Annotated in this window: 39 protein-coding genes, 3 tRNA genes and 1 pseudogene; 5 read left to right on the plus strand and 38 right to left on the minus strand. The window is 39.1% G+C overall.

Annotation, left to right across the window (positions count from 1 at the left end; all coding sequences use genetic code 11):
- From CRYPD_RS00960 to CRYPD_RS01010, 11 genes and pseudogenes are all read right to left on the minus strand, one after another.
- A pseudogene (locus CRYPD_RS00960) lies at positions 1–452 on the minus strand (hypothetical protein); the annotation flags it as partial.
- Positions 452–1054: a 16S rRNA (guanine(527)-N(7))-methyltransferase RsmG gene (gene rsmG / locus CRYPD_RS00965; RefSeq protein ID WP_138145703.1), complete on the minus strand. Its 603-nt coding sequence runs from the start codon at positions 1052–1054 to the stop codon at positions 452–454. The pseudogene CRYPD_RS00960 and the gene rsmG, both read right to left, overlap by 1 nt.
- Complete coding sequence (gene mnmG, locus CRYPD_RS00970) at positions 1051–2910, minus strand: tRNA uridine-5-carboxymethylaminomethyl(34) synthesis enzyme MnmG (protein ID WP_138145704.1); 1860 nt, start codon at positions 2908–2910, stop codon at positions 1051–1053. Before mnmG ends, rsmG begins: the two co-directional genes overlap by 4 nt.
- Before the next feature lie 66 nt (positions 2911–2976).
- Complete coding sequence (gene fba / locus CRYPD_RS00975; RefSeq protein ID WP_138145705.1) at positions 2977–4038, minus strand: class II fructose-bisphosphate aldolase; 1062 nt, start codon at positions 4036–4038, stop codon at positions 2977–2979.
- A gap of 84 nt (positions 4039–4122) precedes the next feature.
- Entirely contained in the window at positions 4123–5571 is a 1449-nt protein-coding gene (pyk, locus tag CRYPD_RS00980) for a pyruvate kinase (RefSeq protein WP_138145706.1), read from the minus strand.
- 3 nt (positions 5572–5574) lie between these two features.
- Complete coding sequence (locus tag CRYPD_RS00985) at positions 5575–6735, minus strand: phosphoglycerate kinase (RefSeq protein ID WP_138145707.1); 1161 nt, start codon at positions 6733–6735, stop codon at positions 5575–5577.
- The gene (locus tag CRYPD_RS00990) at positions 6735–7535 is read right to left on the minus strand and encodes an HNH endonuclease signature motif containing protein (RefSeq protein ID WP_138145708.1); all 801 of its coding nucleotides are present in this window, start codon (positions 7533–7535) and stop codon (positions 6735–6737) included. Before CRYPD_RS00990 ends, CRYPD_RS00985 begins: the two co-directional genes overlap by 1 nt.
- A 5-nt stretch (positions 7536–7540) precedes the next feature.
- Positions 7541–8533 carry a type I glyceraldehyde-3-phosphate dehydrogenase gene (gene gap, locus CRYPD_RS00995; protein WP_138145709.1) on the minus strand — a complete coding sequence of 331 codons (993 nt, stop codon included), beginning with the start codon at positions 8531–8533 and terminating at the stop codon, positions 7541–7543.
- Between the two features lie 44 nt (positions 8534–8577).
- A complete protein-coding gene (gene tkt, locus CRYPD_RS01000; RefSeq protein ID WP_138145710.1) occupies positions 8578–10560 on the minus strand; it encodes a transketolase in 1983 nt (660 codons plus the stop codon).
- A gap of 275 nt (positions 10561–10835) precedes the next feature.
- Positions 10836–10911: transfer RNA gene (locus tag CRYPD_RS01005), tRNA-Thr, on the minus strand.
- A 64-nt stretch (positions 10912–10975) separates the two neighbouring features.
- Positions 10976–11052 (minus strand) — tRNA-Met (locus CRYPD_RS01010).
- A 57-nt stretch (positions 11053–11109) separates the two neighbouring features.
- On the opposite strand from CRYPD_RS01010, the gene coaE reads away from it, so the two are divergent.
- Positions 11110–11742 carry a dephospho-CoA kinase gene (gene coaE, locus CRYPD_RS01015; protein WP_244610224.1) on the plus strand — a complete coding sequence of 211 codons (633 nt, stop codon included), beginning with the start codon at positions 11110–11112 and terminating at the stop codon, positions 11740–11742.
- A 38-nt stretch (positions 11743–11780) separates the two neighbouring features.
- Here the strand turns inward: coaE and phoR are convergent, their stop codons facing one another.
- The 10 genes from phoR to rsmI all read right to left on the minus strand — a co-directional run bounded on the left by phoR (position 11781) and on the right by rsmI (position 20846).
- Positions 11781–13049, minus strand: coding sequence for a phosphate regulon sensor histidine kinase PhoR (gene phoR, locus CRYPD_RS01020; protein WP_138145711.1), 1269 nt, complete (start codon positions 13047–13049; stop codon positions 11781–11783).
- Entirely contained in the window at positions 13046–13750 is a 705-nt protein-coding gene (locus tag CRYPD_RS01025; RefSeq protein ID WP_138145712.1) for a response regulator, read from the minus strand. The genes phoR and CRYPD_RS01025 overlap by 4 nt, the downstream gene beginning before the upstream one ends.
- A 9-nt stretch (positions 13751–13759) precedes the next feature.
- Positions 13760–14440, minus strand: a complete 681-nt coding sequence (gene phoU, locus CRYPD_RS01030; protein ID WP_138145713.1) for a phosphate signaling complex protein PhoU — start codon at positions 14438–14440, stop codon at positions 13760–13762.
- Between the two features lie 17 nt (positions 14441–14457).
- Entirely contained in the window at positions 14458–15285 is an 828-nt protein-coding gene (gene pstB, locus CRYPD_RS01035) for a phosphate ABC transporter ATP-binding protein PstB (RefSeq protein ID WP_138145714.1), read from the minus strand.
- A 9-nt stretch (positions 15286–15294) separates the two neighbouring features.
- Complete coding sequence (pstA, locus tag CRYPD_RS01040; protein WP_138145715.1) at positions 15295–16575, minus strand: phosphate ABC transporter permease PstA; 1281 nt, start codon at positions 16573–16575, stop codon at positions 15295–15297.
- Entirely contained in the window at positions 16568–17944 is a 1377-nt protein-coding gene (gene pstC / locus CRYPD_RS01045) for a phosphate ABC transporter permease subunit PstC (protein ID WP_138145716.1), read from the minus strand. The genes pstA and pstC overlap by 8 nt, the downstream gene beginning before the upstream one ends.
- A gap of 266 nt (positions 17945–18210) precedes the next feature.
- Positions 18211–18366 carry a hypothetical protein gene (locus CRYPD_RS07810; protein ID WP_171004264.1) on the minus strand — a complete coding sequence of 52 codons (156 nt, stop codon included), beginning with the start codon at positions 18364–18366 and terminating at the stop codon, positions 18211–18213.
- 70 nt (positions 18367–18436) lie between these two features.
- Entirely contained in the window at positions 18437–19537 is a 1101-nt protein-coding gene (locus tag CRYPD_RS01050; RefSeq protein WP_138145717.1) for a PstS family phosphate ABC transporter substrate-binding protein, read from the minus strand.
- Positions 19538–19713: 176 nt separating this feature from the next.
- Positions 19714–20025 (minus strand): (2Fe-2S) ferredoxin domain-containing protein, encoded by a 312-nt coding sequence (locus tag CRYPD_RS01055; RefSeq protein ID WP_425290259.1) that lies wholly within the window; start codon positions 20023–20025, stop codon positions 19714–19716.
- Positions 20022–20846 carry a 16S rRNA (cytidine(1402)-2'-O)-methyltransferase gene (gene rsmI / locus CRYPD_RS01060; RefSeq protein ID WP_138145719.1) on the minus strand — a complete coding sequence of 275 codons (825 nt, stop codon included), beginning with the start codon at positions 20844–20846 and terminating at the stop codon, positions 20022–20024. Before rsmI ends, CRYPD_RS01055 begins: the two co-directional genes overlap by 4 nt.
- A gap of 6 nt (positions 20847–20852) precedes the next feature.
- Here rsmI and CRYPD_RS01065 point away from each other — a divergent pair, with 6 nt between their 5' ends.
- The gene (locus CRYPD_RS01065) at positions 20853–21227 is read left to right on the plus strand and encodes a YraN family protein (protein WP_138145720.1); all 375 of its coding nucleotides are present in this window, start codon (positions 20853–20855) and stop codon (positions 21225–21227) included.
- A 3-nt stretch (positions 21228–21230) separates the two neighbouring features.
- Complete coding sequence (locus CRYPD_RS01070) at positions 21231–21926, plus strand: BON domain-containing protein (protein WP_138145721.1); 696 nt, start codon at positions 21231–21233, stop codon at positions 21924–21926.
- Here CRYPD_RS01070 and rnhB read toward each other — a convergent pair.
- The 12 genes from rnhB to polA all read right to left on the minus strand — a co-directional run bounded on the left by rnhB (position 21897) and on the right by polA (position 35048).
- Positions 21897–22451 (minus strand): ribonuclease HII, encoded by a 555-nt coding sequence (gene rnhB / locus CRYPD_RS01075; protein WP_138145722.1) that lies wholly within the window; start codon positions 22449–22451, stop codon positions 21897–21899. The genes CRYPD_RS01070 and rnhB overlap by 30 nt on opposite strands.
- Entirely contained in the window at positions 22448–23785 is a 1338-nt protein-coding gene (locus CRYPD_RS01080; protein WP_138145723.1) for a Fic family protein, read from the minus strand. Before CRYPD_RS01080 ends, rnhB begins: the two co-directional genes overlap by 4 nt.
- Before the next feature lie 129 nt (positions 23786–23914).
- Positions 23915–25186: a phosphoribosylamine--glycine ligase gene (purD, locus tag CRYPD_RS01085; RefSeq protein WP_138145724.1), complete on the minus strand. Its 1272-nt coding sequence runs from the start codon at positions 25184–25186 to the stop codon at positions 23915–23917.
- An 8-nt stretch (positions 25187–25194) separates the two neighbouring features.
- Positions 25195–25821, minus strand: a complete 627-nt coding sequence (locus CRYPD_RS01090) for a hypothetical protein (RefSeq protein WP_138145725.1) — start codon at positions 25819–25821, stop codon at positions 25195–25197.
- Positions 25818–26723 (minus strand): tRNA pseudouridine(55) synthase TruB, encoded by a 906-nt coding sequence (truB, locus tag CRYPD_RS01095; RefSeq protein ID WP_138145726.1) that lies wholly within the window; start codon positions 26721–26723, stop codon positions 25818–25820. The genes CRYPD_RS01090 and truB overlap by 4 nt, the downstream gene beginning before the upstream one ends.
- A 9-nt stretch (positions 26724–26732) precedes the next feature.
- Positions 26733–27107, minus strand: coding sequence for a 30S ribosome-binding factor RbfA (gene rbfA / locus CRYPD_RS01100; RefSeq protein WP_244610225.1), 375 nt, complete (start codon positions 27105–27107; stop codon positions 26733–26735).
- A complete protein-coding gene (infB, locus tag CRYPD_RS01105; protein ID WP_138145727.1) occupies positions 27076–29397 on the minus strand; it encodes a translation initiation factor IF-2 in 2322 nt (773 codons plus the stop codon). Before infB ends, rbfA begins: the two co-directional genes overlap by 32 nt.
- 45 nt (positions 29398–29442) lie before the next feature.
- Positions 29443–30918, minus strand: a complete 1476-nt coding sequence (nusA, locus tag CRYPD_RS01110; RefSeq protein ID WP_138145728.1) for a transcription termination factor NusA — start codon at positions 30916–30918, stop codon at positions 29443–29445.
- 9 nt (positions 30919–30927) lie between these two features.
- Positions 30928–31389 carry a ribosome maturation factor RimP gene (gene rimP / locus CRYPD_RS01115; protein WP_138145739.1) on the minus strand — a complete coding sequence of 154 codons (462 nt, stop codon included), beginning with the start codon at positions 31387–31389 and terminating at the stop codon, positions 30928–30930.
- Between the two features lie 108 nt (positions 31390–31497).
- Positions 31498–31574 (minus strand) — tRNA-Met (locus CRYPD_RS01120).
- 228 nt (positions 31575–31802) lie between these two features.
- A complete protein-coding gene (locus CRYPD_RS07815) occupies positions 31803–31943 on the minus strand; it encodes a hypothetical protein (protein ID WP_171004265.1) in 141 nt (46 codons plus the stop codon).
- A gap of 363 nt (positions 31944–32306) precedes the next feature.
- Entirely contained in the window at positions 32307–35048 is a 2742-nt protein-coding gene (gene polA, locus CRYPD_RS01125) for a DNA polymerase I (RefSeq protein WP_138145729.1), read from the minus strand.
- A gap of 44 nt (positions 35049–35092) precedes the next feature.
- On the opposite strand from polA, the gene CRYPD_RS01130 reads away from it, so the two are divergent.
- Complete coding sequence (locus tag CRYPD_RS01130) at positions 35093–35815, plus strand: ATP-binding cassette domain-containing protein (RefSeq protein WP_138145730.1); 723 nt, start codon at positions 35093–35095, stop codon at positions 35813–35815.
- Between the two features lie 83 nt (positions 35816–35898).
- On the plus strand, positions 35899–36714 hold the full coding sequence (gene dapD / locus CRYPD_RS01135) for a 2,3,4,5-tetrahydropyridine-2,6-dicarboxylate N-succinyltransferase (protein WP_138145731.1): 816 nt from the start codon (positions 35899–35901) through the stop codon (positions 36712–36714).
- A 40-nt stretch (positions 36715–36754) separates the two neighbouring features.
- Here the strand turns inward: dapD and CRYPD_RS01140 are convergent, their stop codons facing one another.
- Genes CRYPD_RS01140 through CRYPD_RS01160 form a run of 5 tightly spaced genes read right to left on the minus strand, consistent with a single transcriptional unit; the run spans position 36755 to position 41336 of the window.
- The gene (locus tag CRYPD_RS01140) at positions 36755–37528 is read right to left on the minus strand and encodes a lipase family protein (RefSeq protein ID WP_138145732.1); all 774 of its coding nucleotides are present in this window, start codon (positions 37526–37528) and stop codon (positions 36755–36757) included.
- Between the two features lie 15 nt (positions 37529–37543).
- Complete coding sequence (locus CRYPD_RS01145; RefSeq protein ID WP_171004266.1) at positions 37544–38776, minus strand: metallophosphoesterase; 1233 nt, start codon at positions 38774–38776, stop codon at positions 37544–37546.
- A gap of 48 nt (positions 38777–38824) precedes the next feature.
- Positions 38825–39667: a 4-hydroxybenzoate octaprenyltransferase gene (gene ubiA, locus CRYPD_RS01150; RefSeq protein ID WP_138145734.1), complete on the minus strand. Its 843-nt coding sequence runs from the start codon at positions 39665–39667 to the stop codon at positions 38825–38827.
- Entirely contained in the window at positions 39664–40569 is a 906-nt protein-coding gene (locus CRYPD_RS01155; RefSeq protein ID WP_138145735.1) for an RluA family pseudouridine synthase, read from the minus strand. Before CRYPD_RS01155 ends, ubiA begins: the two co-directional genes overlap by 4 nt.
- Positions 40566–41336, minus strand: a complete 771-nt coding sequence (locus CRYPD_RS01160; RefSeq protein WP_138145736.1) for a TatD family hydrolase — start codon at positions 41334–41336, stop codon at positions 40566–40568. Before CRYPD_RS01160 ends, CRYPD_RS01155 begins: the two co-directional genes overlap by 4 nt.
- Positions 41337–41587: the final 251 nt, after the last annotated feature.

Genomic DNA, 41587 nt, shown 5'->3' on the forward strand with positions numbered 1-41587 from the left:
AAGGTCTCAATGCGTTTTACTTGGGATTTTTGGGTTTTGTGGTTTGTTGCTTTGATATTTGTGGGTAGGGTGTCTTGTTTTTCTAAATTATGCAGTAATTGGGTTAAATTTACTTGATTGGCATTTTGTTCTAGGGCAAAATGCAATTCATCCAGTTTAATCTCGTCAATCACAATTAGATTGTGGCTTATAGTGCCTATTTTTAGTAAAAAATGATCTAAGGAAAGGGCATTTTTATGCTTGAAATTAGATGGATTTTGCACTTCAATGAAGTCAATGTTAAGACTTTTGTCGAACAAATGGGTGTTTAATTGGCTAATTTCAACGGGTGTTTTAAACAAGTTTTGGGCGTAATCTTGGGCATAATATTTGCCGATTGAATCGATAAAAAAAGCAATGATTAGGGCTAGAATAGCAAGTAAACCTAATATTTTATAGAGTATTTTTTTCATTATTTTTTCCTTATTTTGATTAAAAATCGTTGGTCTGAAACCCATGGCACGGACAGTTGGTGTATTGTTGCTCTGGTGGGTGGTGTTTCTTGTTCGGCATTTGCACCTTTCATTAGCAAATAATGTCCATTCTCGCATAATAAATGTTGTGTTAATTTTAATGTTTTGTCCACTTCGGCAAAGGCTCTGGAGGTGATTTGACCAAAACATTGCTGAGGTTTGAAGGTTTCAACTCGTTCATTCACCACAGATAAATTTTTAAGTGCCAACTGGGTTTTTGCAAATTGCATAAAACGACATTTTTTACCTACTGTGTCCAGCACACTCACGGCAAGTTCTGGCTTCATAATACTGACTACAATGCCCGGCAAGCCTGCACCTGAACCGACATCAAGCAAGGGCGATTTATCAATAAATGGCACAATGGACAAACTGTCTAACAAATGTTTTTTAACGCCTATTTCCATCGTGCGAATTGCACTTAGATTGTAAGTTTTATTCCATTTTATAATCAATTCAAGGTAACTAATTAGTGAGGTTGCTTGTGCATCGCTGAGTGCAATGTTCATTTCTTTTGCGCCTTGTATAAGGAGTTCTTTCATCTTTTATAAGTTTTTAAATACACCAATAGAATAGAAATAGAGGCGGGGGTAATGCCTTGAAGTCGGCTTGCTTGACCAATGGTTTCTGGCTGGTGGTCGTTAAGTTTTTGTATTACCTCGGCAGATAGTGCTTTGATGACGCTATAATCCATTTTTTCTGGCAGGGAGGTGTTTTCATTTTTACGATATTTTTCAATTTCTTCCAATTGACGCTTGATATAGCCAGCATATTTGATTTGATTTTCCACCACGGCAATCAAGGTTGTATCGCTCAAAAAAGGCTTGCCTGATTCGATTTGACTTAAAATTTGATAATCTACTTTTGGTCGTTTTAACAGCTCTAACAGAGAATATTCGTGGTTTAATTTTCCCAATATTGCACTTGCCTGTGTATCGCTAGCTTGAATCCAAGTAGTTTTTAGGCGTTGTTTTTCTTCTGCAACTGCTACATATTTAATCTCAAATGCCGCCCATTGTTCATCGCCTATCAGCCCTAATGCTCTGCCTTTAGGGGTTAGGCGTTCGTCGGCGTTATCTTCTCTTAATAACAAACGATATTCAGCACGCGAGGTAAACATTCGATATGGCTCATTTGTGCCTTTGGTAATCAAATCATCCACCATTACCCCGATATAAGATTCATCGCGTTTGGGATGCCAAGGGGCTTTTTCCTGCACGGCACAGGCGGCATTAATACCTGCCAATAATCCTTGTGCTGCCGCCTCTTCATAGCCTGTTGTGCCGTTAATTTGCCCTGCAAAGTAAAGCCCTGATATTTTCTTTACTTCTAGCGTTTGCTTTAGCCCCCTAGGGTCAAAAAAATCATATTCAATGGCATAGCCGGGACGCACAATTTGTGCATTTTCAAAGCCTTTAATTGACTGTATAAAATTGCATTGCACCTCGTATGGCAAGGAAGTGGAAATCCCATTTGGATAAACTTCATTGGTTGTTAGCCCTTCAGGTTCAACAAAAATTTGATGTGAATCTCGCTGGGCAAAACGCACCACTTTATCTTCAATCGATGGGCAATACCTTGGGCCGATACCTTCAATATTGCCTGTGTATATTGGCGAATCTTTTAAGCCATCACGAATAAAATCATGTGCTTTTTCATTGGTATGAGTGATATAACAAGGGATTTGTTGCGGATGATCGCTTGCCTTTCCCATAAAAGAAAAAGTAGGCAAAGGTGTATCGCCCGGCTGTTCTTGTAGCACGCTAAAATCAATAGTGCGGCCGTCAAGCCTTGGTGGTGTGCCTGTTTTTAATCGACCCACGCCCAAATCATAGGCACGAAGTGTCTTAGACAAGGGATTAGAAGGAGCATCGCCAGCTCGCCCACCTTGAAAATTACTTTGCCCAATGTGGATAATACCCCCTAAAAAAGTGCCTGTCGTCAGCACCACTTTATCAGCAAAAAAACTCAATCCCATTTGGGTTTTAATGCCCTTAATCACATTATTTTCAATGATTAAATCATCAACCGCTTGTTGAAATAACGATAAATTTTCCTGATTTTCTAAAGCATAACGAATAGCTGCCTTATACAACACTCTATCCGCTTGTGCCCTAGTAGCACGCACCGCAGGCCCTTTAGAAGCATTCAGCGTGCGGAACTGTATCCCAGCCTTATCAATTGCACGAGCCATTGCCCCACCCATTGCATCAATCTCTTTGACCAAATGCCCTTTACCAATCCCACCAATCGCAGGATTACAACTCATTTGCCCTAAAGTTTCAATATTATGAGAAATCAACAAAGTCTTGACCCCCATACGAGCAGAAGCAAGCGCTGCTTCAGTGCCTGCATGCCCGCCACCGATTACAATTACTGAATAATGCTTTAATTTCATATTATATTCTTAATCAAAAAAAGGCTTGATAAAATCAAGCCTTTTTAGTTATTCATTGCTAAATACTTACTTGATTTGTGCGTCTAATTCACCAGATAAATATCTTTGACTCATTGTGTCTAATGAAGATACTTTGATTTTATCAGCATTGCCTGCGGAACCAAAGGCTTCAAAACGAGCGGCACAAATATCGCTCATCGCATTGGTTGCTTCTTTTAGGAATTTGCGTGGGTCAAAGTTTGAGGTATTTTCAATCAAGTGTTTACGAACTGCACCTGTGGAAGCCATACGCAAATCAGTGTCAATATTTACTTTACGCACACCGTTTTTGATGCCTTCTTGAATTTCACTTACTGGCACGCCATAAGTTTGCCCCATATCGCCACCGTGTGAGTTGATAATTTCTAACCAGTCTTGTGGCACTGAAGAAGAGCCGTGCATAACTAAGTGTGTGTTTGGCAGACGCTGGTGGATTTCTTTAATGCGGTCAATACGCAAGATTTCGCCGTCTGGCTCCTTGGTAAATTTGTAAGCACCGTGCGAAGTGCCAATTGCAATTGCTAATGCGTCAACATTCGTTGCTCTAACAAAATCAGCCGCTTCTTCAACTGAAGTTAATAACAAATCAAGGTCTAATTTGCCTTCAGCACCATGACCGTCTTCTTCACCCATTTCACCTGTTTCTAATGAACCTAAACAGCCTAATTCGCCTTCAACAGAAACGCCACCAGCATGTGCCATCTTAACCACTTCTTTGGTCACTGCAACATTGTATTCAAATGAGGCTGGTGTCTTACAATCTGCTTCCAAAGAGCCGTCCATCATTACTGATGAAAAGCCTGATTGAATAGAGCGCAAACATACTGCTGGCTCGCTACCATGGTCTTGATGCATTACTACTGGAATATGCGGATACATCTCAGTTGCTGCAATGATTAAATGACGCAAAAATGGTTCGCCTGCATAGCCTCTTGCACCAGCAGAACCCTGCATAATAACAGGGCTATTGGTTTTGTCCGCTGCCTGCATAATGGCATGAACTTGCTCCATATTGTTAACATTGAACGCTGGCATACCGTAATTTTCTTCTGCTGCGTGGTCTAATAATTCTCTTAATGAAATTAACATATTTCTTTCTCCTTATTTTTCTTAAATCAAATATTTGATGTTACTTGTTTGCTTACCAACAATAACACATTTTTTATACTACTATTATAAATCATCATCACCAACGCGTAAAATCTTCATTAGGTTGGTGCCACCTGATTGATTTACATGCATTCCTTTGGTTAATATTATCAAATCACCTTCCTCAACAATATTCTTATTTTCCAATATACTAACTACTTTTCCGTTGACTCTTTCCCATTCTATATCGTTCATCTTATCAATACCACAAGGGTAAACGCCACGATAAAGTGTTGTTTTACGCAAAGTGGCAACACTGTCGCTCATGGCATAAATTGAGATATTGGAACTCATGCGTGACATCCACAAGGGTGTTTTTCCACTTTCAGTCAGTGCAACCACAACTTTAACGCCTAAATGATTAGCGGCATACATAGAACTCATGGCAATGGTTTCATCAATATGATCAAAGCACTCATGTAGGCGATGGTGTGAAACTTTTGCAATTGGGCTTTTCTCAGTTTCTATGCAAACATCGTGCATCGTTTTTACTGCATTCTCTGGGTAATCGCCTGCCGCTGTTTCAGCAGATAACATTACTGCATCGGTGCCGTCTAATACTGCATTCGCTACATCAAACACTTCTGCACGGGTTGGAATTGGGCTGTTAATCATTGACTCTAGCATTTGAGTTGCAGTAATAACAATACGGTCATTTGATCTGGCCAATTTAATTAAGCGTTTTTGTTGTGCTGGTAACTGTGGGTCGCCAATTTCAACGCCTAAATCACCGCGTGCCACCATAATGCCTGCCGACTCTTGGATAATATCATTAATGACTTCATCTACCAAAGACTCAGCACGCTCAATTTTTGAAATCACACCTGCATCAGAGCCTGCTTCCTTCAATAACCTTTTCGTAAGACGCACATCATCGCCACTCACTGGGAATGATAAAGCCACATAATCTGCCTTTGCTTTAGCAGCGGTTACAATGTCTTTTTTGTCTTTTTCAGTTAATGCATCAGCTGACAAACCGCCACCACGAAGATTAAGCCCTTTCTTATCCGAAAGTATGCCACCTTGCGTAACCACTGTATTGATTTTGTTACCATTAATACTGGTTACTTCCAGCACAATTTTGCCGTCATCCAGTAACAAAACATTGCCCTCTTTAACCTCTTGTGGCAATGTTTTGTAAGCAATGCCAACAGCATCTTGGTTACCAGAAGTGTTATCCATATCTGCATCAAGTGCAAATTTGTCACCAATATTTAATCTAATCTTTACGCCGTCTTTAAAACTGGCAATGCGAATTTTTGGCCCTTGTAAGTCCATCAAAATTCCCACATAAGTATTATTAACATGTGCCCAATTACGCACCGCTTTAACACGGGCTAAATGCTCTTCTTCTGAGCCATGGGAAAAATTAATGCGCACAACATTTGCACCTGCTGCTAAAACGCTCTCTAAGACACCGGGCTTATCCGTTGCTGGGCCAAGTGTTGCTAGTATTTTGGTTCTTCTTAGCAAGCGCTACTCCGATGCTCTTTGTTCTAAAATTTCTACTGCTGGCAGTTTTTTACCTTCTAGGAATTCTAAGAAAGCACCGCCACCCGTTGAAATATAACTGATTTTGTCTTCAATACCGTATTTGTCAACCGCTGCCAAAGTGTCGCCACCACCAGCAATTGAAAATGCATCAGATTCAGCAATTGCCATGCCTAATGTTTTGGTGCCACCAGCAAACTGGTCAAATTCAAACACACCTACTGGGCCATTCCAAACAATTGTCCCTGCATTTTTCATAATCTCAGCCAATTGCTGGGCAGAATCAGGTCCAATGTCAAAAATCATATCGTCATCAACAACAGCAGACGATGCTTTGGTTTCGGCTTCAGCAGTCTCTGAAAACTCCTTACCGCAAACCACATCAGTTGGCACTGGTATTTCACAGTCTTCCATCAGTTTTTTTGCTGTTGGAATTAAGTCATCTTCACACAGTGATTTGCCGACATTATGACCTTGTGCTGCAATAAAAGTATTAGCAATACCACCACCAACAACCAATTGATCGACAATTTTAGACAAAGATTCTAAGACTGTTAATTTGGTTGATACTTTAGAGCCACCAACAATCGCCACCATTGGACGCTTTGGATTGTCTAATGCTTTACCAAGCGCCTCTAATTCACCTGACAACAATGGACCTGAACAAGCAATTGGCGCATACTTAGCCACGCCATGGGTTGAGGCCTGTGCACGATGTGCGGTGCCGAATGCATCCATTGCAAAAATGTCACACATTGCTGCCATGCGTTTAGACAAGGCATCATCATTTGACATTTCACCCACATTAAAACGCACATTTTCACATAGCACAACCTCGCCATCTTGCATTTCAATACCATCTAACCAATCTTTCTCTAAACGCACAGTAGTATTCAATAACTCACTAAGGCGATCAGCCACTGGTTGCAAAGTAAATTCATCACTCGCCTCACCCTCTGTAGGGCGACCACGATGCGACATTAACATTACCTTGGCACCTTGTTTTATTGCCATTTCAATGGTTGGTAGCGACGCTTTAATGCGTTTATCACTTGTTACCACACCCTCTTTAATAGGTACATTTAAATCCTGACGAATCAGTACTTTTTTACCACCTAACTCTAACTCTTCTAAATTTATAATCATTAATTATCCTTCCATATTTTTCCAACTAATTTAGGACTGACAATAAAAGGGTTGTAGTTCCCTTGTATTGCCATAATCCGTTTATTGCGTTTTATTTCTTTATCACTTACTGGGTCTTTCTGGTGCCACTTAAGCAATATCTTTTGTGCCCATGGCTTAAAATTATTCCCTTCCAATATAGGCGATGACCAATCTTGAATCTTGTCATAATAAGCAGTTAGCAAGTAAAAATACCCTCTAGCAAAATCTCCTTTAAACTCATCAATTGGCTCAAAAAATACACCTTTTAAGAGTTTATTTTTTGCCTTACCCAGCATAGACCCGTTCTCAGAAAGCTTTGCACTCTTAGGATCGACTTCTGCATAAGGGTGATTGGCTCGCATGTTATTTACAAACCCATCTACAGGGTATATGTGAAATAAATCCCTAGCCATTGGCTCACCTAAACTACCGCCCCACCAACTTTTTGGAAAAGAATGCTCTCTATTATAACAATCACCTTCTTTTTTATAATGTCCACATTGATCAGTAAAGAACTTATAAACATACGGCAACTTACCCTTCTTATATGAATAAATATCAAACACTTCATTTGGCTGATTGGGCAATGCATCGGTTTTCTTAAATGCCTTCCACAAATCTTTATAACTCAAAACCTTGTGTTTGCTTATTATTTTATATAATTGTTCTCTTAGTGACTCACCCTGCTTTTGATTGTTTGCTATATTCTCAGTAGCAAAGACAGATGAACCATACAGAGTTAAACTAAACGCAACGCTAAAAAGAAAAGAAATTCTCATGCAAATTAAGCAATATGTCGAACTAAACGCAACATATTACAAGTATAACCATACTCATTGTCATACCAAGAAACCAACTTCACAAAAGTATCATCAAGTGCAATACCCGCATTTGCATCAAAAATTGAAGAAGCACTAACACCACGGAAATCACTAGATACAACCATATCTTCTGTGTATTGTAATGTGCCTTTCATTGTGGTCTCTGACGCTGTTTTAATGGTTGCACAAATTTCTTCATAAGAAACGCTCTTGTCTAATTCACAAGTTAAATCAACCACAGAAACATCAACTGAAGGGATGCGGAAAGCCATACCTGTTAGTTTGCCATTTAATTCCGGCAATACAATACCAACCGCCTTAGCAGCACCTGTTGACGAAGGAATAATGTTCTCAAATACTGCACGACCACCTCTCCAATCTTTCATTGAAGGGCCATCAACGGTTTTTTGTGTTGCTGTTGAAGCATGAACTGTTGTCATTAATCCACGCTTAAGACCCCAATTATCATTGATAATCTTAGCAATTGGTGCCAAACAGTTAGTGGTGCAAGAAGCCGCTGAAACAATAGACTGACCCTCATAAGAATCGTGGTTAACGCCATATACAAACATTGGTGTGCTGTCTTTAGCGGGTGCCGATTGAACCACTTTTTTAGCACCAGCATCAATGTGTGCTTGACAAGACTCTTCGGTTAAGAAAAAACCCGTGCAATCAATGGCAACATCTACATCAATATCACCCCATTTAAGATCAGCTGGATTACGCTCAGCAGAAAGACGAATTTTCTTACCATCAATAATAAAATTATCACCTTCAACTTCAACAACACCATCGAAACGACCTTGTGCCGTATCATACTTTAACATATATGCTAAATAATCATTGTCTAACAAGTCGTTAATACCAACTACTTCTAATTCTGGAAAATCCTTTTTAATTGCACGAAAAACCATACGACCAATACGACCAAAACCATTAATACCTACTTTTATCATCTCTTACTCCTTTATTAAATTAAATTTACTTACCTTTTTTTTGTTTAACCGATAACTGCTTTCGCAGTCGCAATCACATTATCAACGGTAAAACCAAACTCTTTAAACAACTCAGGTGCAGGTGCAGATTCACCAAATGACTTCATACAAACCAAGCCACCGTCTAAGCCAACATACTTATACCAAGATTGTGCCACGCCCGCCTCAATTGCCACGCGTTTCACACCCGGCGTTAAAACAGCGTCTCTATAGGCTTGGTCTTGTGCATCAAACGCCTCACAGCACGGCATTGAAACCACACGAACATTCGCATCCATCGCCTCGGCAGCTTCAACTGCCAAGCCTACTTCAGAGCCTGTTGAGATGAAAATAACATCTGCATTACCATCACAATCTTTAAGCACATAGCCGCCTTTTTCAATATTGGCAACTTGCTCAGCAGTTCTCTGCATTGCTGTTAGTGCTTGGCGTGAGAATATTAATGCCGTTGGTGCATTGCCACGAAGCATTGCCATTTTCCAAGATACTGCTGATTCAACCGCATCACAACCTCTCCAAGTTTGGAAGCCCGGAATAACCCGCATGGTGGATAATTGCTCAACCGCTTGGTGGGTTGGACCATCTTCGCCTAAGCCAATAGAATCATGTGTATAAACATAAATTGTGCCGATTTTCATCAGTGCTGACATTCTCAGTGCGTTACGCATAAATTCCATAAACATAAAGAAAGTTGCACCGTAAACTTTGAAGCCACCGTGCAAAACCATACCATTCATCATATGTGCCATACCAAATTCACGCACACCCCATGAAAGGTAGTTGCCATTTGCATTTTCTTTGTTAACTTTGACAGTGCCTGACCAGTTTGTCAAATTAGAGCCTGTTAAATCTGCAGAACCACCAAACATTTCTGGTAATAATGGCCCCATCGCCTCAATCGCTCTTTGTGATGCTTGGCGCGATGCAATCGTTGGCATTTCATCTTGAGTTTTAGCAATAAACTTATCCATTTCAACTACAAAATTCGCTGGAAGGTCGCCTGCCATACGGCGTTCAAACTCAGCCGCTTCGGCTGGAAACTCTGTTTTATAAGCACCAAATTTATCATTCCAAGCACTTTCATCTACTGCACCCTGTGCTTTATGGTTCCAGCCTGCATAAACATCAGCAGGAATTTTAAACGGAGCATGATCCCAACCCAATTGCTTGCGCGTTGCTGCGATTTCATCATCACCCAGCGGCGCACCATGACAATCATGTGTGCCTGCAAGATTTGGCGAACCAAAACCAATCGTAGTCTTACAGCAAATCAAGCTCGGCTTGTCCGTTACTGCTTTCGCCTCAGTGATAGCTTTACTAATTGCATCTGCATCATGCCCATCAACTGCCACCACATGCCAACCATAAGAGTTGAAGCGACCCGGAACACCTTGCTCCATCCAATCACCAATATGGCCATCAATGGAAATGTCATTATCGTCCCAAAAAGCCGTCAATTTACCCAAACCCAAGGTGCCTGCCATAGCACAAGACTCGTGCGACAAACCCTCCATCAAACAACCATCGCCCATAAAAACAAAAGTATTGTGATTGACAATTTCATGCCCTGGTTTGTTAAATTGTGCTGCCAATGTGCGTTCTGCGATCGCCATACCCACTGCGTTCGTAACACCCTGTCCGAGCGGACCCGTTGTGGTTTCAATACCATCTGCATAGCCATATTCAGGATGACCTGCGGTCTTTGAATGCAACTGACGGAAGCCTTTAATATCATCTATCGTCAACCCAAAACCCGTTAAATGCAATAAGGAATAAATCAACATTGAGCCATGTCCATTAGACAACACAAATCTGTCTCTGTCTGCCCATTTAGCATTGTTTGGGTTGTATTTCATATGATCATTCCAAAGCACTTCGGCAATATCTGCCATCCCCATTGGCGCACCTGGATGGCCTGAATTGGCTTTCTGAACAGCATCCATGCTTAAAGCACGAATTGCATTTGCTAAATTTCTGCGTGATGACATATTAATATTTCCTTGAACAAAACTGAATAATTATACGCAAAAACTATCCAATTATCAACACCTACGAAAACGCCCACGCTATCAATAAACTCAGGAATACCCTATTTCCCGTAAGTATAAAACTCGGTAGCTAAACTAGGCTTTTTGTCAAGGTTGAACCTTGACACCCAACTGAAGGTTGTTTTTAAGGGGTAAGGTCTGTTACAAAAAGCAGTAGCAATCCTTGTCTTTGGGCGAAAAAAAAGGCTATCTTAACGATAACCTTTTTTAAAATATGGTGCCGAAGGCCGGGCTCGAACTGGCGACCTACTGATTACAAGTCAGTTGCACTACCAACTGTGCTACTTCGGCATAATGCGAGAATTATACAACCTTATTTTAAAAAATGAATACTTTTTTATCATAAGTTTAAATATGGTGGTTATAGGTGGACTTGAACCACCGACTCCAGCATTATGAATGCTGTGCTCTAACCAGCTGAGCTACATAACCGTAGGGCAGTATTATCGGGACTTTTACTATAGAAGTCAATAGATAATTACAGTTTGGATGTTAAAATTAACACTTATGGATATTCTTAAAATTGCACTAACGGGTGGCATTGCTTGCGGAAAGTCACAGATGGCTCAGGTTTTTGCTGAGTTAGGCGCTGATGTTGTTCGGCTTGATGATATTTCTAAACAAGTGACTACGCCTGGCTCAGATGGTCTTAGAGAACTGGTAGATGCCTTTGGTGAAAAAATTCTTAATCAAGATGATGAGCTTAATCGACAAGTGTTGCGAGCCATTTTATTAGAGAATGAAAGTAATAAAAATTGCATTGAAGTCATTTTGCATCCAAAAATATTGAAAACAATGCAAGAATGGCAAAAAAACTCAAAAAAACCCTTAAATATTGTAGAAATTCCACTACTTATAGAGAGAAACTTAGCTTATCTATTTGATAGAGTCATTATTTTGACCTGCAATGAGGAAAAACAATTAAAAAGACTGAAAAATCGTGCAAATATTGACGAAAAACAAGCAAAAAAGATGATTTCTATGCAAACTAGTCACGAAAATAGGTTAAAAATTTCTGCAGAATTACCTTGTGACATTATTGAAAACAATGGCACACTTACTGATTTAAAAAAGCAAACTAAACAGTTATATCAAAAGCTCAATCAGTCTGTAGGTATTTGACAGGTTTGTCTACCATTAAATATTCGGCGAGAGTTTCATCAGTTGTTGACTAAGAAACAAACTTTAAATGTCGAGCCACTACCTACTTTGCTATCAATAGTTAATACTGCATTATGTCTCTGGGCAATGTGGCTAACAATGGCTAATCCTAAACCTGTGCCCCCTTGCTCTTTAGACCTACCTTTATCAGCCCGATAAAACCTTTCTGTTAAATGCACTAAATGCTTATTTGGAATTCCTTTGCCAAAATCTTGGACACTAAAACATAACTTGTTACTACTGTTCGCATACCACCTGACAATGATTTTTGTCCCTTTTGGGGTGTAGAATATTGCATTTTGTATTAGGTTGGTGCATAAACTAATAATCTCTGTTTCAACACCAACCATTACCTCATCGGTATTAATCTCTACCATAACTGCTTGATTTAAATCTTGACACACATGATTGATAACCTTTTTCATATTTATGCTTGTGCTAATATCTTGAATATCATCGGTGCTTTCTAGGCGTGAAAGCGTTAATAAGTCTTCAATAATATTTTGCATTCGTTCAGTTTGTTCGTATGAAGCATTAATTGGACTGATCAATGCTTTTGGCAAGCTCTTATATTCTTTAATCATTTCCAGATAACCTGAGATTACCGTTAGTGGCGTACGCAATTCATGCGATGCATTTGAAATGAAACTTTTACGCATTTCTAATGTTTTGTTTCTTTGCATTATATCGCGTGCGATTAACAACTTTGAGTCAGAGCTAATGGCAATAATTTTTAACAACAACTGTATGGATGAGTCTTTAGGGGACTCTATTTCAATCTCGCTACCGTCTTCATTAGAATTCAATAACTTGTACAACTTAGGGGAGCGGATTAAATTGTTAATACGCTGCCCCCTATCACTTTTGACAATATTTAACAAAATACTAGATTTGCTATTACTCCAATCAACTTCATTGTTTTGATTAAGAACAATAGTGGCATAAGGAAACCCTTTTAAAATACTTTGTGAGCGTTTTAACAAAGCATTCATACGCCTTTTTCTATTACTACTTTTATTTTTGTCTTGTAGCACTTGGTAGTTAATCTTGTCCCATATTCCAGCACTATCTGGCACATTATTTTGGTTAGTTCCATTGGTTATCCAAATATAGAACTGGTGAAGTTTGTAATACATCCAAACAATATAGCCAAACAAACTTAATGCTATGCTTATTAGCCAAGCATCTGTTAGTAAGCCACTAACCAGTATTACAAATATAACAATCGCTATGCGCCACTTTTCAATAGACAAAATAGAGGGCTTCATAGCGTTATATTAGCACTAAATCGATAGCCCGTATTGCGTACAGTTTGGATGCACTTATCTGCCTCACAAGGTTTTAATATTTTTCTCAGTCTTAAAATATGGACATCAACAGTGCGTTCGTCTATAGCAACAAATCTTCCCCAAACCTCATCAAGTAACTGAGGGCGATTAAACACCCTGTTTTTATTTTTCATCAAAAAGTGTAACAACCGAAACTCAGTGGATCCAATAGTAATAGCTTCGCCACCGATGGTTAATAATTGTTGCACTGGATTAATAACAATGTTGTCAATAATTAACTCATCACTAGCAGTAAGCCCTTGTGACCTACGCAATAAAGAACGAATACGCGCATCTAACTCTTTTAACAATACTGGTTTAGTCATATAGTCATCGGCACCCATATCAAACCCTTCCACTTTATCTTCTTCACTAGATTTTGCTGTTAACATCATAATTGGTAAATACTGAAAACCCTCAAACTTTCTGATTTTGCCAATCAGTTGAGTGCCATCAACATCTGGCAACATCCAATCAAGCAACACTAAATCTACATCATTATCACCCAATAGACTTATTGCTTGAGAACCTGTATTAGCCTTGAGTATGTTGTACTGTTTAGCTTGAAGAAATACACTCAGCATTTCTATTATCGCCTTATCATCTTCAACAATTAAGATTGTAAACATAGCGTCATTCATACGATTCTCCTACTCCAGTTCAATATGGCGAACATCTTTACCTTTAACCAAGTAAACCACATACTCACAAATATTCTGAGAATGGTCGCCAATTCTCTCTAAAGCTCTAGCACACCAAATAACATGTAACATAGTTTTAATATTACGGGAATTTTCCATCATATGTGTGACCAATATTCTGGAAACCCGGTCAAACTCTTCATCGATTTGTCTATCAGTTTCAGCTATTCTAGCCGCCTGTTCTACATCCATACGGGCAAATGCATCCAGTGCATCTCGTAAAATAGTAATTACCTTGTCACCCAATCTAGAAAGTTCTGCGTACATATTAACATCATCTTTCATAGAAGTTAATTTTTGTGTGTAACGACCAATTTTTTCTGCCTCATCGCCAATACGCTCAAGGTCTGTGATAACCTTAATAATTGCGATAATAAGTCTAAGGTCTCCTGCAGCAGGTTGCCTTTTAGCAATAAGTTGGGCACAACTTTCATCAATTTCAACTTCAATTTTATTAATTTTATAATCTGACTCTGCAACCTCTTTTGCTAACTCACTATTCTGCTCAATAAGTGCGCTAATGGACTTTTCTACTTGGTCCTCAACCAACCCACCCATCTTTAAAACTTTACTTTTAACGCTCTCTAACTCTTGGTTATACTGTCGTGAAATATGTTGTTGTGTTTCCATGAATAGTCTCCTAATTATTATCCAAACCTACCAGTAATATAATTTTCAGTCAATTGATGTTCTGGGTTGGTAAATACAATATTTGTATCATTCACTTCAACCACATAACCTAAGTGAAAGTAAGCGGTTCTTTGTGATACTCTAGCCGCCTGTTGCATAGAGTGCGTGACTATTGCAATGGTGTATTTCTTACTTAAATCAATCATTAACTCTTCGATAACAGCAGTAGCAATTGGGTCAAGTGCAGAAGTTGGTTCATCCATCAAAATAACTTCTGGGTCAATAGCAATCGTTCTAGCAATACATAATCGTTGCTGTTGACCGCCAGAAAGACTAGTGCCTGGTTTATGCAATGAATCTTTAACCTCTTTAAAAAGACCTGCTCGAATTAAACTTTTTTCTACCAACTCATCAAGCTCAATCTTACTGCTTGCTAATCCATGTAATTTTGCCCCATAGGCAACATTGTCGTAAATAGATTTTGGAAATGGATTTGGCTTTTGAAAAACCATTCCGACCCGTGCGCGTAGCAAAACAGGGTCTTGTTGTTTCTGATAAATGTCTTCATCATCTAGTCTAATATCGCCACTTATGTGGCAATCTTGAATAGTATCGTTCATACGATTAAGGCATCGTAGAAAGGTAGATTTTCCACACCCAGATGAGCCAATCATCGCAATAATTTGATTTTTCCCAATATCTATATTTGCATCAAATATGGCTTGTTTTTCACCATAAAAAACATCAACATTACGAGTGGAAAATTTTGCATCATTAATAAAAGGCTTACCAACAGTTTTATCAATTTCTATATCAAATTCTTCACGCTTTTCTATATTTATCATAACTTTATTCTACCGTTTTTTTTCAAATTTTCTACGCATTATTACAGCTAACAGGTTCATTACGATTAAAAGCCCTAACAACACCATGATAGCCGCTGAAGTTCTCTCTGTAAATGCGCGTTCTGGTGAATCAGACCATAAGTATATTTGCACTGGAAGCACCGTAGATGGGTCTGCAATACTTTGAGGTACATCTGCAATAAAGGCAACCATACCAATCATTAACAGTGGTGCAGTTTCACCCAATGCTTGTGCCATGCCAATAATAGTACCTGTTAGTATACCCGGCATAGCAGCTGGAACAACATGATGAAAGGTGGTTTGTACGCGTGATGCACCCAAACCTAATGCCGCCTCACGGATAGATGGGGAGACAGCCTTTAATGCTGCCCTAGAGGTGATAATGATAGTAGGGAGAGTCATTAATGTTAATACCAAGCCCCCAATCAATGGAATTGACCTCGGAATCCCAAAAAAGCCAATAAACACTGCTAATCCCAACAATCCAAAAACAATGGAAGGCACGGCAGCCAAATTATTAATATTAATCTCAATAATATCTACCCATCTATTATTTTTTGGTGCAAATTCTTCAAGATATATAGCCGCTGAAACGCCAATTGGAAAAGACAAAAACATGGTTACCAGCATTGTCAAAAATGATCCAATCATTGCCCCTTTAATCCCCGCCTGTTCAGGCTCTCTAGAGTCTCCTTGAGTAAAGAAGTTGATATTAAATCGTTTTTCAAGGCGATTTTCAGCCAATAACTTATCAATCCAAGCCAGTTGGAAATTTTTAAGCCTACGATCTGATTCTGGCAAAGACCTATCAATGCCCCCTTTCATAAATACATCAACATCGTCTCTAGCTAAAAACCATAAAGATTGTTTAGTATCAATAACATCAGGATTATTAATAACAAAATCTCTAAGTTGGTATCTTGCACTTTTACTGATTAATTGTCTGAGCGCTTTTTTTTGTTTCCTGCCATTAACGCTGGGAAATAATGTTTTTAGTGACTGGTTAACAACTTTTCTATAATTAGCGCTAAATAACGCCTTCTCACTATATTTGCCATCTAAGTTTAACAATTTACTGTCTATATCAACATCAATATTGATATAAGTTTGTTGAAAAGCTGGAAACCCTGTTGTTGAAATATTTATCAATAATGACAACAAAAATGCAATACTAATAGCAATAGCGCTTAACCCATAAATTTGAAAACGCTTTTCCTTTGCATAGCGTTTGGCTAATTTATTTTTTATTTTTTTTGTATTACTAATCATATTGTTCGCGATATTTACGCACTACATATAATGAGATAATATTAAGCACCAATGTGGTTAAGAATAGCCCCAGTCCCAACGCAAATGCTGCGAGCGTTTTTGTACTGTCAAACTCTTGGTCGCCTGTTAATAAGGCCACCATTTGTACTGTAACTGTCGTCACTGCTTCTAAAGGATTGAATGTTAAATTTGCCGATAGTCCAGCCGCCATAACCACAATCATCGTCTCACCAATTGCACGAGAAGCCGCTAATAACACGCCACTAACAATACCAGGGAGTGCAGCAGGAATAATCACTTGTTTGATAGTTTCAGATTTAGTAGCACCCATTGCATATGAACCATCGCGCATTGATTGTGGTACAGCAGAAATAACATCATCTGACAATGAAGACACAAACGGAATAATCATTACACCCATTACGATGCCCGCTGCTAATGCGCTTTCAGATGACAAACTTAAACCAAGCGACTCGCCCAAATCACGAATAAAAGGGGCGACTGTTATCGCAGCGAAAAAACCATAGACAACTGTTGGGATGCCAGCCAGAATTTCTAAAACTGGCTTGGCAAATAATCTAAATCTAGATGACGAATACTCTGACAAATATATAGCCGACATAAGCCCCAAAGGTACAGCAATCACTAAGGCAATAAATGAAATTAATAAAGTGCCAACAAATAAAGGCAAGGCACCAAAACTACCAGAGCCGCCCACTTGGTCTTCACGAATAGCCTCTTGGGGACTCCAGTGGGTGCCAAATAAAAAATCAAACACATTAACAGTTTTAAAGAAAATAATAGATTCAAATATCACTGAAAATATAATACCAATAGTTGTCAAAACTGCAATTGAGGTGCAACCAATCATAGCCCAGCGTATCAACCTCTCAACCAAGTTGCGTGCTTTCATTTCTGGTTTAACAAAAGCTAATGCGACAAACATACCTATAAACGCTAAAATGAAAACCACAGTCGACTTAACCCAATTGCTAAATTCAATTAACTCGTTGTAGTAAAGAGCTGCATGGCGTTTAACATCATCGCCTATAGCTACATTTGAGTAAGATAAATTAATAATTTCATTAATAAACAACTCAACTTCATCTGCTGATAATTGCTGTAACTGTGCTGGTAACTGTGCAACAATCGCAGCGTTAATAACAGATGACTCTAAAACAGACCAAAATAATAAAATTAATAATGCAGGAGCACCGCTCCAAAATGCGATCAAATAGCCATAGTGTTGTGGCAATGAATGCAGGCGCTGATTACTCTTATCAGATAAGCTGATTGAACGCTTCCTTCCAGTGTAATACCCTAGAAGTAGCAACGCCATCAGTGCAGTAAGTATGGCTCCAAAGGTCATGTTAATTCCTTAAATATAAAACTCATCATACGCATACAGTTAGTTAATTTTACCCATTGATAATACATTAAAGTTTTCCCTAAATTTTTCAATGATGAGATTGTCATTTTTATTAAATAAAGACCTTTGCATAAATATGAATGATTAACAGAATTCAATTTTTGCGAACTTGGTATTTTTTTTAAACTCTGTCCTAGCAAGGCTAAGGCTGGGTTTAAAAAAATTACCAAGTTGGTAAAAAGTGGATTTTTGATGATTATTCATATTTATGCAAAGGTCTCAAATAATATAATGAGACCTTTGCATAAATAGGGATGATTAGCAAAATTCAATTTTTGCCAGATTGGTGATTTTATTAAACCTTGTCCTAGCAGGGCTGAGGCTGGGTTTAAAAAATCGCCAAGCGGGTGAAAAATAATCATCAAATATGCCTATAAAAAAGGCTAAAACGAATTTGTTTTAGCCTTTATAAATCGTAACCAACTTAATTGCCTACATCTTAAGTGGTACTAGATTATTGGCCGAATAGCTCATATTTTGACGCTCATTATCAGATAGTGGGATTAACCCCTTATCAGTCAAATACCCATCCTCGCCCCAAGCATCTTCACTGGTAAATTCAGCAATGAATTCCTTAATACCAGGTACCTTCCCAACATGGCTCTTCTTAACATAGAAATACAAAGGTCTTGAAATCGGATACGAGCCATTAGCAATTGCTTCAAAATCAATCTTAACACCATCAATAATAGCACCCTGAACTACATCGCTATTCTGGTCTAAAAAGCTATACCCAAAAACGCCTAATGCATTAGGGTTTGTCTTTAATTTTTCAACGATAAGATTGTCGTTTTCTCCTGCTTCAATATAGGCGCCATCTTCACGAATTGAATGGCAAATATTTTTATATTTTCTCTTTAACTGAGAAGCAAGGGACTTGTTTCCAGCTTTTTTAGCAATTTTTGAATCTTTTTTAATTTGTTTAATCCAGCTATAGGTAAAACATCCTCCTTGTAGTGCTAATTCTACAAATGCATCACGTGTTCCAGATGTTGGTGGTGGCCCTAATACTTCAATCTTTGTATTAGGTAACTTTGCGTTAATATCACTCCACTTTGTATATGGGTTATCAACTAACTCGCCTGTTTTTAGACTTGGGGTTTGCTTAGCCAATGCTAGAAATAATTCTCTACGAGTCAAATTAAAAACTGGGCTTTTCTTAGAATTAGCAACAGCAATACCATCAAATCCAATCTTAACCTCAACAATCTCTTTCACGCCATTTTTCTGACATTTTTTATACTCACTGCTTTTAATTCTACGAGAAGAATTGGTAATATCTGGCGTAGCGATACCATTCCCAGCGCAAAACAACTTCATACCGCCACCAGAGCCAGTAGATTCAATCTTTGGTGTTTTAGAACCCGTATTTTTCCCATAAGTTTCAGCAACTACTGTTGCAAAAGGGTAAACCGTTGACGAACCAACTATATCAATGTGACCTCTAGAAACTAATGCACCATAAGAGGAAACAGACAGTACCACAATAGCTGCAGAAGTAAGTTTTGTTGCTAATTTATAATTATTTATCATATGTTTTTCTCCGTTTTTTATTAAATTATGGGTGAATTATAATAATTGAATATGACAGGATTATGACAATAAAGTTTATTTATACCTAAGTGAGCTTACTAAGAGATTTAGAATATGGTTACTAACAACAAAAACAATAATGGTGAAAGCACTTTAATGGTTGAGCTTACTATTTTTTAATCAATCTTTAATCTATTAACTGGCTTACCTGCTATTAAATGCTTATTGATGATTTCATCAATATCCTCTTCGTCAATATATTGATACCAAATATTATCAGGGTATACCACAGCCACTGGACCGAACTCGCATCTGCCTAGGCAACGAGACTCACTTATACCAATTTTCCCTTTGCCAAGTTTACCTTGGTCTCGGCATTTATCTTTGGCATAACGATACAGTTGTTGTGCACCAAACTGTGAACAGCACGCCTTGCCATTTTTACGAATGTTATTACAAAAGAAAATATGCCGTGTGTAGTAACTCATAATTCAATAGCTCGTTGATAACAATATTTTTTATCAATACCTGTTATTTTTGCCGCCAGTTTTGCGGCTTTTGAGGTGCCCATTTCAACAAGTAAAATAGGCAGAATTTTATCCAATTGTGCCTCACCTGCAACTAAATTATGCTTATCAATGCTGGAGATGATAATAACAAACTCACCTTTTTGATGCACCTCATCTTCGATTAAATATTCAATTAACTCTGGCAAAGAGCTGGTTTTAATGGTTTCAAAAGATTTGGTAATTTCTTTAGCAAAACAAACAATGCGTTCATTGCCTAGCACACTCAACAGGTCGTTTGCACAGGCTAAAATTCGTTTGGGCGACTCGTAAAAAATAACCGTTTCACTGCTGTGAGAAATTGCTTGAATGGCTTTGATACGAGCACTAGATTTAGCTGGTAGAAAGCCAAAAAAACTAAAACTATCACTGGCAATACCACAACTGCTTAAAGCACTAATCAATGCCGAAGCACCCGGAATAGGGCAAACTATGACACCCATTTTTTTGGCCTCGCTAACCAGAACAAAACCCGGATCACTAATCAATGGCGTGCCTGCATCACTAATAAGTGCGATATTTTTCCCTGTCAATAATTCTGTCACCACAGTAGCAGTTTTAACAGATTCATTGTGCTCGTGAAAAGCTTGAACGGGTGTGTTAATGTCATAATGGTTAAGCAATTTTTTACTGTGGCGGGTATCTTCTGCTAAAATTAAATCAACCGTTTTGAGTGTTTCTATCGCTCTAAACGATATATCTTCTAGGTTTCCAATGGGGGTGGCTACTATATATAAAGGCATAATAAAATGTTTAGTTTAAAACGACAAGTGGGCAATAAGGCGGAAAAATTAGCACTTCAATATTTAAAAAAAAATGGGCTAAAACTTGTTGAACAAAACTATTTAACTAAGTTTGGTGAAATAGACATCATTATGCTTGATAAATTAGAGCAAACATTAGTTTTTGTTGAAGTTCGTTATCGTGAGAATATGCGCTTTGGCTCTGCAATTAGCACGATTAACAATGCTAAGCAAGAAAAAATCATTTATGCCGCCAACCATTTTTTACAAAAAACCTCACAATATGACGATTTTATTTGTCGATTTGATGTTGTTGGGCTAGAATCTAATTTAAAATGTCCTGAGATAAATTGGATAAAAAATGCTTTCGAGGCGATATAACTGATGAAAAAAATTATTCTGTCCGCCATGCTAATGGCAAGCACGCTATTTTTAACTGGCTGTTTTTTAACCACAGCAATCAGCACCACCATTTTGGTCTCTAACGACAGACGCACTAGCGGTGAAATTCTTGATGACAAAGGCACTCAATTGATGCTACTTATTTGGCAGACAAATGAAAATGAAATGTTAGAAGACGCACATTTAAACTTTTTGGCTTTCACTGGAACAGTGTTAGTAACAGGCGAGGTGCCTACTGCTGCTGTGCGTGATTACCTTACTACACAAATACCTTTAGAAGATTCTAAAATTAAAAAAGTTATTAATGAAGTGCGTATTGCAGAAAATAGTAGCCTATTTGATCGCATAAAAGATTCATCCATTACTGGGCAAATTGAAGTATTATTTCTTAATCAAGAGGTGTTTAATCCTGTGCATGTAAAAGTTACTACGGAAAATCGCACTGTCTATCTCGTGGGCTCTGTTACTCAACGCGAAGCAAATCATGCCACAAAAATTGCCTCTATGGCAAAAGGCGTAAAACGCATTGTTAAATTATTCCATTATCTAAAAAACCGTCCTGCAGCTGAAATTGAACACGACAAACAAAAGAAAATTGAAGCAGAAAATGAAGCCAAAAAAGCAGAACTACAACGCCAAAATCAACTGTCAACCCCTGCTTTTGACTGGGGAAAATGAATAACGGTGCTGACTTTTAATTGCACCAAATTTTCCCAATGCAATTAAATGTTGTTTTGTGCCATAACCCTTATGCTGTGCAAAGCCGTATTCAGGGTGAAAAACATCTAATTCAATCATCTGCCTATCGCGGGTTACTTTGGCAATAATTGATGCAGCTGAAATAGCCGGCTCGGTTAAATCGCCTTTAATAATGGGCATGCAATTTTCCAGTTTAGGACAACGATTGCCATCTACCAAAACCCTATCATATTGAATATTCAAACTTTCTACTGCACGCTTCATTGCTAGCATCGTGGCTTGCAGAATATTAATATCATCAATTTCATTCGCACTTGATTCACCCACTGCCCACTGGCATTGGTCAGTAATTAGGGTGTATAAAACCTCACGCTTTTTCTCGCTGAGTTTTTTAGAATCGGTCAATTCAGGCAAATCAAAATCATCAGGCAAAATTACCGCACCTGCCACCACATTGCCTACCAAACAGCCTCTGCCCACCTCGTCAACGCCAATAATAATCATTTGTAAGCCTTGATGCGTTGCTCTAAGTCGTTTGGTGCAATAAAAACAAAGGCTCGTCCTTGTTTAGCGTGTTGTAATAAGTTAAGTTTTGACAAACCCACCAAGTCAGTTTTTGCAGTTTGATAACTAATAGATTGTGAAATTTTATGCCCTGCAATGGTATAAACCGAACCGGGATATTTTAGTGCATGTTGAATGACCATGGCTTGGCGTGAATTGACTTTGCCATTACTTAAATAATTACCTAATAAATTAAGTGCTTGTTGCTGTTGCTGTTGCTTTTCATCAACATAATCAAACAATCCAGCAATAGACTGGGTAATAAATTTAAGCTGGCTGTTAATAAAATAAGTCAAATCAAATTCATCACTTTCAACCATTAAAAATGACTCTCCATATTGAACTTGCGCTTTCTTAATATACCTTGACAAGGTAATATATTGAAACAACCAATAATTATTTTTCAAAATCACCCAATAAAACAAAGCCCTTGTAGTGCGCCCATTACCATCAGCAAAAGGGTGGTCATATGCCAAAGCAAAGTGCACAACAATCGCCCGAATAATGGGATGCACAAAATAATCAGGTGCACTGCCATTAGCAAAATCGCACAAGACTTTTAGCCTACTGGGCAGTTCTTGAAAATCAGGCGGATGATGCAAAATGGTCTGTGTGCTATTATCAATCACATTAACTTCATTGTCCCGCCTAAGTTTACCAACCTCTGAATTATCCATCGTTCCCTTGGTAACAATGGTATGTAGTTGCAAAATCAAACTTGGGGTTAACTCGTCTTGTTTATGCTCGTTAATAAATTTAATGGCATGATAATTATTGTAAATCATTTTCTGCGAATGGTCTTCAGGTGTTTTGTTGTGTTTCAACATCTCCCGTGCGACCTTTCTAGTGGTTGCTGCACCTTCCAATTGGGAGGAACTAATCGCCTCATCTATTAATGAACGCACAATATACCTGTCTTTATTATTATCAATATTTTTGGCCTCAAGTGAGCCACGCATTTTTGAATCTATCTCATGGAGATTTTTCTGAATATCATCTGTCAAAACAAAAGAGAAATCCTCAGAAAAAGGCAACTTTTTTTGCTGTTGCAAGCGTGAAAATTTAATAAAATGCCAATATTGATCAATATCATCAAACTTATCAGGTGTTTTTAGATGGCGTAATTTATCCCAATGCAAATAGCGTTTTTTTTCATCAACAACAGTAGGCACAATCCCTTGTTGTATTTTTTCAAATGATACAAGCGATGTTTTCAAAGAAGTTTTAGGTGGCAGAACAATTTTCATAAAAAACGACAAGTAAAAAATTGCCATTATATCACTAATTACTAATTTTTATTAAATTAGTAATTAAATAAAATTTTTGGCATATTCTTTGTGTTAACGGGGTTAATCTTATACTCAGACTTATGAATTAACCCTTAATACCCACCCATAATAACACTAACTACTAATCGCTTTAAAGCCAATATCGGTACGATAATAAGCATTTTCCCAATCAATTTTTTGCAACAATGTATAAACGTTTATCTGCGCATCTTTGGTGTTTATTCCGAGTGCGGTAGCGCACAACACACGCCCGCCATTGCTGACAACATTATTGCCATCTATTTTGGTGCCAGCATGAAATACTTTTGCCGATACACTGTCCTCAGGCAACCCAATCACCTCGCCTGAAAGATAGGTATCTGGGTAGCCATTTGCCGCCAAAACCACGCCCATTGATGAGCGAGCGTCCCATTCAATTTCCGCTTGGTCTAATTTTTGTTGCGTTGCCAACAAGCATAAATCTGCTAAATTAGACTTTAGACGCATCATAATTGGCTGAGTTTCTGGGTCGCCAAAACGACAATTGTATTCCAAAACTTTAGAATGCCCTTGCTGATCAATCATCAGCCCTGCATACAAAAAACCCGTATAAGGACTACCCTCAGCCGCCATACCCTCAACTGTTGGGCGGATAACCGTGTCCATTACATCCTGAAAAATCTCATCGGTAACAATCGGCGCTGGCGAATACGCACCCATGCCACCAGTATTCGGGCCTTTATCGCCGTTGTCTCGTGCCTTATGGTCTTGCGAAGTCGCCATTGGCAAGATATTTTTGCCATCCACCATTACAATAAAACTCGCCTCTTCCCCCCTTAAGAACTCCTCAACCACAACACGAGACCCTGCCTCACCAAAGCGATTGCCTTCTAGCATATCATTAATCGCATCGGCTGCTTCTTGTTGAGTGTTGGCAATAATCACACCTTTACCTGCTGCCAATCCATCTGCTTTAATCACAATCGGCACGCCTTTATCTTGCACATATTGCACTGCTGGTTCTACCTCGGTAAAAACATCATAAAAAGCGGTTGGAATGTTATTTCTATCTAAGAAATCTTTACAAAAAGCTTTTGAACCTTCCAGTTGTGAAGCCGCTTGAGTAGGCCCAAAAATCGCCAAATTCTGTGCTTGAAATGCATCTACTACACCCATCACCAACGGCGCTTCAGGGCCTACAATAGTAATATCAATCCTATTATTTTTGGCAAAGTCAATCAAAGCATTGGTGTCCTCTACGCCAATATCAACATTCGTAAGCTTATTTTCTAGCTCTGTGCCTGCGTTGCCCGGTGCAACGAACACCTCCTCAACACTATCAAACTTAGCACACTGCCAAGAAATAGCGTGCTCACGACCACCGCCGCCAATTACCAATACTTTCATGCTCTATCCTATATATATTGTTCTATAAATTCTCTAAATTTCTTATGTGACATAATCTGCGTGCCATCGCAATTAAACGACATTGATACGGTCGAATTAAACAAATTAACGGTAATTGAGCGTAAATAATAACCCTCAAGATGCCGCAACTGTGCAAGATTTTCCATAATAAAACACAGATCATCAGCATCGGTCAGCTTTTGCATGCCTTGGTTACGCTGATGCAAAGATTGCTGCCATTTTTGGGAAAGCATGGCAAATACCTCGTCATTTTCAAGCATTTTATAAATGCGTTTAATTAATTGACTTTTTTCTTTTAAAGGGATTTTATTAAAGTGAAAATCTACATACTCAGGGTTTAACAAATCATCTGCCAGATGCACCTCAGTATTAAACGGGTCAAACACACTTGCCACACGCACCTCGGCATTATTTAGCCCGATTCCCAAACGATAAGCCCCCGTCTCAAGTAACAAATATAGCCAAACTTGTGAGAGTTTTTCTAGGTTTTCATCCACACTGTTAAACGCTCGCTCACGGTTATAAACACTCTCACGCAGGCTTTTATCGCCCTTGATAGAGTGCATTAAATTGTTGTTAAAATAATAACCAACTAAGGCATCTTTTTTCTTCATACAAATAATCGTTTGGGTTGTAAATAGCCATTTTCTATTTGTCCAATACCCAGAAAAACAGCGTTTTCGTCAAACATTTTAACCAAATTATCGGCTTGATTTTCAACTTTAATTTTTCTGCCGTAACGAATATCAATACCTTGTTGTTGATCAATGGCAACATTATGAACATTAGGTAACAAATCCTCACTTTTAAAAATATTGGCATCTAGTCGTTCAAAATCATCGCCTGCTAATGCTTCTAAATCAGCAAACTTAATAGCCTGAGTGATATCAATATGTGCAAACCCTGTGCGCCGAAGCTCAATGACATGTGCGCCACAGCCCAGTTTATCACCAATATCAGCAATCAATGAACGAATATAAGTACCTTTAGAACACGACACCTCTAAACTGATTACGCCGTTTTCATAGCCTAAAAAATCAAGTTTATGAAGGGTGACCGAACGCGCTTTGCGTTCAATTTCAATACCTTGTCTGGCAAGTTTGTATAGGGGTTGTCCATCCTTTTTGAGCGCTGAATACATCGGTGGTACTTGTTCAATATTGCCTTGAAAACTCAGTGCAGCCTCCATTACTTGCGTTTTGCTGAGTTGTTCAAAGTTTTTTGTGGCAGTAATTTCGCCTTCGCAATCTAGCGTATTTGTGGTTTGTCCCAACTGCCCACGCACAAAATAGCGTTTGTTGTCATTGAGCAGAAACCCTGCAACTTTCGTAGCTTGACCCAAGCAAATCGGCAATATACCACTTGCCAAAGGATCTAATGCGCCAGTATGTCCTGCTTTTTTAGCAAAAAATAAGCGTTTGACTTTTTGTAAGGCAGCGTTAGAACTTAGCCCTGTGTCTTTATCAAGCAAAACAATGCCATTAATACCCCTGCCTTTTGCATTGCGTCTTGACATCAATCAAATTTAAAGTTTGGCTAATAAATCGTCAATTCTAGCGCCTGTGTTTGGGGCTGAATCGTAAATAAATTTAAGTTCTGGTGTGTGGCGTAAATCTAGCGTTTTTGACAAACGAGAACGGAAAAAACCACTGGCTTTTTTTAACAAAGGCACAACAGCTGTTTTTTGCTTTTCTGGTATGGTGTAAAAAATCCTAGCACTAGATAAATCACGACTGGCAAGGACATCGGTAACACTTACTGCTTGCAATCTTGGGTCTTTGGTTTCTTGCTTTAACAGCATCACCAATTCCCTGCGAATCAGCTCATTAATTCTCTCAACTCTATAAGAGGACTGCTCTGCCATTGATTTACAGTGTACGCGCTCGTTCAATGCGCTCAAAGACTTCAATTTGGTCACCTGCCTCAACATCGTAACCTGCAACGCCGATACCACATTCGGTACCTGATTTCACTTCTTTGACATCATCTTTAAAACGCCTAAGTGATTCTAATTCGCCTTCAAACACCACCACGCTATCACGCAGAACGCGAATTGGACTGTCTTTTCTAACCACGCCTTCTTCCACTATACAGCCTGCAATATCGCCTAATTTTTGAGATCTAAATACTTCTTTTACATTGGCAGTACCGATAATATTTTCACTCAACTCAGGGCTAAGCAATCCGCTCATAATGGCTTTAACATCGTCAATTAAGTTATAGATAATCGAGTAATATTCAATACGCACGCCTTCGTTATCTGCGGTCTTGCGTGCAACGGCGTCAGCACGCACATTAAAACCAAGCACTAATGCATCAGAAGTAGATGCTAGATTAATATCGGTGTTATTGATGCCACCCACGCCACTTGACACCACTTTTACTCTTACTTCGTCAGTAGATAATTCCTCTAAAGCTTCAACTAATGCTTGCGCAGAGCCTCGCACATCGGATTTTAACAACACATTCACAGTAGAAATATCGCCTTCTTCCATTTTTTGCAAGAAGTTTTCCATTTTTGATGCTTGTTGTTTTTGCAAATCAGCCTCACGGTCACGAGCCTTTCTAAAATCGGCCACTTCACGGGCTTTGCGTTCAGACTCCACTACCAATACTTCGTCGCCTGAATCTGGCACACCTGACAAACCAAGCACTTCAACAGGGCTAGATGGGCCTGCTTCTTTCAAAATTTTTCCTTGATCATCGACAATTTGTTTAACCTTGCCGTATTCTAATCCGGCAATCATAATATCGCCTTTCTTTAAAGTGCCTGATTGCACTAGAATAGTGGTTACTTTACCGCGGCCTTTTTCAAGTCGAGCTTCTAGCACTGTGCCGTGTGCTGGACCTTTAACAACAGCTGAAAATTCCGCAATTTCAGCCGTAAGTGTAATGGCATCTAATAGTGCATCAATGCCTTCACCTGTGTGTGCTGATACGCCTATCATTATCACATCGCCGCCCCATTCTTCTGAGATAACATCATGCGAAGAAAGTTCTTGCTTAACCTTATCAAGATTGGTGCCTTCTTTATCAATTTTGTTAATGGCTACAATAATCGGCACTTCTGCGGTTTTTGCGTGTTTAATTGACTCAATTGTTTGTGGCATTACACCGTCATCAGCAGCCACTACTAAAACAATAATATCGGTTGTGCTAGCACCTCTAGAGCGCATTTTTGAAAACGCCGCATGTCCTGGTGTGTCAATAAAGGTAATGACACCGCTTTTGGCACTCACTTGGTAAGCGCCAATATGTTGCGTAATGCCACCTGCTTCACTATCGGCAACTTTGGCCTTACGAATACAATCCAATAACGATGTTTTGCCATGGTCAACATGACCCATAATCGTTACTACTGGCGACCTAGGGCTTTCATCGCCTGTTGCTTTTGATTTTTCGACCAGCTTGTCTTCAATGGTTTCTTCTTTGCTGGCAACCCCTGTATGTCCCATTTCTTCTACCACTAAAAGTGCAGTATCTTGATCAATAACATCATTGAGTGTCGCCATAACACCCATACCCATCAACACTTTTAACACCTCACCAGCTTTGGTGGTCATTTTTTGTGCTAAGTCACTTACCTTAATATTTTCAGGCACAGCCACTTCGTGTACTACTTTCTCAACAGGCTTTTGGAAGCCGTGTTGCGCTTGTTCTGTTTGAATTTTTTGACTTAGACGAGTTCTGTCTTTTTTCTTTAACTTGCGTTTACTTTTATGTGCAACATGTAGCTGTTTGCGTTCTGTATTTGAACCTGCATTACGCAAGCGTTTTGGTTTTTTGGCTTCTTTCGATTTGTCATCTTTGCTTGCATCAACCGTTTTTTTAGCGTCTTCTGTCACTTGACTTGCTAATTTTTGTTGTTGTTTTAAGGCCTCCGCTTGTTCTTTTTGCAAGCGTGTCATTTCTTGACGCTTGGCATCCTGTGCCAGCAACTTCTCATCTGCTTTATACCCAGCCTCTAATGCTACTTTTGCCTGTACTGCTGCTTCTGTATCAGACTCACTAACAGCTGCTATAGGCGCTTTGGTAGAGCGCTTTTTACTGCCCATTAAAATTTTGAGTTCACTTGTTGAGACCTCGGAATCGACCCTCTTGCCTTCAATACCAGCATCCGCTAAACTTACAACGATTTCGTCTGCCGACTTTTTCAGTAATTTAGAAAGTGATTGAACTGTATGTGCCATAGCGTTTGCCTTTGTTAAATTTTATCAAGAATTAGCGTTTAAAAATTACTTAAACCACCCCTCATTCTCCCTTGCCGTCATAATCACAGTTGATGCCAATTCTTTATCTAGGTTACGGATGTCTAATAATTCATCAATAGATAATTCTGCCAAATTGTCCACTGTTACAATATCGGCTTTAATCAGGGCTCGTGCTAAATCTTCATCAACCCCTTCAACTCCTGTTAATACTTCAAAAGAATCTGCATCACCAAAAGCCTGCACTAATTGTGCATCAGAAGCACGCGCCTGCATCTCTTCCACCATTGAAGCATCAAACTCTTCAATCGTCTCCAAACTTGTAGCGTCCGCATCAGCAACATCGTCAATGTTACCAAAGCCTTCGTCAACAAGAACAGCTGCCACTTCAGAATCAACGCCCAGTTGTTCAGCCAACTTGTCACTAATCTTTTGATTTTCCTGTGCCTGTTTGTTGTCAGACTCGCTGACTGACATGACATTTAGCTTCCAATGCGTTAAGCGAGAAGCCAATTTAATATTTTGTCCGCCACGGCCAATCGCTAATGCCAACTGGTCGTCTTCAACTGCAATATCCATTGAGTTTTTATCTTCATCAATCACAATTGAACTAACTTCTGCTGGTGCCATAGCATTAATGACGAATTGTACAGGGTCTTCATCCCACAAAATAATATCCACGCGTTCGCCATTCAGCTCATTTGACACTGCCTGCACGCGTGCACCACGCATACCGATACAGGATCCAATCGGATCTAGGCGTTTGTCTTTTGCTTTAACCGCTAATTTTGCACGCAAACCAGGGTCACGACTAGCGCCCATAATCTCAATCACGCCTTCAGAAATCTCTGGCACCTCCATCTCAAACAACTCAATCATCATTTCAGGCGCAGTACGGCTTAAAAATATTTGTGCGCCTCGTGGGCTTGATTTCACTTCTTTGATATAGGCTCTTAGGCGGTCATTCTTGCGAATGGATTCATTCGGAATTAAATCAAATTTAGGAATCATGCCGTCCACACCGCCCATATCGACATAAACATTACCCCTATCAACTCGCTTAACGGTTGCCATAATGACTTCGCCCACACGCTGAGTGTAATCTTCAACAATCACTTCTCTTTCTATCTCACGAACTTTTTGGATAATAACTTGTTTTACAATTTGTGCAGCAATGCGACCAAACTCTTCAGTTGGTATTGGCTTACAGACAAAATCATCCACCGCTACGCCGTTTGCATCTTTTGCGTGAATGTGTAATTCTGCATCAAATTCAGTGCCATCGTCGTCCACAAAATTTTCACCATCTGCAATTACCATCCACTGTCTAAAAGTAGAAAACTTGCCAGTTTTTCTGTCAATTTGGACATTTGCATCAATGTTGTTTTGTTTTTTAGTTGCAACTGCTAACGCCTCTTCTAAAGACTCAAAAACACTTTCTTTTGAAATATTCTTTTCATTAGAAATTGCCTCAACCATCAAAAATAAATCTTTACCTTCCACTTTCTTCTCCTAAAAATGCGCAACTAAATTTGCTTTTTCAATCATTTCAATATCCAACTGATAACTGCCAGTATTCGTCATCAATTCAATGCTATTGTTCGCCTCACTCACACTGCCAATAGCGCCATTAAATTTTCTCTGGCCGTTCAACGGCCTTAACAGTCTTAACTTAATATCATGCCCTAAAAATCGCTGATAATGCCCAATATGGAACAATGGTCGCTCAACGCCAGGCGATGACACTTCCAAATTATATTGCATAGCAATTGGGTCTTCCACATCAAAAATACTACTACATTGATGCGACACCTGCTCACAATCATCAAGCCCAATACCGTTATCTGAGTCAATATAAACCCTCAAAATACTGTGCTTACCACTGGCAATATACTCAACACCTACCAACTCATAGCTCATATCTTCAATCACTGAGCGAATTAATGTTTCAATTTTATCCGTGATTCTGGCCATGTTTTTTATATTAATCAAACAAAAATAAGTCTCAACAAGTCGCCTTCTTATTATAACTAATAAAAGACATCCCATTAAAAACCCCCTAAAAAGGGGGTCGTAATCTTTTGGTAGCGGGGACAGGATTTGAACCTATGACCTTCGGGTTATGAGCCCGACGAGCTACCGAACTGCTCCACCCCGCACTAAAGATCACAATGTTACACTTTTATATCGCAATTGTCTAGTAAAAATATAAGTAATTTAATGATTTTGCCGAAAAATCACTTTAAAAGACCCCTGCATATCCCCTAAAAACAAACTCTAAAATTAAAAAAATCTATAAAAATCCAACTTTTATCCAAAAATAGGTCTATTTTCTTGCTTTTTTATGTTGATTTTGGGTCTTTTTGTTAAAAAAGACACAATAATCCCTAAGGCGTTATCAAATCTTTGTAAACATTGGCTGCTCTGGTTAAATTATAAGCAATGGCTTTAAGATTAACCTTCTCTAAGTTGATATAACGAACCCTTGCCAAGCCAAGTGCGTTTGAGCGTACTAAAGGTAAGCTCAACGACAAACCTTCTTTTGCTGATTGCCTTTATTCCAATGACTCATTGGAGACCACTGCATTAATCTATTACAACTTATGAAACGCATAAAATAGCACCTTTTTACCCAAAAACTATACAGCAATCCTTGTAGAATGGAAAATAACTGGCTATTCTCCTCATTTTTGGATAAAAATGCACTATTTTTTTTATATTCTCTAAGTCACACTGGGTTAATGCAATGGTCTCAAGGTATTTTTTAGATTTTTATAGAAAAATATGGAAAAATTTTAAGATATCTTTTGAAAAATTGTGAGGGTTGAAATTAGGGTGGGAAATTATGAATTATGCAAAGGTCTCAATATAACTTTTGAAAAGAATAGGCGCTAATGCGCTTGCTGCCAAGAGTTGCCAATACCAACATCCACTTTAAGAGGTATATCCAGTTGATAAGCGCCCCCCATTAAGTCTTTGATTTTGCTAGCAAGTTCATCGGCTTTTGATGCCTTCACTTCAAAGACCAATTCATCATGCACTTGCATAATCATCTTAATATCTGAGTTGTTTTGCCCAATCCATGCGTAAATATCGAGCATGGCTTTTTTAATAATATCAGCGGACGAGCCTTGCATTGGGGCATTAATAGCGGTGCGCAAAGCGTGTTGTTGAAGCATTTTGTTTTTGGCATTAATTTGTGGCAAATACAGACGCCTGCCTATCACAGTCTCAACAAAACCTTGTGCTTTAGCCGATTCCTTGGTGCTGTTCATATAGTTCAATACATCGGGATAATTTTCAAAATAATCATCAATATATTGCTTGGCTTCAGTGCGTGAAACATCAATTTGTTTGGCCAAACCAAAAGCACTCATGCCGTAAATTAAGCCAAAATTAATGGCTTTGGCTTTACGGCGATGGTCGCTGGTAACTTGCTCCATCGGGATATTAAACATAGTGGATGCAGTTGCGCTATGCACATCCATATCGTTATTAAACGCATCTAGCAAATTCGCATCTTGGGAAATATGCGCCATAATTCTAAGCTCAATCTGCGAATAATCTGCTGCAATAATGACATTGCCCTCGCTGGCAATAAAAGCGTCACGAATGCGTGCGCCTTGCTCTGAACGAATAGGGATATTTTGTAAGTTTGGATTGCTAGAAGACAAGCGCCCTGTTGCAGTAACCGCTTGATGATAAGAAGTATGTAAACGCTTAGTATTTAAATCAACCTGCTTAGGCAGTGTTTCAAGATAAGTAGAATTCAACTTAGTTAGGGTGCGATAACTCAAAATCAAATCCACCAGTGGGTGGTCTAAAAGTTTTAGAGCCTCTTCGTTGGTTGAGGGTGCGCCTTTGGGGGTTTTCTTTTTCGGCTCCAGCCCCAAACCTTCTTCTGAGAATAAGATTTGTTGAATTTGTTTGGGTGACTCTAAATTAAACACATCACCTGCCAATTCAAATGCCTGTGCTTGGATGGTTTTCATTTGTGTGGCAACACTGATCTGCTGTTTACTTAACGCATTGGCATCTAGTTCTACGCCGTTACGCTCCATCTTTACTAATACGGGAATCAGTGGCAATTCTACTCGCAAATAAAGTTTGTATAAATCTGGATATTTCACCAACTCATACGCCAATACTTCATTAAGTTTATGCGTTACAATCACATCTTCACAGGCATACGGAGCGGCAATGTCTATATCAACCTGATTAAAAGTGAGTTGCTTCTTGCCCTTGCCTGCCACATCAGCAAAATGAATGGTTTGATGGTTCAAATAATACACACTCAAATCATCCATATTGTGCCGTGTAGCAACGGAATTTAGACAATAGGATTTAAGCATAGTGTCATCAACGATACCGTTGAGGGTAATGTCATAATTTTTCAAAATATGACTGTCGTATTTAAGATTTTGCCCGATTTTTCCGATGTTTGGATTCTCTAAAATTGGGTGCAGTTTTGAACACACTTCATCAAAATTTAACTGCGTAGGGGTATCTAAATAATCGTGTGCAACAGGGATATAAAAACTGTCTTTGTCCAACAAAAACACCCAGCCGACAATTTGTGCATTCATATAGTTCAGCGAAGTGGTTTCTAAATCGAATACAAAATTCTTACACGCCTTTAAGCGCTTAACCAAATATTCAAAATCCACCTGTGTGAAAATAACGCTTTGGGTATAGTCTACGAGCCAATCAGACTGAGGTTTTTCAGCTTGTGCTATTTCGGTTATTGGCGCAGTTGTTGCCTCTGCCACTTGTGTTACAGGTTGTTCGATACCCAACTGTTTGAGCCACACTTTAAAGCCATATTTTTGATAAAGGCGGGAAAGTTCTGCGTTATCAGCACCTGGCTCATCGTCCAAAATATCGCAAGGCAATTGCACATCAAATTTGAGCTGCACTAGGCGATAAGATAAATCCAATAAATCAAAGTTATCACGCAGTTTCTCACCCACTTTGCCGCCGATTTGCTCTGCATTGGTTTTAATACCATCAATAGAGCCAAACTGATCCAGCCATTTAATAGCCGTTTTAGGTCCAACGCTTGGCACACCAGGAATGTTGTCAGCACTATCGCCAGTCAGCGCCAAAAGGTCTAAGATTTGTTCAGGCTTAACGCCTATTTTATCAACCACGCCTTGGTAATCTAACAGGTTACCTTTCATATCTAACTGCTGTATGTGTCCATTCACCAGCTGCATTAAATCCTTATCGCCACTGGCAATAATCGTGTCAAATCGATGGACTTTTGCTAAATTTGCTAGCGTAGCAATCACATCATCCGCCTCAACCCCATCAACACAAATAAAATGAAAACCCATGGCACGAATAATGCCATACAGTGGCTCAATTTGCATCACCAACTCTTCGTCAGCTGGCTTACGATGTGCTTTGTATTCAGGGTAAATCTTGTGTCGATGGTTCTTGCCTTTGGCATCAAAAATGGCAATCATCTTCGCCTCTGGGTACTGGTGTTGTAGGCGCTTAATGGCGTTTATCACGCCAAAAATTGCCCCTGTTGGAAAGCCAGCATTGTTGGTTAAGTTTTGCGAAAGGGTGGAAAAATAAGCCCGAAATAAAAAGGCAGATCCGTCTAATAAAATAAGTTGCTTTGACATAAGGCGAATTTTACACTTAAATTGTTTAAAATAGGTGTATGACGATGACACCGAAAACACTTATTAGCGCTAATCATATTAACCTTAGCCACCACGGAAAAAAGGTACTCGATGAGGTTAGTTTTGAGTTAAAAGCGGGTGAATTTATTACCTTAATTGGCCCGAATGGTGCTGGAAAAAGCTCATTAATTAAAATCCTGCTTGGGCTTATTGCACCTGATAATGGCAAAATTAAGAAATCTAAAAACATTAGACTGGGCTACACGCCGCAAAAATTCATTGCCAATGAGTTCATTCCTATCTCAGTGGCTGATTTCTTAAAACTCAACCAAAAAATTGACACCCAATTTTTAATAGACACTGCCACACTCACAGGCATTGAAACACGACTACATTTACCTTTAAACAGTTTATCTGGTGGCGAAATGCAGCGTGTATTACTAGCTCGTGCATTGCTGGCAAAGCCCAATGTCCTTATCCTAGATGAGCCCGCACAAAATCTTGATGTTGATGGACAAATGCAACTCTACCAACTCATTCAAGACATTCACCAACAACAAGGCTGTGCGGTACTGATGGTCTCTCACGATCTGCATCGAGTGATGAAAGAATCAACTCAAGTGCTGTGTTTATATCACCACATTTGCTGTATGGGTCAGCCTGAGGCTATTATTAAAGACAGTCAGTTCAATCATCTGTTTGCCAACCAAATGGACGAATTAATGGCAACCTACGAACATCACCATAATCATAAGCACAAACACTAAATTGTAACCGACAATTCCAGTGTAATCTAATTCAGAATTTAGGGTCTGATATAATATCTGTTTTTTTGACTCATGGATTTACTATGAAAGATATTATCGAAACGGCTTTTGAAGACAGAAACAATCTTAACCCACAAACTGCCAGCCCAAAAATCAAACAAGCTGTTGCAGAGGCTATCCATCTACTTGATTCAGGTCAAGCACGAGTAGCCGAACAACAAGGGGTGGGTGATTGGAAAGTTAATGAATGGCTAAAAAAAGCGGTGCTACTGTCTTTTAGATTAGAAGACAATAGACCTATGCAAGGCGGTTTCACTCAATACTACGACAAAGTACCTTCAAAATTTGCCGATATGTCCACAGAGGAATTTGCAGCAGCAGGGGTTCGTGTTGTCCCGCCAGCAAGTGCACGCCGAGGCTCCTTTATCGCCAAAGACACGGTGCTAATGCCTAGTTATGTCAATATTGGTGCTTATGTGGACTCAGGCACCATGGTAGACACTTGGGCAACTGTCGGATCATGTGCACAAATTGGTAAAAATGTTCACTTGTCTGGTGGTGTTGGTATCGGTGGCGTATTAGAGCCATTGCAAGCCAGTCCAACGATTATCGAAGATAACTGTTTTATCGGTGCACGCTCAGAAGTTGTTGAAGGTGTGATTGTTGAAGAAGGAGCGGTAATTTCAATGGGGGTTTATATCGGACAATCTACCAAAATTTTTAATCGTGAAACAGGCGAAATTACTTACGGTCGTGTGCCAGCAGGCTCGGTTGTTGTTTCAGGTAATTTGCCTTCAAAAGACGGCAGTTATTCACTTTATTGTGCAGTAATTGTTAAACAAGTTGATGCCAAAACCCGTTCCAAAGTAGGCATTAATGCGTTACTAAGAGGCATTTAATTACCCGTCTGAGAAGCCTTTATATGAATATGAATGCTCATTAATTCTCTGTATTTACACGAAGATCTTCACTAATTTTTTTTAGTTGTTTGATGTAGTTAAGTAATGAATGATCTTCTCTCCAATCACAAAGATGTTCATTGCCAAAAGTTATGCCAAATTCTTGTTTTACATGCTGATAATGATATCCTAAGATGTCTTTTAAGGGTAAATCTGGAATTTTGTCGTTTGAGTTAACCACGCGCCAAGAATGGGCAATGGCATTATCATATATTGAAGCATAATTAGGGGAACCTGTGCGAGGCCCTGCAAATGAGTAAAGAATGGGTTCTTTGTATTTTGTATTCTTAGCAATATCAAGCGCATTCAAAACAGCAAGAGCACCGCCCATACTATGACCAGTTACATATATATTACCTTTTATTTGCCTTGCTTTAAGGAAGTTCAAAATCTTATCTTGAGGGGAGCAACTTTCTTCTGTTGATGTATATATCTGATAAAACCCAGATTCAACTTTGCTTTTTTCCGCAAGGTAGGCGCATTCTTCTTGCTCAAATTGTGCCACTTCGATCCATTCTTCGATTGAACCAACGCCACGCCAACTAATATAAATATCTTCTCCCTTAGAGGCAATAAAGCCCAATGGAAAAAGTTTGCCTTCATGCATTATTTGGAATGTGGCTTCTAATTGATACCCTTTAGGTCCCAGCCATTTTTTCCCTTTTTTGTAATCAGAGTATTGAATAGATGTCTCAAGACTCAAATTAGCTAACTCTAAGGCTAAACTTATATTAAATTTTTCTAATAAAGTCATATTAGTTAAACAAAATTACTGGCAATTCAATGAAGAAGACTTGTCAAGCAACCATAAACACTCACCAACCTTGCCTCCCTTTTGATTATAAAATCTAAAGGCCTTGCCTGTATTTGTCAAAATTCCGTAACCGAAACCTGACCGAGAGTAAACAAAATTAGCCATATGCTTGTTAATATCAACCGCTCTTTTCATACTATTGCTAATTTTATATAACTTTGTGCCACTATTGCCAATAATCAGCTGATCGTAATCAGTTCGCATATCTAGTGTCTGTAAATAATGGGCGTGTCCAGCAATGAATAATGTGTGCGTGGGCAGTAAGTCTTTAAAGGCTATTTGTTGAGTTAAATTTCCATAATAATATTTAGATTTAATTTTATTGTAAGTCCACATAGGCCGATGTGTCAAAAATATATTGGTCGAATCTTTATCGATTTTTAACTGCTCTATTGCCTTTTTATAAAGCGCTAATTGGGCATCGGAAGTGTGATCATCCTGACCATAACTACTGTCAAACATAATGTAATTAACATTTTTCAACTTAAACAGATAGGGTTTTTCCATCTCGGTGCAAGCTTGCCCCGTCTTTTGATACGCCCATGGCGATAAAAAACGAAACCAGCCATTTTCTGCTCTACTACAACCTTCGTGGTTACCCCGAGAAAAAGCAATCACTGACGATTGAAATAATGAACTGGCAGGCGTAAACCAATCCGCATTCCAAGTATCCCAATTGTATCCACTTGGCGAACCTTGACAGCCCTTATTACCCTCAGGACAAGGGGATTCTCGGTAAAAATAATCACCTACATGCAAAATTATATCGGGGGTTTTAGAGGTAATACTCTCGCTTAACTCACGAAATGGCCAAGCCTCAGCATCGTTACATGCTTGAGCGCTGACCTTATTAATACGACATCCTGTATCACCTAAGATAGCAATACGATTGACTTCACGGGGTAAAGTAGGCAACACCCGCTGTTGAATTTTGATTGATTGAGTATCACGACTGACTAACAGTTCACATACCGCTGGAAAATTTGCCACCTTGGGTGCTCTTAATTGCATAGCAGTGGGGATATTATTAACACTCACCTTTGGACACAGCTCATCTTTTAATAAAATGGCTCTAACGCTGAGCTGGTTATTGGCGACCATTTGAACCCATTGATAAGGGGATTGCGCATAAGTCATAAATGACAATGACCCCAACAAAACTATCATGACGCACTTAAAAAACTTCATAAAAAACCTCTTGATTAGAAATATTTGTATCCATAACAAAGGCTTCATTTAATAACTCACACCAAAAATAACACCAAGTAACACGCTTATACCGATATATTGATTGTGTAAAAATGCCTTAAAACAGGCGTTTTTTTCACGCTTTTTAATTAAAAACTGATGGTAAGACATAAGCCCAAACACAATAACAAGCATAAAAAAATATTCTGATTTTAACGCAAAGACCGATCCAATTACAAGCAAAATAACCATCAGCGTCAATTGCAATATGGCAATAATTAAACGGTCAAACTTGGCAAATAAAATAGCGCTAGATTTAACCCCAATCTTTAAATCTTCTTCCCTATCTGCCATTGCATACATAGTATCATAAACGACCGTCCATACAACAGTTGCTAGAAAAATCCACCATGCATCATTCGGCACACTGCCATTCGTTGCAGCAAATACCATCGGCACACTCATCGCAAATGCACAACCAAGCACCAATTGTGGCAAATGCGTCCAGCGTTTGGTAAATGGGTAAAGTATCGCCAAAAAACCTGCAATTAACGCCAATTGAACGGTCAAAGCATTAGTCATCAACACCAAACCAAAGGCAATCGCCATTAATATAGAAAATAAAATCAACGCCGACTTAGGTTGGATTTCACCCGTAGTAATAGGGCGGTCGCTTGTGCGTTCAATCAATTTATCGATTTTTCTATCGGCATAATCGTTAATCACACAACCTGCTGAACGCATTAAAATCACACCCAAGGTAAAAATCAAGAATAATTTTAAATCAGGCACACCCTCTGCCGCCAACAACAACGCCCATAGAGTAGGGTAAAGCAAAAGATAAATGCCTACAGGCTTGTCCAAACGCATTAGGCGAAAATAAGCATTCATAAGGTTGCCAAAAATGCCTGCAATTCAACTGACAATGGTGCTTTAACAGTTTGAATTTCCTCAGTACTTGGGTTGGTAAAAGTCAATTGATGTGCATGTAAAAACAAACGCTTCAGCCCTTGAGCATGTAATTTACGGTCAAATTCTCTGTTGCCATATTTATCATCTCCTGCCAGCGGATGCCCTACATATTGTGCATGCACACGGATTTGATGCATTCGCCCAGTCTCAATTAACACCTCAACCAAAGCCGCATCAATGCTGTCAAAATTCTTCAACGGTTGAAAATGACTCAACGCCTCTTTGCCTTTGACATCCACCACCGTGCAACGAGAATTTTGATACAAAGGTGCATCAATCGTATGGCGTTTTTTTGACCATGTGCCTTTAACCAAAGCCGTATAGCGTTTTTCCATTTGATGTTGCACCAATTGCGTATGCAAATCTTTCAACACACTGCGTTTTTTCGCTATCAACAACACCCCCGAAGTCGCTCTATCAATACGATGCACCAATTCCACTGGCGTGTTAAACATCTCTCTAAGTGCCTCAATCACCCCCACTTCAATCCCACTGCCCCCATGCACCGCCAAACCACTCGGTTTGTTAATCACCAACAGTCCTTTATCCTCATACAAAATACTCTCAGTCAACAATTTTTTAAGACTATCAGAAGTTTTGCCAGACCTTGGCTCAGCGACCCGAATAGGCGGAATACGCACCACATCCTCAATTTGTAATTTGTAATCCGCCTTTTTCCTGCCTTTGTTAACCCGCACTTCTCCTTTGCGAATCACCCGATAAATATGCGATTTTGGCACCCCTTTTAGATGCTTCAATAAGTAATTATCCAGTCGTTGCCCTACTGCAAACTCATCAATTGTCTGAAAAATAACACTCATAATGCAAACAAAGTTTTAAAATTATTCGTAGTCGAAGCCGCTATTGTCTCCATACTTTCCCCCCGAATTTCAGCCAATTTTTCAGCCGTATAATAAGTATAAGCAGGTGAATTTGCCTTACCCCGATATGGCACAGGCGTTAAATAAGGTGCATCCGTCTCCACCAAAATCCTATCCAACGGCACTTTTTTAGCCACCTCACGCAAATCCCCCGCACTCTTAAAAGTAATAATGCCCGAAAATGAAATATAAAAACCCAAATCCAACGCCGCCTTAGCCGTCTCCCAATCCTCAGAAAAACAATGCATCACCCCTTTTTCCGCCCGCTCTTCCCGCATAATCGCTATAGTGTCCGCCCGAGCATTCCGAGTATGAATAATCATCGGCTTACCCGATTGATTTGATGCCTGAATATGCCGCCTAAATCGCTCTCGTTGCCAATCAGCCCCCGCCTTTTCCACATGAAAATAATCTAACCCCGTCTCCCCAATAGCAATAATATCCTCCTCATCCGCCAACCTCAATAACTCCTCCACACTCGGATCCCGCCCCTCCAACTCACAAGGATGCACCCCAACTGAGGCATAAATTTGTGGATATTTTCTCGCCAAAGAAACCACCCCCTCAAAATGCTCCAAATCAATACAAACACACAAAAACTCTTCCACCGACAGCGTCTTAGCATGTGCCAACAAACTCTCCATACTACCGCCAAAAGCCGTCAAATCTACCCTATCTAAATGACAATGTGAGTCAATAATTTTCATTCTAAAATTCCCTAATTACAGCAATATAATCTTTAATAATAAATTATATAAATATAAAGCTCATATTTTGATCAGCATCCGATAAAAACATGAGCACTAAATTTGTACAGTTTATTATTCTGTGGTAATTCAGCTCAACAATGAGTTTTTTTATACTTCTTTTCTTCTATAAACTCTTCAATGTTTGCAATAACATCTTCTAGGTGCGTGAAAATATCTTCTTTTTTCTCATTCAAGTCTCTATAAGTAGC

It is taken from the genome of Bathymodiolus heckerae thiotrophic gill symbiont, from assembly GCF_900180345.1.
Lineage (GTDB): Bacteria > Pseudomonadota > Gammaproteobacteria > PS1 > Pseudothioglobaceae > Thiodubiliella.

Coding starts and splice junctions, on each gene's coding strand:
- rsmG (WP_138145703.1), bottom strand. CDS start 1,054: ATGAAAGAACTCCTTATACAAGGCGCAAAAGAAATGAACATTGCACTC.
- mnmG (WP_138145704.1), bottom strand. CDS start 2,910: ATGAAATTAAAGCATTATTCAGTAATTGTAATCGGTGGCGGGCATGCA.
- fba (WP_138145705.1), bottom strand. CDS start 4,038: ATGTTAATTTCATTAAGAGAATTATTAGACCACGCAGCAGAAGAAAAT.
- CRYPD_RS00985 (WP_138145707.1), bottom strand. CDS start 6,735: ATGATTATAAATTTAGAAGAGTTAGAGTTAGGTGGTAAAAAAGTACTG.
- CRYPD_RS00990 (WP_138145708.1), bottom strand. CDS start 7,535: ATGAGAATTTCTTTTCTTTTTAGCGTTGCGTTTAGTTTAACTCTGTAT.
- gap (WP_138145709.1), bottom strand. CDS start 8,533: ATGATAAAAGTAGGTATTAATGGTTTTGGTCGTATTGGTCGTATGGTT.
- tkt (WP_138145710.1), bottom strand. CDS start 10,560: ATGTCATCACGCAGAAATTTAGCAAATGCAATTCGTGCTTTAAGCATG.
- coaE (WP_244610224.1), top strand. CDS start 11,110: ATGTTAAAATTAACACTTATGGATATTCTTAAAATTGCACTAACGGGT.
- phoR (WP_138145711.1), bottom strand. CDS start 13,049: ATGAAGCCCTCTATTTTGTCTATTGAAAAGTGGCGCATAGCGATTGTT.
- CRYPD_RS01025 (WP_138145712.1), bottom strand. CDS start 13,750: ATGAATGACGCTATGTTTACAATCTTAATTGTTGAAGATGATAAGGCG.
- phoU (WP_138145713.1), bottom strand. CDS start 14,440: ATGGAAACACAACAACATATTTCACGACAGTATAACCAAGAGTTAGAG.
- pstB (WP_138145714.1), bottom strand. CDS start 15,285: ATGATAAATATAGAAAAGCGTGAAGAATTTGATATAGAAATTGATAAA.
- pstA (WP_138145715.1), bottom strand. CDS start 16,575: ATGATTAGTAATACAAAAAAAATAAAAAATAAATTAGCCAAACGCTAT.
- pstC (WP_138145716.1), bottom strand. CDS start 17,944: ATGACCTTTGGAGCCATACTTACTGCACTGATGGCGTTGCTACTTCTA.
- CRYPD_RS07810 (WP_171004264.1), bottom strand. CDS start 18,366: ATGATTATTTTTCACCCGCTTGGCGATTTTTTAAACCCAGCCTCAGCC.
- CRYPD_RS01050 (WP_138145717.1), bottom strand. CDS start 19,537: ATGATAAATAATTATAAATTAGCAACAAAACTTACTTCTGCAGCTATT.
- CRYPD_RS01055 (WP_425290259.1), bottom strand. CDS start 20,025: ATGAGTTACTACACACGGCATATTTTCTTTTGTAATAACATTCGTAAA.
- rsmI (WP_138145719.1), bottom strand. CDS start 20,846: ATGCCTTTATATATAGTAGCCACCCCCATTGGAAACCTAGAAGATATA.
- CRYPD_RS01065 (WP_138145720.1), top strand. CDS start 20,853: ATGTTTAGTTTAAAACGACAAGTGGGCAATAAGGCGGAAAAATTAGCA.
- CRYPD_RS01070 (WP_138145721.1), top strand. CDS start 21,231: ATGAAAAAAATTATTCTGTCCGCCATGCTAATGGCAAGCACGCTATTT.
- rnhB (WP_138145722.1), bottom strand. CDS start 22,451: ATGATTATTATTGGCGTTGACGAGGTGGGCAGAGGCTGTTTGGTAGGC.
- CRYPD_RS01080 (WP_138145723.1), bottom strand. CDS start 23,785: ATGGCAATTTTTTACTTGTCGTTTTTTATGAAAATTGTTCTGCCACCT.
- purD (WP_138145724.1), bottom strand. CDS start 25,186: ATGAAAGTATTGGTAATTGGCGGCGGTGGTCGTGAGCACGCTATTTCT.
- CRYPD_RS01090 (WP_138145725.1), bottom strand. CDS start 25,821: ATGAAGAAAAAAGATGCCTTAGTTGGTTATTATTTTAACAACAATTTA.
- truB (WP_138145726.1), bottom strand. CDS start 26,723: ATGTCAAGACGCAATGCAAAAGGCAGGGGTATTAATGGCATTGTTTTG.
- infB (WP_138145727.1), bottom strand. CDS start 29,397: ATGGCACATACAGTTCAATCACTTTCTAAATTACTGAAAAAGTCGGCA.
- rimP (WP_138145739.1), bottom strand. CDS start 31,389: ATGGCCAGAATCACGGATAAAATTGAAACATTAATTCGCTCAGTGATT.
- polA (WP_138145729.1), bottom strand. CDS start 35,048: ATGTCAAAGCAACTTATTTTATTAGACGGATCTGCCTTTTTATTTCGG.
- CRYPD_RS01130 (WP_138145730.1), top strand. CDS start 35,093: ATGACACCGAAAACACTTATTAGCGCTAATCATATTAACCTTAGCCAC.
- dapD (WP_138145731.1), top strand. CDS start 35,899: ATGAAAGATATTATCGAAACGGCTTTTGAAGACAGAAACAATCTTAAC.
- CRYPD_RS01140 (WP_138145732.1), bottom strand. CDS start 37,528: ATGACTTTATTAGAAAAATTTAATATAAGTTTAGCCTTAGAGTTAGCT.
- CRYPD_RS01145 (WP_171004266.1), bottom strand. CDS start 38,776: ATGAAGTTTTTTAAGTGCGTCATGATAGTTTTGTTGGGGTCATTGTCA.
- ubiA (WP_138145734.1), bottom strand. CDS start 39,667: ATGAATGCTTATTTTCGCCTAATGCGTTTGGACAAGCCTGTAGGCATT.
- CRYPD_RS01155 (WP_138145735.1), bottom strand. CDS start 40,569: ATGAGTGTTATTTTTCAGACAATTGATGAGTTTGCAGTAGGGCAACGA.
- CRYPD_RS01160 (WP_138145736.1), bottom strand. CDS start 41,336: ATGAAAATTATTGACTCACATTGTCATTTAGATAGGGTAGATTTGACG.